The following is a 51356-nucleotide window of genomic DNA, read 5'->3' on the forward strand; positions in this document are numbered from 1 at the left end:
CACCCAAACGACTCGCTCAGACTGTTCTTGTTCTTGATAGTACCCTTCAAACAAAACGTAAGGTTTTTGCCAATTTGCTTTTTGAAACGCATCGACCAAAACGGGGATATCGCATAATTCTAGTGGCTTAATGGCAATTGACGATTGGTTTTCTGCTAAAGCTTCAAGCTGTTTCATCATGTACACCATATTCCACTCATATCCTGCTGGTTTTAAATCCAAAAGAGGGTTAAAACCAACGGACTGATAGAATCGGTAGGTTTTAAGGTAATTCTCTTCCAATTCAGAGGGGCTTAGGGTTTCAACGGTTATAGTTTTAGCACCTTGTGTTGCAGCAAAATGGCAAGCCGTTTTGATTAATTGCTTTCCTACACCTTGACGATGATAATCACGTTTTACAGCCATCCAGTAAATATTAGCATTATCAGGATAGGGAAAATCAATTGAAACAAGGCCAAACGTATTATCCCCATCTTTTGCCGCAAAATTAGTGCGTGTGGTCACACCTATTGCGTAGTGCTCGTTCGCTTCTGGCAAACCAAAGTATTCTGGCAAATCCTTTGTAATGGTTCGACATAAGGATTGAGCTAAATCTCCCGTTATTTTTTCGATTTGAATCATAGTATTTTCCCTACTGCAGTATCTCTCGCATCACCTTCATAGCCATCTGGATCATCAAATGGCATGTCGATGTAATCATTATTTCTATAAAATCTTAGCGCATCCGGTGAAGACTCCACGTGCAAGCTTTGATAGCCTTGTGTTTTTAGCCACTTTTCACATAACGCCAAGAATTGGCCACCATATTGGTGGTTTCTTTTTTCCTCATCAATCACAATGATGCGCAAAGCTGCTCTTTTGTGAGGCCATAATTGCAGATGGGCATAACCAATGATGTCGCTTCCTTGAGATAAAACAAAATGAACATGAGCTTCATGCTCAAAAGTCCAAGTATATGGATCAGAAAGCCCTGCCTTATCAAAAAAATAGAATTGTCTAAAATGGCGTACTTTATCCCATTCACGAGGTGTTAATGCCTTAACCACTCTTAATCCATTAAATCCTGCTTTTCTATCAATAGCTGCGATAAAATCCTCTTTACCCACGCAATAGGCAGTAATGTCATAGGGATGTTGATGTGCTAACTCTTGTTTTAAACGAGCATAGGCTACTCTATCTTCTGGATTTGCTCTCATCCAGTCCCTAAATTTTAAATGGCGCTCGATTTCTGGGTTTCCAAACTCAAAAATATGAGCATGATGAGTTCTTTGGTTATCTCCCTTTTGAAAATAGCGGCGAAATGGAATTCCGTATTCTCCTTTTGCTTCATAGCCCAGGGCTTTCATGGCAGCATTGGCACTATCTACTTTGCTTAGTTCCAAAACAACTGGAATCATATCGATGATTGGTTTTGCAGCCAAACCAGGTACTGAAGTGGAACCGATATGATGAATTTCAATGCAATTACTACCTAATGCTTTTTTAATTCGCTCTGCTTCCTGTTCAAATTGCATAGGCCAATTAGCATCATAAGAAACTACTTCGATAAGCCGTTGTTGTTGGTTGACTTCCATCATCTATTCTCTCTCTTGAATATGCTGAACCATTTCATCCACAAATGCGGTGACTTCTTGATAGGTTTCTTCGGTCAAGATATCGCTTGCATGATCTAGTTCCGCTTTAGTTAATGCTCGTTGAATTAAAGCTCGCCATTTTGGGAATTGATTTTTAGCCCACACTCCAGCTTTTAACTTAGAGCCTTGTTCCTGATGGTGGAGCACGTACAAAGCCCTGCACAGTGTTAATACAGCATAATATTGGTACCCTAAAGAATTTCTGGTATGAATAACCCAATCTTGCCATTCAATGCTCTGCTTTTTGACATGCTCTATAAACTCACTGCTTGATACAGGAGCAACAATCGACTTTGCTGATGGACCATATAGAATGAGGCTATTTGTTTGCAATAAATAATAATTAATAAGCCAGTCAGTTCCCGCCTGTTTGAGGTGAAACGGTTCTCCTGGGCTAATGACAGCAATTTGACCTTGCTCTGTCTTAAAATGTTGTAACATTCTATACGATGCATAAGCTACTTCAATTCGGTCATACCAATCTGGAAAATGCTGAACCAGATTGGTATGCAAATAATCTAAAGCCGCGAATTCTTCTGATGTCATTTCTTGGTTTAATGCCACAAGAACATCAATGTCGCTGGTTGTTTCATCAAAATCACCCCAGACGAATGAACCATACACGTAAACGCCCAGCAAATGTTCCTTTAAAATTGATTGCAAGCCGGACAGTAAGTCATTAAGCAAATGATTCACTTCCGAAAATTCTGTATGTAATTTACTCATCTAATACCCCGTTATTAACTGACTCTTCAGATTCTTCTTTTCGCTCATCAGGCAAGAATCCACCTACTTGCGCGTCCCACAGGGTTTTATACAAACCACCAAGATTCAACAGTTCAGTATGTGTGCCATCTTCAACAATATGGCCTTTATCAAATACTAAAATTCGGTCCATATGCAGCAGAGTCGATAAGCGATGCGCAACGACCAGGGTTGTTTTTCCCTGCATCAACTCCCAAAGACTGTCTTGAATGTTGGATTCTGTAATGGAGTCCAGCTGGGACGTGGCTTCGTCCAACATTAAAATGGGTGCATTTTTTAAAATCGCACGAGCAATGGCAATACGCTGGCGTTGCCCGCCTGAAAGCTTCACACCACGCTCACCGACCAATGTCTCATAGCCTTCTGGCAAAAGACTGATAAACTCATGCGCATGAGCCTTCTTGGAGGCTAAAATGACTTCCTCATCCGAGGCTTTTGTCCTACCATAACGAATATTATCCATTAAGCTTCGATGAAAAAGTGTAGGGTCTTGAGGAATCATAGCAATGGCTTGTCTTAAACTCTCTTGAGTCACTTCAGATAGGTTTTGATCATCGATTAGAATTTGTCCATCCACTACCTCATAAAGTCGCAAAATCAAATTAACAAAAGTGGACTTGCCGCTGCCTGAATAGCCCACTAACCCCACTTTTTGACCTGCTTCAATGGTTACCGACTTATTCTGGAACAAGGAGTAACCACCTTGGTAATGAAATTTTACCTTTGAAAATTCAATTTGCCCTTGCGTAACAATTAATTGGGATGCATTTTTTTTATCCTGTATCTCATGGGGGATGACCAATGCATTTAAACTTTGTCTTGCCTTGCCTAAGGCTTGGTTAAATTGGTCCACTTGGTACATGGTGTACCACATCATATGCCCCAATTCCATGGAAAGCCCAAGAATCAAAGCAAAATCACCAATGCTCACCAGTCCCTTGCCATACAAGTGAATTAAGGTAATCGATGCCAAACCCATCATTACCGCAATCATTCCACCTTGGGCGCAGCATAACAAAACAATAAACAGCTCTTTTCTTTGGAAAGCCCGTTGTACCGAGCGAAAAAAAGTATTCATACGCTCTACTTCAAAGCCTTTACGTGAAAAAATACGAATATTGGATTGATTCGCCAGGCTATCTACTAATTGCCCAGAAAGCTGCGATTCAGAATTTGCATGGTCATCCGATAACTGAACCAATCGCGCCGACATCCAAATACTAAATGAGGCAAAGGCAATGAACCATAAGAATAAAATATAAAAGAACAGGACATTAACAAAATAGGCTGTAATAAAGGAAACCAGCAACAATGAAGCACCACGTAGAAAATCGACAGATACGCGATGCAAAATAATCTCAAGATTATCAGCAAGAGTCGTAATTTGTGTGGCAATTCGCCCTGATAGGTTATCCTGAAAAAATTGCGTACTACTTCCCAACACATACTCAAACATTTGGCTAATAATTTGGTTTTTAATCACCGCTTCGTATTTATAGTTCAAGTACCCGATTGTTCGCCAGGTGATATTGTCAAAGATAATAAAGTTCAATACCAATAATCCAGCGATCCAATACAAAGCGGAGAGGTCTGTATTTGTCTTTGCCACTAAGGTATTAATGAAGGACTTAATCAATAAACTATTAAACGGTCCCCAAAATCCAGCCATTAAAGCAAGCAGGATAAATAAAAAAACCATGCGACGATACGGTTTTAAAAAATGCCACATAAAAGAGCTTATGTGGTTAGGCAAACGACTAGTCATGATGAACACCCTCTGCTTGTTCCCCATTGAAATGATGTATCTTCCCTTGATGAATGTGATACCTGGTTTCAATGTGAATGGATTCTAAAAAATCATGATCGTGAGAAATAACCAGTATCGCACCTGGAAATTCACGTAATACTCCGATGATATGATCGCGTGTTTCCAGATCTACATTGTTGGTTACCTCATCTAAAACAAGTAGTTTAGGCGGATTGGCAGCAATCAAGGCTAAAGAAAGCCTTGCCTTTTCACCACCAGAAAGATCTTTGACCTTTATTTCTACCTCTTCATTTTTGCGAAATAAAAAGTCATTTAAATGGGCACGAAGTTCAGCATGAGAAGCATGGGGCATCTGACTTTTCATCAAATCCAGAACTGTTTCGTCACAATCCAGATGTTGATAATGCTGATCGAGATACCCAACTGTATTGTACTGAGGAAGAGTCCACTCACCTGTTCTCTTAATGTGACTATCCTCCAAAATCGCTTTGGCAAAGGTGGACTTCCCTGATGCGTTGTCCCCATACAATGCCACTCGTTCGCAGCCATTTAAGTGAAAATGAATGTCTTCCAGAATCACAGCTCCTGATTCATAGGCAATAGAAGTGTCTTGAATCCTGATTAAGGGCTTATGGTGGTCAAGACCGTTTAATTTAAATTTGGGCTTAATCGTTTGCGGAAGGTTTAGAGAAGAAAGCTCTTCAAGCAAGTGTTCTTTTTTATGATTAATCTGACTTAATCGTTTATTTCCTGTTGTCATTGCATTGGCGAGCTTTGTATGAGACCGAATCGTTGGCCATTTGCGTTGGGCTATCTTTTTTTCACCTGAAACACGAGAACGTTTATTACGTTCTTGTTCTCTCATTAGAGCAAGATGTGATTCTTTCTTCTCACGTGCAATCCGTGATAATTCCTGTTCAATCGATGCTTTCTTGTTTTCAAGCATCTGCTGATACTCAAAATAAGCCCCTCTAAATAGAGTGAGCCTACCCAAATCAATATGCCATAGAGTATCTGCGACGGTATTGATGAGCTCCGTATCATGAGAAGCAATGACCAACGTCCCCGGATAATGCTCGAGCATCCGCATTAAAGAACGACGATTGCGTCTGTCCAGATGATTTGTGGGTTCATCTAACAACAAAACATTCGGATCTTCAGACAATATTTTGGTTAACGCCTGGTTTAATCGTTGACCACCACTTAAATCAGGACATTCTTCAATCAATTGGGGTAAGTAACCAAAACGAACATCCTGTGGCATTTGAATTTCGCCAGCAGAGGCTGAACAAAAACCAGCAAGCATTTTAAGTAAGGTAGATTTTCCCGAGCCATTTCTGCCAATCAGTGCAATACGCTCACCAAAATGGATTTCACCACTGAAGTTTTGAAAACAGATTTTATGCGAATAGATAAGACCTAGGTCTTTAAATTGAATCGGTTTATGGTGCATGATTTACTCTTAAGCATGTCTTTTAGGACAATAAAAAATAGAAAATCAACAATGATTTCCTCTATTCGCCCTATTAGATGGGCGTACTTAAGATGTAATTTTCATGGCGTTATAAACCTACGTTTTACGGTTTTTCATATTATTTCAAATTTTAATGCAAAATAGTTGCTGATGTCAATCTTTGTTTCGCTCTTTGGCCGCAAACCGAGTATTTAGAGTCTTTAAATCTTAAGCTAGAGAAAAAAGTTCATGAGCGAACACGAGCGCTTCATCGGGTTAATGAAACTTTTGAAGAAAGCGAAAAACGATTTCGTGCGGCTTTTGATTATGCAGACATCGGTATGGCTTTAGTTTCATTGGAAGGACGCTGGCTTAAGGTGAATAAATCGCTGTGCCAAATAACAGGTTACACAGAAGAAGAACTATTACAAATCGATTTTCAGCGGATAACCTATCCTGATGATTTGCAAACCGATTTAAATTATGTGCGCCAATTATTGAACGGCACAATAAGCTCCTACCAAATGGAAAAACGTTATATTTGTAAAAATGGCGCCATCGTTTGGATTTTATTGAGTGGTTCGTTAATTAGGGATGCACATAGTGCCCCGCTGTATTTTATTGCTCAAATTCAAAATATTGATGCTCAAAAAAAGGCTGAACATGAGTTGGTTAGGATGGCCTACCATGATGCATTGACAGGATTGGCAAACCGCAAGCAATTGGAGCAATCGTTTCTATTATTTATGGCGTATGCAAAGCGCCATCAATGCAGTATCGCCGTGCTGTTTATGGACTTGGATTACTTTAAGAAGATTAACGGTACGTTTGGCCATGATGCCGGTGATTTGTTATTAATAGAGGTTGCATCACGTCTAACAGCATCGGTGCGCTCTTCAGATATTGTGGGACGACAAGGTGGGGACGAATTCTTAATTATTCTTTCAGATATTGTTCATGAGGAAGAGGTACATACCGTGATTAATCATTTGTTTCATGCTATCCAACAGCCTATTCTTATAAAAGAACAGACCATTTCGATTTCGTTGAGTATCGGTGTGAGCCTTTATCCTCAAGATGGTTCTGATTTGGATACGTTGATTCAACATGCGGATGCCGCTTTATATCAAGTGAAATCCACAGGAAGAAATAATTTTAAGTTTTATACGCCTTTCCATTGAGTTGGGCTGTGATGGGTGAAATACTCTTATTTCACCTGAGTATTAGTGACAAGGAAACAAGGGATAGGTCATGGCAGCATTTACTAGTGTTACTCAAAACGAACTGCAGCAAATTATTTCACAACTAGAGCAAGCAATTTATAATCATCAACAATGGCACAATTCATTGATTAGAACCTTGATTTGCCGACTGCCTGGAGATAACAACGATTTGCAGCCTGACGCTCATACGCGTTGCCGATTTGGGCAATGGTATTACAGTGGCATCCCAAAAGAAATTCAAGAACATCCTGGAATCATTAATATAGGCGTGTCACACCAACGCATGCATCAATTAACCGCGCAGTTATTACAAAAGGCAAGTATGCCAGAAGGGATAGCCCCTATTGACTACAATCATTTTGCCAATGCCTTGGAGCAGATGCGACTTGAGCTCTCCGCTCTTAAAATGAGTTGGAATATCTGATTCACAGCCGAGATGCGTTGACTGGGGCACTGTCTCGCGTGACGATGCTGTCGACTTTGCGAGAGCAACAAGAAATTATTAAGCGCCAAGGGCAAAGTTGTTGCTTGGTTATGGTGGATTTAGATTACTTTAAAGAGATTAATGATCGGCACGGCCATCAGATGGGAGATCGTGTTTTGGCAACAGCTGTTCGTCTGTTTATTGAGAATCTAAGGGCCTATGATAAAGTTTTTCGTTATGGTGGTGAAGAATTTTTACTGTGTTTGCCATTTACCGATTTGGATATGGGGTTCGCAATGAGTGAACGTCTTCGGAAAGTGCTTGAGGCCATTACCATCGATGATGGCAAGGAGCACTTGATTCAAGTAACTGCCTCTTTTGGTCTGGCGCTGCTTGAGCCTAATAAACCGATAGAGGAGTCTATTGAACATGCAGACAAGGCATTGTATTTGGCTAAGTCCGAAGGACGAAACCGGGTGCGCGTTTGGAAATAGGTAATCCACTGGTTTTATTGAATTACTTAATGGAGAGCGTTAGGTTTAAAAGTTCCTTCCGGGTCACTTAAATCAACTCCATTTGGCATGGTTGCGCGTGGATTTTCAAGATGCAGGGCTTCTTTAATGACCATCGGATACCGTGGGGACATTAATGTATCAATTTATCTTTGGGGTTTTCAATTTAGCTTAATGTGCTTTCCAGATAATGGATAATTATTATCGCTTTTTCTTCACTGAATGGTTTTCTAAAACTACACAAGTGAGGGCTTCCCATTTCATTTTTTATCGGTGGATGTTCGCAGATTAGTGCAATCACTGGAGCTGTAGTAAATGGGTGGTGTTTTTTTATCAATGCAGTCCAATCATAGTCACCTTGTGAATAGTACAAGTAGCTATCAATTAAAAGCATATCATAGCTTTTAGATGTAATTTGCATCAGAGTGTCTTCAATTGAGGGAACGATATCCACGTGTTGTCCAAGCTGCATTAATTGATTTCGGATAATAATGCGAGCAGGAAAAGATGCTTCTGCAACAAGAAAACGAAAAGAATAATTCATTAGTCCTCTGTTCTTTGTTCAAATCCTATTAAAAAGTATAGTGTGTCCAAGGGGATGTTGCGATAATACAAGAAAAACAAGCCGCGTAGCGTCTTTACAAAGCGATTCAATACTTTTTTAGTGGGTCTTCACGCTCAATCTGCTGATTGGTCGATGCAAGACTTGCTAATAAACCTTCAATAAGAAAAGGGAGACATGCCGGCGGATAGTGCAATGAACCCGCCTTCTCCATAACCTGGTTTGCTCTCTTCTGCTGTTATGATGGTATCAATAGGAGCAAATAGTGTTTGATTAATTGCCTCTTCTGTAAAATGAATTTCATGAAGCAATTCAAGAATCTCGGATACTGAATAAAAGTGAGCATATTGAGAAAATGGGTTGTCTTGTTTTGTGGCTTCGTACTGCTGTCCAAGCATCGAATGTTTATCAATCATGCCTATGATAATCTTCCCATTAGGTTTTAAGACTCGTTTTGCTTCGAGAAGTGCTACTAACGGCAAGTCAACATAACATAACGCCGTATTGAATAAGACAAAATCAAATTGCTGTTCCTGGAAAGGCAATGATTCAGCAACCCCTTCGAATACATCAATACCTCTTAATTTAGCGAAATGACTTAATTGAACAGAAGGATCGATGCCTGTTTTTATACCCAATGCGGCAGCAAATCGTCCAGAACCAACGCCCACCTCAAGTCCTTCTCCTGATTGAGGGGTGACTTTCTTTAAGGCTTCAAGTTCCGATTGAAAAACACCTGGATGACTATCAAACCAACCATCATAATCTTCAGCCAATTGGTTAAACATTTTAACTGATTCAATTCCCATATTGACCCAATATTTTATGTTCACTCACGGTGTTGTTGCCCATCAAAAAACGTAAATCGTATGATTTACCTTATGAGCATAGCATTGACAAATAAATACGCAACACCAATATAAAATTTTTTTATTTGGACAGGAGGCAATCGATTGGTTGCTATGAAAAACACAGAACTCTATTTATAAAAAATCATGAAAATTCCGGAGGATATGAATGACCATGCATCACCAGAATCCTGATTAAAGAAAATGTTCTGCAGAATTGTATCGAACGACAACACCAAGTACACTTGGTTTTTAGTCACTTATACAATCAATTGATGAATAAATCGGATTCCTTTTATAACCTGGAAACTCTTGGTGGTATCCTATTATTTATTGCTGCAGTGCTTGCGATAATCGTTGCCAATTCCCCTTATCGTATTGGTTATGAGCATTTTTTGCATATTAATGGCAGTGTTTCTGTTGGGAATCTTTCCATAAAAAAACCGCTAATTCTATGGATCAATGATGGATTAATGGCTGTATATTTCTTATTGATTGGCCTTGAAATTAAACGGGAAATCAATCGGGGAATTTTGAGTAATAAAACCAATCTACTGGCTCCAGCCCTTACGGCATTAAGTGGCTTGCTCTTTCCCGCTTTAATCTTTGCTTTCTTTAATGCTCATAATCCAGTCTATCTAAAAGGATGGGCAATCCCTACCGCTACCGATATTGCATTTACTCTAGGAATCGTCTCTCTTTTAGGCTCACGTGTACCTTTTTCACTCAAAATTTTACTCACTGCCATCGCCATTTTTGATGATATGGCAGCCATTGTTATTATTGCGCTGTTTTATACTGCAAAGTTATCGCTTTTTTCTTTTTCACTGGCATTATTGTTTACCCTGATTTTGATTGGCTTAAATTATTTTAAATGTCGCCGCATTTCAGTATTCATGCTTTTTGGGGTAGCTCTGTGGATCGCCGTATTAAAATCTGGCGTTCATGCAACCCTTGCCGGGATTGTGATTGCCATGACCATCCCTGATGTAGGCAAGGAATCGATGCTGACGCGCCTAGAAGACGGTTTGCATCATTGGGTTGTCTTTTTCATTCTTCCCTTGTTTGCCTTTGCTAATGCAGGGATCACTTTTATAGGGCTTGATTTCTCAATATTTACCCACCCAGTGGTTTTAGGCGTTGGGCTAGGATTGTTTCTTGGAAAACAATTGGGTATTTTCTTATCTTTGGGCTATTTTGTTAAGTTCAAAAAACTTCTTAAGACAGATAAGGTGAATCTTGCTCAAGTTTATGGCATTGCACTTATTTGCGGCGTTGGCTTTACCATGAGTTTGTTTATTGGTTCTTTGGCTTACCAAAACAATGATTCAAGCTTAATGCCCATGGTTAAAATGGGCGTAGTGCTTGGTTCGTTTATATCAGGACTCACTGGATTTTTAATGTTAAAAATGGCCTCAATCAAACGATAACAAAGTATTTTTCTATAGGGACAAACCAATTTAATTAAGGAGAATAATCATGGAGAAAAAGATAGCAATTGTTACTGGTGGTACAGGAGGTATTGGTAGCGCTATTTGTCAACGATTAGCAACAGACTATTCTGTGATTGCCTGCTACTTCAAAAACGGCAATCATGAAGAAGCAATTCAATGGCAAAAAGAGCAACAACAAGCAGGATTTGAAATTGATATACTGTATGCGGATATTGCGCGGTTTAATGATTGTGAACAGCTGGTATCACTGGTTATGGAACGCTACGGTCGTATTGACGTATTGGTTAACAATGCAGGTGTGACTCAGGATTCCAGTTTAAAAAAGATGTCGCCAGAGCAATGGAAAAGTGTAGTGAATGCGAACCTCACCAGTGTATTTAACATGACGCGAAATACACTACCTGCCATGCTTGAGAAAGGGTATGGACGTATTATCTCTATTTCCTCAATTAATGGACGTAAGGGTCAGTTTGGGCAATGCAATTACGCAGCAACCAAGGCCGCATTGTTTGGCTTTACCAAAAGCCTGGCGCTTGAAGTAGCCAGCAAAGGCATTACGGTGAATACTATTTCGCCAGGCTATATTGAAACGCCCATGATTCGCAAAATGCGAGAAGACGTTTTAAATACTATAATTTCAGTCATACCGGTAGGGCGCTTGGGACTTCCGCAAGATGTTGCAGAGGCCGTTGCTTTTTTGGCATCCCCTGCATCGAGTTTTATCACTGGAGCTAATCTGGATGTCAATGGCGGCCAATACATGTAAAAAGCAAGGAGCAATTGCGGTTCAAATACGATTTTGAAACATTGCTCCAGCCCTTTCAAGGAGGAATAAGTAATGCACCGATTTCATAACATTTTATTCGTTAGCCATGGAATTAAGAACGAAACAGAAGCCTTACAGCTGGCGTTAAAATTAGCTTCTAAAAACGAGGCACAGCTTCATATTTTAATTACCTGCCCTCCTTTTCCTGATACGCTTAGTGAGTACAAAACTTCTTATGAAGCATCATTGATTGACAAAATGAACAAAGCCATTCAATTGGCCAAATCAGGGCTTGGGGTATCTAAAAAGAAAATTCCCATCGATATTGAAGTGGATTGTGGCACAACGGGTTTGGGGAGCAATGGAACAGCCAACCGACTTAAGGACTATATTGGTCTTTTAATATCTATAATTCGGTATGTTTCATTTTATAGGATTGTAAACTGTGAAGTTGTTCAAGTATTTTCATTGAATACAGATAGATAACCAATTTTTTTCATCATTAGTAATTAAGTTTTCAAATTACCTATAATAGAACAAATAGTTTTATTGTTTTATTCAATATCTATGATGAATTCTTTAAAAACCTTTATTTTTAGGTAACAATGACGCTTTAACATTACGGCTCTGAAGAAAACTATGAATAAGGGGTATAAATAAATGGGCTGCTCCACTTGTCCTTCTCACAAAGAACCAATGCCCAAACTGTGGCATAATCCTAAAGTCATTACGGCAGCAATAGCCGGTATATTATTAACTATTGGTTTTGTAGGCTCATATTTGACACTACCAAGGATAATTGCTAACGGGTTTTACATAGGCGCGGTGTTAATTGGTGGATATTATTTCGCACGGGAAGCTATAGAAGAATTTTTCAAAGAACATGAAATCGGTATTGAGTTTTTGATGTCTACCGCTGCTATTGTTGCTGGTGTGATGGGACAATGGGCAGAATCGGCAACACTGGTTTTTTTATATTCTATTTCTGAAGCAGCAGAGGGTTATGCTGGTGAAAGGGCGCGACATGCTATCAGAGTATTGATGGAACTTGCCCCAAAATCCGCATTAGTCCGACGTAATAATAGCGAGTTCCTAATACCTTTAGAAGACATTCAAATTGGAGATGAGTTTATTGTTCGTCCTGGTGAAAGCATCGCTACAGATGGAGAGGTCATATCTGGACATTCTAGTGTAAACCAAGCGCCTATCACGGGTGAATCAATTCCTGTTGAGAAATTTGTGGGAAATAAAGTATTTTCTGCAACTATTAACGGCGAGGGGACTCTTACTATTCGCGCTACCAAAAAATTTGCTGAGAACACGTTATCTCGTATTATTTTTCTTGTTGAAAAAGCACAGGATAAAAAAGGTCGCAGTCAACGATTTATAGAGCGTTTTGGCAATCTCTACAGTCCATTCGTTCTTTTAGCAGGGGTACTAATAGCTACCCTACCTCCTCTATTTGGGCTGCATTGGCAAGAATGGGTGCTACGTGCAACGGTGTTTATTGTTGCAGCTGCACCATGTGCTTTAGTAATTTCTATCCCAATTACCCTTGTAGCTGCTCTTGGTACAGCCAGTCGAAACGGAATATTACTTAAGGGTGGGATATATTTAGAAAAATTGGTTCAAATAAAGGTTATTGCGCTTGATAAAACAGGAACCTTAACACAAGGACAACCCAAGGTCACCGATATCATTTCGTTAAATAATTATACTCAGAACCAAATATTAAATGTAGCTGCCACCCTTGAATCGCGTTCCCAGCATCCACTGGCACATGCCATTTTACAACAAGCAAAGGCAGAAAGTGTTGCATATAAACCTGTTGAACATTTTAAGTCATTGACTGGTTCAGGGGTTCAGGGTTTTATAAATGGAGAACAATTTTATATTGGCAATCCAAAATTATTTATTGATATGGGTCTATTGGTAGAAACTGTAATTCAAGAAATAAATAAATTACAGACCGTTGGAAAGACTGTCGTATTAGTAGGAACAGATAAGGAAATTCTCGGTTTAATTGCAATTACTGATCCTCTAAGATCTACAGCAAGGCAGATGGTATCGTCCCTAAAATTGATGGGTATTGAGCGTGTTGTTATGCTCACTGGAGATAACTCGATAACTGCCGCGTCAATTGGAGTTCAAGCAGGTGTAGATGAAGTATTCTCTGATTTATCACCAGAAGATAAGACACGAAAAATTGAGGAACTGGAAAGACGTTACGGTAAGGTAATGATGGTTGGCGATGGAGTAAATGATGCTCCAGCACTTGCAGCAGCACATGTAGGAGTTGCAATGGGCGCCGCTGGAACCGATGTTGCATTAGAAACTGCGGATGTAGCATTAATGGGTGATAATTTATTAAAATTACCTTATCTCATCGAGTTTAGTCATCGAACCTGGAATATAATTTTACAAAATTTAGGACTATCTATAATTGTTATTAGCTCTCTTATTGTCGGGGCGGTAACTGGCTATTTTACGTTGCCAATAGCAGTTTTAGCCCATGAAATAAGTGAGCTTATTGTTATTGCAAGTGGTCTTCGCATGTTAAAATCTTAACTGTAGATGAGCGCATTACAATGCGCTTAATACTCTCTCCAGTTTTTGTCTTACTTCTCCAGCGACCAGATTGATCTCAGGATTGCCGACCAATTCTAATACTGATTTTGGATCCATAAATTCAATATGCACTTTGCCTATATCATCCTGGCGTACAACCACATTACATGGTAGAAGCAAACCTATAGATGGCTCCTTTTCTAAAGCATGATGGGCAAATTGCGGATTGCATGCACCAAGAATTTGATAGGGAGGCATATCTTTATTTAATTTTTTTTTCAAAGTTGCTGACACATCTATATTTGTAAGAACTCCAAATCCCTCTTTTTGCAGTTCTTCAGTAACTTTTTTAATTGCATCATCAAATGAATACAATACTTCTTTTCCAAATCCATATTTTATATTGATCATTCTTTATCCATAAAAATTAACTCAAACCATACCAGATGTTATCATTAATAAATAATTCTTAATATTAAGAATACCATAGGATTGGGGATCTGTAGTGAATTATTCTTGTTGTAAACGATAAATTGTTGCTTTATGGACATTAAACGTTTTTGCAATCTCACTTACCGATTTATCTTCTTGCAAAAGCCGCTTGGCCAATGACTTTTGTTCTTTATTCATTTTTTCAGGTCGTCCAAAACGAACTCCACGTTGCTTTGCAGCTGCGCGACCCGCACCAGTACGTTCACGAATTAAGTCACGCTCAAATTCTGCAATACCTGCGAATACGGTCATGATCATTTTACCGGCATGAGAAGTGGTATCTGCCCAAGGCTCGGAAAGCGAACAAAAGGAAGCCTCTGTTGTTCTTATGCAGTCTATTAATTCTAATAAATGCTGGGTTGAACGCGCCAATCTATCCAATTTCCAAACAACGACTACATCTTCAGGTCGAAGCTGATCAAGTAATCGTTGTAATTCTGGACGATCTCTTTTTGCACCAGAAATTTTTTCCTGATAGATACGTTTACAACCAGCTTCTTTTAGTGCAACTAATTGCAACTCTAAATTTTGATCCGTGGTTGAAACGCGAGCATACCCAATTTTCATAACTAATCCCTAATATTTTATTTGCAAATCATATCGCAAAACAATAGACTTTTGCATCTGATTTTTGCAACGAATTTAAACCTTTAAATAAAGGCATTCAAATTCCGTTGCAAAACTTCTAAGTTTAGCAACAACACCTATTGATTTTGGATAAACATGCCTGTTAGTTTTCTCTCCCCAGTACAATGTGACAATTACGCTAAATATCCTACTGACCTACCACCAGATATCGTAGATAGCCTTTTTTTCCTCGATGATCAGGATATGGAGTGGATTGCAAACAAGCGTGGTGACTTCAGCAGGTTAGGTTATGCATTACAGCTGACAACAGTTCGATTTATTGGAGCTTTTATTTCCGACTTGAATCAGATTCCTCGTGTGGTAATTGAGCGAGTTGCTATTCAAATCAAGGTTAATGATCCTGAAAGTTGCATATCAATGTACATGAAAAGTGAGCAGCGTTGGCGTCATGCTGTTGAAATTCGAGCGCGTTATGGCTATATAGAATTTGCTGAAAAAGGTAGTCGTTATCGTCTTGGTCGCATATTATGTGCACTATGCTGGACTGGTACTGACAGACCTGGAGTGCTTTTTGATCATGCAGTGGGTTGGCTATCGACCAACAAAATATTGTTACCAGGTATTACAGTTCTTGAGCGTTTTGTTGCAGAAATTCGCTCCAGGATGGAGTCTCGCTTATGGCGAATGTTGATTAAAAATTTAAGCGCATCACAACAGGAAAAACTGAATGACCTCTTGGTGGTAGAGGATGACGAACATCTGTCATTGCTTGATAAACTGCGTAAAGGTCCGGTTAGCATCAGTAGCACAGCTCTTGTGCAAGCATTAAAACGGGTTGAGTCTGCCCGCAACATTAGTGTTGAATTACCACTGTACCGCATCCCCGCCTGTAAAATAGCAACACTTGCACGCTTTGCTAATACGGCAAAAATTACAGCCATCAACCGCTTGCCGTTTGAGCGTAAAATGGCGACGCTCGTTGCTTTTGCGAATCATTTTGAGTCAGACTCCCAAGATGATTCTCTGGACGTGCTCAGTATGGTATTGCGTGATTTATTCTCAAAGGCCAAGCAAGAAAATAAAAATACACGACTGCGAACTCTTAAAGATCTCGATCAAGCTACAGCCACATTGGTCGATGCATGTAAATTACTACTGAATACAGAATTATGTGATCATGAAATTCGGGACACAATTTATACAACAGTAGGTCATGAAGCGCTTGTATCTGCAGTTGAAAATGCCACTGCCTTAATCAGGCCGCCAAGTAATGTGTTTTATCATGAGCTTGAACAAAAGGAAAAAACAGTTCAGAAATTTTTACCTTCGCTCCTTCGAGTAATAAATTTTGATAGTAATCAAGCGGGAAAACCTCTTCTTGCCAGTCTTGAATGGTTAAAGGGAAAACAAACGGATGAACCGCCAATGGAGATTATTGGAACATCATGGAAACGTAATATTGTTATTAAAAATGAATGTAGCGTTATCAATTGGCCACAAGACGAACCACGACCCACTTATCGCGTCATAAAGAAACTTGTAAAAACCCAAGATGGTATCATTTTGCATAACGATAAACTTTTATATGCTGACCTTATCAATAAAAAAATTAAGGAAATCGTTGTACCAGAGAAAAAACAATCTCAAGTTGAGAAATTGAAAAAATCCATTTTAAACATGAAGGAAGTTCAAAAAAACGCAAATAATAAAGAGCTTGCATTAATAACATCAATAACTGGCCGGGATAGCAATAGAACTACAATTGACCGAACAGCATATATATTTTGTGTTCTTGATAAATTGCAATCGGCACTGAAACATAGGGATGTGTTCATAAGTCCGAGTTGGCGGTATGCTGATCCAAGAGCCAATCTTTATTCTGGCTCAGAGTGGGAGGCAATACGTCCTATGATTTGCCGCTCATTAAATTTAACAATTGACCCAATGTTAGCCATAACAAGCCTTACAGATGAACTACATCAAGTGTATCGGTTAGTTGCTGCAAATATTGATAATAACCCTGCTGTTCGATTTGAAACAGTTAAGGGTAATGAGGAGCTGATTCTAACTCAGCTTGATGCACTTGATGAGCCTCCATCATTAAAAGCATTGAGAGCTGCTGTAAAAGCCAAATTACCACGTGTCGATTTACCCGAGATGGTACTTGAGATAGCCACACGTACTGGATTTGCGGATGGATTTACCCACATCAATGAAGGAAGTGCGCGTGCTGAGGATCTATTAATCAGTTTATGTGCTGAATTGCTAGCAGACGCTTGCAATACTGGACGAGAACCGTTTGTTCGTGAGGACATACCTGCTTTAAAAAGAGATAGATTGGTATGGGTTGATCAAAATTATATTCGAAATGAAACGATAATGGCGGTCAATGCCATTTTAGTTTCTGCTCAAAATCAAATTCCATTAGCTAAGAAATGGGGCGGAGGCGATATTGCATCGGCTGATGGCATGCGCTTCGTTGTACCGGTTAGAACAGTGCACGCTGCTCCAAATCCAAAATATTTTAAATCAGGTCGTGGTGTCACTTGGTACAATCTAATCTCTAATCAACGAACTGGCTTAAATGCTGTAACAGTACCTGGCACTTTACGTGATAGCCTAATATTGTTAGGCGTTGTTCTTGAGCAACAGACGGAATTACAGCCAACGCGGATCATGACAGATGCAGGCGCATACAGTGATATTGTATTTGGACTGTTTCGTTTGTTGGGACTTCGTTTCAGTCCGCGATTGGCTGATATGGGTGGTGCTAGATTCTGGCGGATTGATCCGTTGGCTGATTATGGAAAGCTCAATGTACTTGCAAAAAGTCGTATAAATATAAATCTTGTTCCTCCTGAGTGGGATGATATTTTACGTTTATTGGCTTCATTAAAACTCGGGAGAGTTCCCGCAGAAGGCATTATGCGCACTCTTCAAGTTGCTGATAAACCAACTCGTTTAGCCAAAGCAATTGCCGAAATTGGGCGAATTGACAAAACTATCCACATGCTCAATTATCTTCATGATGAGTCATTCCGTCGTCAGACTTTGGTACAACTAAATTTGGGCGAAGGCAGACACAGTTTAGGTCGTTCTGTTTTTCATGGTAAGCGAGGAGAACTTCATCAGCGGTATCGTGCAGGGCAAGAAGATCAGTTAGGTGCCCTTGGACTGGTTTTAAATATCATTACACTTTGGAACACTATTTACATGGATGCTGCCATTAATCAATTACGACAAGAAGGCTTCCCCGTATACGATGAAGATGTAGCCAGACTGTCCGCATATGGATATGGTCATATTAATATGCTCGGACGATATTCCTTTGCCATGCCAGATGAGGTAAAACGTGGTGAGTTAAGGCCATTAAGAACAACAGAAAAGCCTTAAGTCGGTTGGCTGTTCCATTGCTCCCCAAGCCCGCACAACACCTGACATCCGAATCATTCGCCATGTCCTTAAAAATTCACATGATCTTCTCATCAAAGAAGCGGAAACACGAGAAGGTATGAAAGGCTTTAAAGCACTGGACATGGAACTATTGCGCAAATGCCCCTGTGCCTTGTTTCTTTATCGTCCGCTTAAGCACACGCAACAGGATATTCGCATTGCAGTGGCTATTGATCCCAAAGATGAAGAAGCAGAAGCCCTGGACCTTTCGCTTCGCTTATTAGAAGTTGCTCATTCATTAAACGTCCGTTATCAGGGTAAATTAAGTATTATTTCCTGTTGGGAATTTGCGCTGGAAAGTTACTTACGGGATAGTGTGTGGTTAAAAATATCTAAAGAAGAATTAGATAGAATAGTCGCTGAAGAAAAACATGTTCATGGATTGCTCTTGCAAGAGCTCATTAAACGGTCTCAAATTTCTGGAGCATACCAAATTGACCATCTGAAAGGACAACCAGAAGAGGTTATCCCCGCCATCATAACCCATAAAAGAATCGATATTTTGGTGATGGGCACCGTCGCACGCACCGGGATATCTGGATTTATGATTGGCAATACTGCGGAAAACATCTTGCAAGACATTGATTGCTCGTTACTGGCATTAAAACCACAAGGTTTTGTATCCCCAGTAAAAGCCTATTAATCAGGGAAAAGAGGACCATGGTGGAATCAAAAAACAACATCCCAGAGCTCTGCTGGCATGAGCAGTCAGCAGAAGCAATTCTCGCGACATTAAATACTACATCAGAATTCGGTTTAAGCGAGGACGAATCGAAAAACAGATTAAAACGTTATGACCTCAATTGTTTACCGGAACCTCAAAGAAAAAATGTTTATTTTCGCTTCTTGCTCCAGTTTCATAACATCCTCATCTATGTGTTACTAGGGGCTGCTCTGGTGACTTTACTCTTGCAACATTGGATAGATACTGGCGTTATTTTAGCAGTCGTCATCATCAATGCCCTAATCGGTTTTATCCAGGAAGGAAAAGCAGAAAAAGCACTGGACGCGATTCGGAAAATGCTGTCCCCTACGGCTACCGTATTACGGGATGGCGAACGACGGCGTATTGCTGGTGAGGAGCTTGTGCCAGGCGATATTGTTTTGCTGGAAGCAGGAGATAAAGTTCCTGCCGATGTACGCTTAATAAAATCTCATGGACTCACCATCCAGGAGGCCATCTTAACTGGTGAATCCATTCCGGTTGAAAAACACATTCATTCAGTCCCAAGAAATGCCGTATTAGGTGACAGGACTTGTATGGCATTTAGTGGGACCCTGGTAACCAATGGTCAGGGCAAAGGCATTGTGGTGGCCACAGGCTCATCCACTCAAATTGGACATATTAGTGGGCTATTGTCAAAAGTAGAGTCTTTAACCACACCCTTAGTCCTACAAATGGGGCTGTTTGCAAAATGGCTGACTTTGTTCATTTTATTGATTGCGGCACTCCTTCTTGCGTATGGGTATTTTGTTCAACATCACCCGTTTGTTGAATTGTTTATGGTCGTGGTTGGTTTATCGGTTGCGGCTATCCCGGAAGGTCTTCCTGCCGTTCTTTCAATTACCTTAGCTATTGGTGTGCAGGCTATGGCGCGACGACATACCATTGTACGTCGACTACCTGCCATTGAAACCTTAGGCGCGGTATCGGTTATCTGTACGGATAAAACAGGTACCCTCACTCTAAATGAGATGACCGTGTCTTCGGTTATAACCAGCAGCCACCTATTTACTCTCGACAGCACCGGTTACGAGCCGGTCGGTGCCCTGATGTTGAATGAACAAATCATTGATCATAACGAGCACCCTGTACTGAAAAAACTGGCCCATGCAGCAATTCTTTGCAATGACGCCATGCTTCGTGAACATGAAGGATGTTGGTCTGTGGATGGGGACCCTATGGAGGGCGCTTTGTTAACCTTTGCAGGTAAGACGGGACTTGTCCTTAAAGAGGAAAACGAATCCTGGAGGCGTACCGATATCATTCCTTTTGATGCCAAGCATCGCTTCATGGCAACTCTTCACCACGACCATTTCAATCATGCGATGGTCATGGTGAAGGGAGCTCCTGAGCAGATTTTGGGTATGTGTCAAGTTCAACAAACAGACTGGGGTGGAACAGAGCCATTAAATGAGTCTTACTGGAAAGAGCAGATGGAAATGATTGCAGCAAGTGGACAGCGCATCCTCGCTTTTGCTGTCAGAAAAATAAAGCCAGAACATATCGTTTTGGAGTTCGCTGATGTTGAAGGGAATCTCACGTTACTTGGGATGGTTGGACTGATTGATCCGCCCAGACCTGAAGCCATTGCAGCAGTGGCAGAATGCCATACAGCGGGCATTCAAGTAAAAATGATCACAGGCGATCATGCCAGTACAGCGGTTGCTATTGGCCGGCAAATAGGACTTAAAAATTTGGATAAGGTATTAACAGACATTGATTTGGATAACATGGATGACGCCGTACTCAGAAATGCTGTATTGCTAACCGATATTTTTGCCCGAACAAGTCCTGAACATAAACTAAGGCTGGTGATGGCATTGCAATCACATGGAATGACTGTGGCCATGACCGGCGATGGGGTCAATGATGCGCCTGCGTTAAAACGAGCAGATGCAGGAATTGCTATGGGGAGAAAAGGCAGTGAAGTCGCCAAAGAGGCGGCTGAATTTGTACTGGTGGATGATAATTTTGCTTCCATTGTAGCCGCTGTACGTGAAGGCCGTACTGTTTATGATAATCTTAAAAAAGTGATTAGCTGGACTTTACCCACCAATGCGGGTGAGTCAATGACGATTATCCTGGCTCTGCTGTTAGGTCTAAGCTTGCCGGTAACGCCGATTCAAATTTTATGGATCAACCTGATTACCGCAGTGACTCTTGGCATTGCCCTGGCCTTTGAGCCGACCGAAGAAGGGACCATGCAAAGACCACCACGCCCTCGAAACGAGCCTTTACTGACCGGCAGCTTGGTATGGCATATGCTTCTGGTTTCTATTCTCTTTATTTGTGGCGTCTTTGGACTCTATTTTTATGCGCTCGATCGCGGTTACTCGCTTGAGTTGGCACGCACAATCGCATTAAACACACTGGTTGTTCTTGAGATTTTTCATTTGTTTTATATTCGCAATATTTATGGAACATCACTCACATGGAACGCAGTACAAGGGACCAAAGTGGTTTGGATGGCGGTCATTGTGATTACTGTGGCACAGTTTGCAATCACCTATTTCGCTCCTTTACAAACCATATTTGTTACTGAAAGTATCCCCTTTGGGGATGGCGTACTCGTCGTTCTAACCGGCGCACTGTTTTTTGCTGTGCTTGAAATTGAAAAGCAACTGCGGTTAAAGCTGATTGCTGTTCGCAAGAGTTAGACTTAAAGAAAATCCATATGACTCATTTGCTTTTCTACAATATTTAATACATTAATAGTTGCTTTGATGTATTGACCATCGAGAAATGTTTTGTGTGCTTTATTAAAATCTGCAACAAACTCTCTTCCAAGACTTTTACATTCATCAAAGTTTGTTCGATTCATTGTCGCAGTTATTGTGCTATTAAAATCTTCTACATTATGACTAATGTATTTTTTGGTTAATTCTGCACATGCCGTGGAAATGTGAATAAAAATGAGTAAAGAAATAGTTAATATTCTGTCCATAGTGATCGTTATATACCCGAGTCATAACAGGGCGTGAATTATATACGAAGATGAACTGAATTCAGAGTATATTAAAGATTAAATATCCTTTACAGCGCATTCAACGGACTTTAGTAAAGCATGTTTCAATTCATTGGCGCAGATTGGGTTAATTTGTAGATGGCGGTAATAAATCATAGGTGACGTGGTCAAATCTATGAAACTACGTCATTTTTTATACATAATTTGCTTTAAAAAAGAGGATATTGAATGTCTACGGTGCCTATTTCGTTAATTAAATTATAATAGTTTTCATTTGTAGAGTATGTTAGCGTCAAGAAAGATGTATCTTGTTTGTGGTCTAAGCTAATTGTGGTATGTTCAAATCCTCCTGGAAATACAATTGAAGGTGTGTCTTTTTTTGTAAGTTTAGTATCGATTTCAAATCCAAGAAAAAGATAATAATTTTCATTTCCTTTTATAAAGGCATTTTCTATCATGACTCCCTTCAAGTCGGTGTCATTGTTTCTTTTAAAAAACATAACTGGTTCGCCTTTGGAATTGTATTCTCTTAAGTGTTGTTTTAAATAAGTATCATTGTACCAATATGCCGTAAACTTTAAATTTAAAAATTCAGGTATTTGGATGTCATAGAAAGTTTTTTTATCATTTGCATTGTGTGTGTCGATTGGTTTTTCTTAACTACGTGGGTATCAAGTACAGACTTATTATTTTAATCTAACAGAAGAATTAATTTTGGGAAAAATAGATGGTTTGGATTACATCTTAAGCAAATCAGCAACCCGCAATTCCTGCAAGTGGGGTTCGCCTATTGCCTCATAAGTGAATGTTACCGAAGGGTCTTTCGAATATCTAATTTTGAATATCTCATTTTATTAATATATTTTAAAATGGGCTATAATTGATTATTCGAAAGTTAAATTGAAATGACATTAGTATAATGAAAATTCAATCTTTTCAATACATCCAAAATCTGGGATGGAGCATTCAGAAATTTCCTGAACTGGACTCCGAAAGTACATTCGTTTTAGTTTTTGCCAGTCCAAACTTTAGAAATAATGCAAAACCAATTGAACAATTAGCCCAAGCTTATAAAAAATCAAAAATCATAGGTTGTTCCACCGCAGGGGAAATTTTGGGGCCTAATATTTTTGATAACAGTATTTCCGTTGCTGTGGTTCAATTTGAATCCACAAAACTACAGCTCGCAAAGGCTGAAGTAAAAAGAACTGAAGATTCTTACGAGGCCGGTGCCCAATTGGCAAAATTATTGCATCAACATCAGAAACCCAAGGGTATTTTTATTTTGTCTGACGGCTTACATGTTAATGGTTCCGAATTAATCAAGGGCTTAAACAAACACTCAGCTAAAGAAGTCATTATTACTGGAGGACTTGCTGGTGACGGTGCTGATTTTAAAAATACCTGGCTTATCTATGAAGGACAAATCGTTGACCACTGCATTGCAGCCATAGGGTTTTATGGCGAGCAAATCCACATAGGATATGGGTCGCAAGGCGGTTGGGATATTTTTGGTCCAGAAAGATTCATTACCCACTCTAAAGGAAATATTCTTTATGAATTAGACCATCAACCGGCATTAAAACTCTATAAAGCTTATCTTGGTGAGAGGGCTTCTGAATTACCGGCTTCTGGTTTGCTTTACCCACTTGCTATCCGTAATTATTTTGATCCAGATTCTCAGTATATTGTACGCACTATTTTGGGTATTGATGAAAACAGCCAATCCTTAGTTTTTGCTGGAGACGTACCTCAAGGATACCATGCTCGATTAATGCGTGCCAATTTTGATAGACTCATTGAAAGTGCGAATGATGCAAGTGAAAGCGCTAATAATCTTCTTTTTGAAAATAGGGACTTAAAAGAAGAGCCCGTTTTGGCAATTGATATTAGTTGTGTTGGCAGAAGACTACTATTAGGTGAGCGCACTGAGGAAGAAACAGAAACTACATTGCAATCAATGCCCAAGGGATCAACTCAAATTGGCTTTTACTCTTATGGTGAATTGTCACCATTGACCGTTGGCAATTGTGAATTACATAACCAAACAATGACCATTACTCTTTTATTAGAGAACCATAGGTAATGGACTATAAAAATATGTATCCAATTCCGCTTTTCAAAGCCATTTTGTTTGCTCACAATCAACGAAAGAGAAATGAGCCGCCTCACTCGCTGACAATAGAGGTAGCTGGCGAATTATTTTGTTTCAACAATAATACAAAAGGTAACATAATCAGAAAACTCCACATGATAAACGCGAATGTATTGATATAAGAGAGCATTAGCGATTGTTTACCTAGCTCATTCAATAATAAGGCAGCGGCTTGTGGATCCGTGGCTTTAAGATGCCAGGGGCGTAGGTATTCCATTAATGCTGGATTGTAGGGTTGAATTGAGCCTGCGATTTGATTCCAGGCCATTTGAGTGTGGCGACTTAAGAAGGTGATAGTAATGGAAATCCCTACAGAAGAGCCTATGGTACGTAATAGGCTGTACAGTCCAGCCGCTTCGGCACGAGAAGAAACCGGTAAGGTTGAAAATGCTACAGAGGATAATGGAACGAAAATCAAGCCCAATCCAAATCCTTGGAGTATTAATGGCCAAATGAGCCAGGCTAGACTAACCTCTTGGGAGTAATGAGTCGTGATATAAATCCCGGAAGCACTGAGTAACACTCCTATCGAAATTAACCAGCGAGGTTGAACTTGATTAATTAATTTACCAACAATCATCATGCTGAACATACTGGCAATCCCGCGGGGCGCCATGATTAATCCTGCGATTAAAACGGGATAATTCAGTAAACCTTGTAGCATTTGGGGTTGGATAACCATTGTTCCATACATACCCAATCCCAAGATGGCCAGTAATAGACTGGAAAGAACAAAATTACGATCTTGAAAAATAGAAAGGTCAAAGAGGGCATTGGATTTGTTTTTGATGCTGTACGCTATGAATCCACATAAACTGATGAGACCTAAAAATGTGGCAGTGCGAATATCCAAGGCGGCAAACCAATCCATTTGATTGCCGCGATCAAGAACATATTGAATGGAGCCTACTGCCAACGCAATGAGTATCATGCCAATCCAATCCATCTTGCGTTCCTTTTTAAGAGTATCCGGAACAAAATGGAATACCATCAGTGTTGCCGCAATCCCAAATGGAATATTGACATAAAATGTCCATCGCCAACTGGCAATGTCAGTAAGATACCCACCCAGCGACGGACCTAAGATAGGGCCTACCATGACGCCCATACCCCAAATGGCCATGGCTTTACCGCGTTCATTATCTGGAAAAATGTCAGTCAAAATGGCTTGGGATAAAGGAACCAACCCAGCACCAAAAATGCCTTGAAGCAATCTAAATACCACCATTTGTACGATAGAGGTTGCTGCACCACACAAAGCGGAGGTAAGGGTAAACCCTATAATTGATAAAAGAAGGTAGGCTTTTCGGCCAAACCTATCTGTAAAATAACCGGTTAAAGGCATGAAAATGGCAGAAGCTACTAAATAACTGGTTAAGGTCCAGGTTATTTCATCGGGGCTTGCGCCTAATGAACCCTGCATATGAGGCAGTGCGACATTAACTATGGTCGTGTCCAATACTTGCATCAGGGTAGCTGCCATGATGGCTACGGTAATTATCCAGCGTTGTGAGGCGGATAAAGAGTCCGAAGGATTATTCATGAGGTTTTACTCACTTGCTTGGACTGTAAATCGATGGATACCTTGGCTGAAGTGCCCAGGCGCAAAGGATATTGGGAGTCCGGTTTGATGATTTGCACGCGGACAGGGACGCGTTGTGTTACTTTGACCCAGTTTCCAGTGGCATTTTGTGGTGGCATTAATGAAAACGCCGTGCCGCTTCCACCGCTAATGCTGTTGACCACCCCAATGAATTGTTTATGGGGATACATGTCGATTTTAATGGTTGCTCGTTGATTTGGTTGGATGTGTTCCAGTTCTGTTTCTTTAAAATTAGCATCCACCCAAAAGGTGGTGTCATCAATCATCGCAAACAGGGGCTGGTTTTCTGAAACGACATTGCCCACCCTGAGAGACAGGTTGCTCACCCAACCACTTGTTGGAGCGAGCACACGGGCATAGGATAGTCTCAATTTGGCTTCTTTGAGTTTGGCTTCTGAAAGTCTCAAAGCTGCTTTGGCGCTTTTAAGTTTTGCTTTAACATCATCTCCGGCTTGACGAGACATCACTTCGCTTTTGACTAACTCTCGGGTTCGAATGGAAGTGGCTTCGGCATGTTGCAGATTGGTCTTATCAATGAGATATTGGGCCTCAGCTTGTTCCACTGCGACTTCAAAAGGCGTGCGGTCTAACTCAAACAGCAGTTGCCCTTTTTCAACAAATTGATTGTTCTCCACATAGAGGTGTTTTACCGGGCCGGTTACTCGGGATGCAATTTGGACTACATTTCCATTAATATAGGCATCTTCTGTACTGACATACCGTTGAGCAAGAGTCCAGAAATAAATGCTGGCTAAGGTGATTAATGTGAGACTTAAGACGATTAGAAAACGTTTCCATGAATGCGTTTTATTGCGCCACTTGTGCAGGATTGATTTCTTCAGAAGGGTTGGGTTATTCATAAGATTCCTCGGCGGTTTTCTTAATTTTTTGTAGTGTGGCAATACATGCTTCTAATTCTGCTTCAGATAAAGGAGCAAGTAATTCCTTAGAAAGTTCCTCTGCGGTATTTTGTATCTGGTCAAGAGTCAATGTGGCTTTTTCAGTAAGGCAGATGACTTTGACGCGGCGATCGTAGTCTGCATCTTGTCGAATCACCCATCCTTCTTTAGTGAGGCGATCGATTAAACCGACAATAGTCGGCGCCTCAATGCCTAGCTTTTTAGCAAGTTGGATTTGTGTCAATGGGTATTTCGTCATGGAGAGAAGGAGCAATGCCCGCCATTTTGCCTGGCTAAGGCCTAATGGTTTTAAGCGTTTATCAAGTAAATTTCGCCAAGTGGCTGCGGTTTCATATAATACCATAGGGAACGCGTTCATATTGTATAGCCCGTTGTTAACTAATGATTTGTAACTCATTTCATTTAATTCTAAAATTTTCTCTGACTTAGTTAAAAAAGGAAAAAGTATTTCAATTCATTCACAGAGCGAATGACCCCCATTTTTTGCACATTCCTTATTTTTGCTAGTTCATTAATCCACCTCATTGATTCCTAATAAACAAGGTGCACGAGGTTTAAGGATAGAGCCCTCCACCTAAAGCAAGATACAGTTGAATGGTGTCTTGATACCTTTGTGCTTGAGCATTGACATAGCCCAAACGCGATTGAGCATACAATCGTTCCGCATCAAGCACTTCTAAAACGCCAACCACGCCTGCAGTAAAGCTCAATCTGGCCACACGTAGAGACTCTTTGGCGGTCAGCACCGCTTTTTTCTGTAATGCAAGTTCCTCTGCATCGTGTTTTAAGGCATACAACAGGTCGCTCACTTGATAAAATGCTTTAAGTACTATGTGTTGGTATTGAGCCAAAACCGATTGGTAGGCATGGATGGAGGCTCGGCGTTGTGCACGCAATGTCCCTCCAGAAAAAACAGGAGTTGTTAAATTACTCAAAAGACTCCATGCATTAGGAGAAATACTTGATAGAGCGCTGGGAATTACTCCCTCCTGTAAGAGTGTGGCAGAAAGGGTGATGTTGGGATAAAGACGTGCCGTAGCGATTCCAACATCCGCACTGGCTGCATGCAAACTCGCTTCCGCAGCGAGGATATCCGGCCTTTTATGAGCAAGCGTTGATGGCAGTTCTAATGGCAGTTTTTTAGGCAAAGTAAAGTCTTTTAACTGAAAAACTAAATCCTTCTGTGAACGCGGTGGCAGTGTACCTAAAAGAACATTGAGTGTGTTTTGTGCAACACGAAGTTGTTGATAGAGAGAGGGCAATAAAGTTTCATCATTGGTTAACTGGCTTTGCGCGCTTAAAACATCACTTCGAGAAGACGAACCCACACTAAAGGATTTTTGAATCAGCTGTAGATTTTTCTTGTCATCCTGGATAATGTCCTTAAGTACATCGATGCGTGCTTTTATTGTCGCAAGGGTTAAAGACGTTGTGGCGATGTTACCGGTTAATGTCAAAAATGCGGCATCCAGCTCATGTTGTTGATATAAAGCTAATGCCTTTTGCTTTTCAATGGTGCGACGTGTTCCACCAAAGACATCGAGCGTATAAGAAGCATTAGGACCTATTTGATAATAGGAAAAGGGTTCAATTCGGAGATTAACGGGTCCAAATGTGGCAGGACCATATTGTTGCCTTCCGACGGTCGCATTGAGCCCGGCTTGAGGCCATAACTGGCCTTGGGAGGCCGCAACCAACTCTTTGGCTTGTGCCAAGGATTCTCGCATGGCCGCCAGAGAATAATTATGCTGGATGCCTTGCTCCATCAGGTGATTGAGCGCTGGGGAATGAAATTCTTTCCACCAGGTTCGTGACGTTTTATTCTTCAGTGCTACGTGTTGATTGCCCAATTGATATGTTGATTTAGAGGTGTAGGCTTGGTTTCTTAATGGTGAGGGTCTTACAAAATCAGGCCCAACAGTGCATGAGCATAAAGCCATTGCCCCTGTTAACCCAATCAACTTGTGGTAAGCGGATTTCATATGCTTCTCCATTTCAATCTGGAGGACACAGGGTGGATAGGGATTCTCTTACAATCAAGGGATGTTGCCCCAGCAGGTTTTAAGTACGATTTATTCATGACCTGCCCTACTCTGAGTCGCTTAATTGACGTCTCAAAGAGGGTAGGATGCTGCGTAAGGAGCAATGGATTTTTTACCCTTAAGAAGGGGAATAGCCAGGCTCGATGGGCCTGACCAAAATTCAACTGTTTTGAGATTGTATCGAGCAAATAGAGCCAACCAAGGCTAATTTCATGCACTAACAGAGTGAAGCGCCTCATTTCCAAAAACCAATTAACAAACTAATAATTAGCATGCTAACATAAATTAAAATCAAGCGATAGAGGATAAGCGCTTAAAATATTATCTCAATTAGTGAATTAGAGCGGATGGCTTCTTCTTTCTCCGCAAAGCTTTATTTATTTGGATTAAGTAAGCTATGATGCAAGGTGGCTGCGATTAGAGAATTTATTCACAAGTTGCAGTGATAGAACAAGAATTAACTCTTTATTTTCTCGAAAAGGCAACACCTAATTCCATTGCTGGAGCAACAAATTGAATATTTTTCTGGCCATAGGGCTCTTTATCATAGGACTTCTATTGGTGATTTGTTTTGCTGAGAAACTGGTGAAAGGAGCCGTGGGAACTTCGGCCAGTTTTGGAGTTTCTACTTTTTTCATCAGCGTTGTTTTTATTGGTTTCGACCCAGAAAACTTAGCCATTGGAGCCGTCGGTGCGTTTAACGAAATGGCAGGCATTGCCTTAGGTTCAATCATCGGTGCCACCATGGTCGCGATTGCACTAGCCTTTGGCATCACCGCATTAATTGCACCGATGACATTTAAGCAAACACCAAAACGTATTCTTATTTTACCTAACCTAGCTATTCTTCTATGGGGGCTATTCGCATTAGATGGGGAACTTTCGAGAATCGATGGCTTGATTTTATTTGTAAGCTTTATCCTTTCAGTCTTTTACCTCTTATGGCTCCATAAAAAAGGGTATGACATCAAGCCATCTCATGAACTTTCTGAAACCATAGACTCGGTCAAAAAAGAAGAACGGTGGAAATCTTTAGGATTACTTCTCTTCTCTCTAGTAGCCATTCTTGTGGGGAGTGAGCTCATCGTTATGGCATCTAAAACCATGATTCGATATTTTGGACTTTCCGGCACCTTTTTCGGAATGATTATTCTTGCTTTTTTAGTCAGTATTGAGGAAATAGCCAGGGAATTGCCTGCAGCACTTAAAGGAAGAGCGGAAATTAGTTTTGGTAATGTGGTCGGTTCAATTTTTGCATTTTTTTTATTTAATGCAGGTATTATTGCCATGATAAAACCCGTGAAGGTCAATCAGCAAACATTAATTTTCTATCTGCCTTTTTGCTTGTTCACCATGGTCATAATCTCTCTTTTTATGTTAACACAGCGGATATCACGATGGATGGGCGGCGTCTTGGTTTTTTTATATCTCATCTTCGCTGTAGGAGGATATTTTCTTTTTTAAATTTCTACTTGATTATTAATCAATGTTATTTGTCATGGGTTATCAGTCAAGAAATGAAGAGGTCATGTTGTCATCGACCCAAATGGTATTGCCATGATTTTTTTTAGCCTTGTAGCAGGCGTCGTCCGCTTTTTTTAGCACGCTATTGATGGATAACGAGTTCTTGGTTAATTGGGTGATGCCCACAGAACAACCAAGTGATGAATGATTAGGGAGTTTTTCTTTGGTAATCCGAGAAGTCGTTTGAATGATTTTCTGTCCGATAGACTTGGCTTTAGTTAAGGGGATGTTTTCAACCAATACCACAAATTCATCGCCACCATAGCGGGCAATGATGTCTTCTTCTCGAAGTTGTTGTTTTAATAATTGACCAAAGCGCTGTAAGATTTGGTCCCCGAAATCATGGCCATATTCATCATTGATTTTCTTAAACCCATCTAAATCAACAAACATGACCGTTAACTGTCCAGTGTTTAATTTGATTTTTCTAAAGCGATTGTCCAAAATTTCCATTAAATAATGACGATTGAAGCATCCGGTGAGTTTATCGTGTTCTGCATTATAACGAATTTTTTCATATTCTAACTTCAAATTATCCATGGTTTTGATTTTTTCAATCGTTTTTGAACTCAAATAACTCATCCAAAACACATAAAAACCCCCTAATAAAAAAAGGGTGGCGTAAAAATAATTCGTAAAAAACTCATTAATCAAAAGGGTGTAGACAATGACAAAAAGAAAACTGCCTATAAAAAAACAAATAAGCACAAGATTGGCTATCCATTGGTAATGATAATACGATGCTTTTTTGATAAGCGGCCAAACCACGATGGCTCCTCCTAAAAGGAAAAAAATCCCTATAATAATCATAATGAGTGTAAAATACATTTGTCTTAAATCATTAAGTGAATTAATTTTAATATAGCAAAAATAACTTAAATCAGTTTTATGCCAAACAACGTGCGGACTTTGGAATGCACCTCATACCGGTACATTAAAAGAGATTATTGAAAATAAGGATGAACATGGCCGTCGGAAGGAAACAAAAATGGTTATGGGGAATTGTTATTGGCGGTTTATGCCTTATGCTAATACCCATTTTTTGGTATTATTATCACCCCAATCCAATGGGAGAAGGTTTTGCCAGTGGTAATGGGCGTATTGAAGCCGTAGAGATTGATATTGCAACCAAAATTCCTGGACGAATAGAAACCATCCTGGTGGATGAAGGTGACTTTGTAAAATCAGGTCAAGTTCTGGCTAAAATGGATACGGAAGTATTAGAAGCACAGCTTAGAGAAGCCAAAGCACAGAATAAAGAAGCCAAGAGCAAAGTCATTAGTGCCAAAAATCAGGTCATTCAACGAAAAAGTGAAAAAGAAGCCGCATTAGCTACCGTTGCTCAACGCGAAGCAGAGCTCGATTTGGCGCAAAAACGCCTTTCCCGTACTGAAAAATTGGTCACTAAAGGGGCTGCGTCACTGGATAGTCTTGATGAGGCCCGTGCTCATTTCTATAGCGCACAAGCCACTCTCCATGCTGCCAAAGCGCATGTTGCTTCCGCTGATGCATCGATTGCAACTGCTGAGGCAGAAGTTGTCGCCGTAGAGTCCTCTGTCGATGCGACCCAAGCGACCATCGAGCGTATATCAGCAGATATCAACGACAGCACTTTAATCGCTCCCTGTGATGGACGTATCCAGTTTCGGGTTGCGCAACCAGGAGAAGTGCTCAGCGCAGGAGGCAGAGTATTGAACATGGTTGACTTAAGTGATGTGTATATGGTTTTTTTTCTTCCAACAGAGCAAGCAGGTAAAGTACAAATCGGCGCACCAGTTCATTTAATTCTTGATGCGGCACCCAACTATGTGATACCGGCTAAGGTGACTTTTGTCGCCAGTGTGGCGCAATTCACACCTAAAGCCGTAGAAACGGCCAGTGAACGAGAAAAACTGATGTTCCGTGTTAAAGCCCGTATTGCACCTGAATTGCTGAAAAAATATATCGCCTTAGTCAAGACAGGGCTGCCAGGGATGGCTTATGTTCAATTAGATCCCAAAAGCAAATGGCCCGCGGCGTTGGAAGTTAAAATAAATGTCAAATAACAAGGCCTCCAATAATGGGGTTGAAAAACCGGTTTGTGAAATCAATAACCTGAGTTTGTGGTATGGTAAAACTTGTGCCCTGGATAACATTACTCTTAAACTGCCTTCTGGTTGTATTGTTGGCTTCATTGGGCCAGATGGTGTTGGAAAATCCAGTCTGTTTTCACTCATTGCTGGAGCCCGCGTCATTCAACGCGGACAAATTTTTGTTCTTGGTGGCAATATGGCGAGTAGCTCTCATCGTGAAGCCCTCTGCACGCGCATTGCTTATATGCCTCAAGGCTTGGGGAAAAATCTGTATCCTACCCTTTCAGTATTTGAAAACATCGATTTCTTTGGGAGTCTTTTTGGCCATAGCCGTGAAGTGCGACAATACTACATTACCCGTTTGTTGGATAGAACAGGGTTATTCCCTTTTCGAGACAGGCCAGCAGGTAAGCTGTCTGGAGGGATGAAGCAGAAACTTGGATTATGTTGTGCTCTGATTCACACTCCCGATCTGTTAATTCTGGATGAGCCTACGACAGGAGTGGATCCCCTTTCAAGGCGTCAATTCTGGGAGCTCATTGAGACGTTGCGTGCTGAAATGCCGAAAATGAGTGTTCTGGTGGCCACTGCATACATGGAGGAAGCGGCGTGTTTTGATTGGCTGGTTGCAATGAATGCTGGAAAAGTCTTGGCTTCAGGGACTATGAGTGACCTGTTGAGGCAAAGTCGTACTCATTCTCTGGAAGAAGCGTTTGTTGCCCTCTTACCCGAGCAGCAGCGACAAATGCACCCCATGGTAATAGAACCCCGCTCATCCACTCAAAAATCGGAAGTAGCTATTGAAGCAACCGGTTTGACCAAACGCTTTGGTGATTTTGTCGCAGTAGACCACGTCAATTTTTGTATAGAGCGTGGCGAAATTTTTGGGTTTCTTGGCTCGAATGGTTGTGGCAAAACAACGGTTATGAAAATATTAACCGGTCTGCTTCCTGCCAGCGAGGGTCAAGCTTCGCTATTTGGACAATCTGTTGATTCAAACGATCTGATGATACGTCAACGCATTGGCTATATGTCCCAATCTTTTTCGCTGTACACGGAATTAACGGTTCATCAAAATCTCATGTTGCATGCCAAATTGTTTCGTTTGCCCGCCCATAGCATTCCCAAACGCATCAAACAATTGCTCGAAAAATTCTCTTTGTCTGACTATGAAAATGAACGGCCTGACTCATTACCACTAGGTCTTCGTCAAAGGCTTTCTCTTGCTGTAGCCATTATCCATCAACCCGATATACTCATTCTTGATGAACCGACTTCTGGTGTTGATCCGGTTGCTCGCGATATATTTTGGCAATTAATGCTTGATTTATCCCGACAGGATAAAGTAACCATTTTTATTTCTACCCATTTCATGAATGAGGCAGAACGTTGCGATCGCATTTCGCTGATGCATGCCGGTAAAGTATTGGTTAGTGAAAATCCAGTCAAACTCATCCAACAAAGACAAGCCTCTTCGCTAGAAGAAGCCTTTATCAGCTATCTAGAAGAGGCCATGAAGAAGAAGGAGGTGAATCCTTCAGGGCAACATCCTGCAAAACCAATCATGAGCTCTTTATCTGAACACCCCAAAATCATTCCTGCAAAAAAATATTTCAACATCAGACGCATGTTCAGCTACAGCCGTCGTGAAGCGCTCGAACTGATACGCGATCCAATTCGTGCAACTCTTGCGCTTTTGGGAAGCATTCTACTGATGATCATTATGAGTTATGGAGTTACTCTGGATATCGAACAGTTAACCTTTGCAGTTCTTGATCGGGATCAAACGAATGCCAGCCACGCTTATGTTCTTAATATAGCCAGCTCGCACTATTTTAAAGAACTCCCTCCCATCTTGGATTATAAAGAAATGGATCAACGTATGCGAAGCGGAAAATTAAGCTTGGCATTGGAAATCCCAAGTGGGTTTGCCCGTGACATCAATAAAGAGACTCCCGTACAAGTTGGGGCATGGATTGATGGAGCAATGCCTACCCGTGCAGAAACCATTCAGAGTTATGTGTATGGAATGCATCAGCATTGGTTAGTGAATAGTTGGCCTTATTTGACTCATCAAAAATCGGAGGAGTTCTTCAATATTGAGCCTCGTTTTCGTTATAACCCGGATGTGAAAAGTTTACCTGCCATGGTTCCAGCCGTCATTCCTATCCTATTGATGTTAATCCCGGCGATGTTGATGGCACTTTCTGTGGTGCGAGAAAAAGAGCTGGGATCCATCGTTAATTTATACGTGACGCCCATTACTAAACTTGAGTTTCTTTTGGGAAAATTGATACCTTATGTGATTTTGGCCGTATTTAATTTTCTATTGCTAATCGCCTTGTCCATTTATTTATTTGATGTACCGATCAAAGGAAGTTTTTCCATCCTTTTCTTTAGTGCTTTAATCTACGTTACTCTTTCCACTTCGATGGGATTTCTAATCTCCACTTTTATGAAAAGCCAAGTGGCGGCATTGTTTGGAACTGCAATACTGACGCTTCTTCCAGCCACCCAGTTTTCTGGCATGATAGAGCCGGTATCCTCTTTGGAAGGATTGGGAGCAATGATAGGCCAAATCTATCCGGTAACGCATTTTCTTACGATTTCGCGAGGTACTTTTTCCAAGGCACTGAGTTTTCAAGATTTGCTCCATCCTTTTTTATATTTACTCATCACCTTGCCGGTATTGCTTGGGTGTTGTCTTTTATTTTTAAAAAAACAGGAGCGCTAAGTGACAATAAGTAATATTGTGCAACTTGGGTTTAAGGAATATCGAAGTTTGCTTCGTGACCCAATTATGATAGCACTGATCGTCTTTGCATTTACTGTACAAATCTATACAACAGCCACAGCCATGCCCGAAATGCTGCACAAAGCACCGATTGTCATTGTTGATCTCGATCAATCCGCTGTTTCACAACGTATCAGGGATGCTTTTTATCCCCCACAATTTATAAAATACGTGACCACCTCACAAGCAAAGATGGATTCGGGCATGGATGAAGGCTTATATACCTTTGGTTTAAATATCCCGCCTGATTTTCAACGGAATCTTTTGTCCGGGCGAAAGCCAACCCTTCAACTGAATATTGATGCTACACGCATGAGTCAGGCGTTCACAGGAACAGCCTACATTCAAACTATTATTGAGAGGGAGATCAATGAATTTGTCGAACATTATCGTTCTGTGGAAACTCCGCCTGTTGATCTTGCAGTCCGCGTTCGATTTAACCCGACATTAACTAAGATCTGGTTTGGTGCCTTAATGGAGTTGATTAATAATGTAACGATGTTATCCATTGTGCTAACGGGTGCCGCATTACTTCGGGAGCGCGAACATGGAACAATTGAACATTTATTAGTGATGCCAGTCACGCCATTTGAAATCATGGCCAGCAAAATTTGGGCAATGGCTTCCATTGTACTCATCGTTTGTGCTGTTTCGCTTATTACAGTGGTACAAGGGTTACTCTCTGCCCCCATTGAGGGTTCAATTCTTCTGTTTTTGCTTGGTGCGGCAATCAATTTGTTCGCTACAACGTCAATAGGTATTTTTATGGGAACCATCACCCGCTCCATGCCTCAATTTGGTATCTTATTGATTCTGGTACTTCTCCCGCTAGAAATGCTTTCAGGTGGATTGACCCCTCGTGAGAGCATGCCTGAATTTGTCCAGACCATGATGCTGGTTGCGCCTAACACTCACTTTGTGATGCTTGCTCAATCGATTTTATTTAGAGGGGCAGGGTTTGGTATCGTGTGGCCGCAATTTCTGACGCTTGCAATAATAGGCTCTATTTTTTTCATGACCACATTAATGTATTTTCGCAAAAGGATTGTCCTTCTTTCTACATGAAATAACATTGCATTTTTTCCAATAAAAATTTGGGTTAATGCCATGTCCTAAGGACAATCCGCGCTTGCGCGCCATGGTTATTGGTCCATGATTGCCTTCTTTGAAATAACAATCAATGAAATTTGATAATTCGATTTTTTACATCTCCTGACATACAGCTGTATCAATACTACCTGTTCCGATGGTAACTAAAGCAACTTACTCGTCCATTTCTTCCTACTTGATTATTTCAAATGATAAAAAATAGATTTATTCACCACAAGGCTTGAATATTTTCATGTCTATTGGCCAATTAGAAACCCTGAGACAAACACCTGCTAACCAAATCAAATATAATGTTACAGGCGAAACTCGACTTGAAGCTAACCAAAGATTCCCTCAAGAATTACAAAGAAACGGGTATAATGTTGAGTTAATATCACTACCAAGTGGGCATAATGAATTATCAACAATTCATGTTATAACTAACCAGGCACTTCCATTTGTTTGCGCTGATAAACCATACAATAAAGATGAGCAAAGTCAGTTGTCATCGGTTACACTGCAACCATCAGAGGAAGAATTATTAGCAGCACGTGAAAGAATGCAAAATTTTAAAACAACAATGCGACATAACGCTCTTGATCTTACTGCAAATCAGGAGGAAATGAAAAAAGATGATAGTTCTACCCCATTGACAATCACACCAAAGCCACCATGGGAGCAGTAATAGTTTACTCTAATTTTTATCTTAAAAACCATTTCTATGGCAAAAGGCTACAACCCATACACGGCAAGGGTTATGGGTCTCTATAAAAATGAAGTGACCCATTTTGCACACGTATCCTGACTTACCCCATACTGCATTCTCAATCAATCTGCGAGCTCTTGACTGGTTTGTTAAACCGCCGATTCCTTGACGAATATCTGATTAAACAAATAGGACAAGCAAAACGTATCAAAACATCTCAACGAGCACCCCAACTAGGCTATAATTTATAATAAGATTTTGCTTAAAAGAAGGTCTTTCAAGATGAAATTGTGAAATGGATTTATTGAGCAATATCTTGAATGGAGAATGAGATATGAATCAACAATATACCGCACGAATTTATTCCAATGAGAAAATAATACAATATAAGTCTGGCGATGATATTGAGAAATTATATATTTGGATGTTAGCCGAAGTTAGTGATACACCCGGCGACATTAGAGGCGAAATAATTGACAATGCGACGACAAAGGTAGTTCGACATTTTAAAAAAGCACCCGTAGAATAATGAACAAATGCCTATAGTCGCCTCAAAATACGCCACATTTGATCTTTCCTCGAAAAAACAGGACACCAACATTATGCAACCAACCCAAAGTCATTCGGGGTCTGAAACCCTAAAGTTGAATGGATGCGCTGACGATTGTAAAACACTTCAATGTAATCGAATAGAGCTAATCGAGCATCCTTTCTAGTTTTATATTGTTCCCCATAAATCATTTCGACTTTCAAAGTATGATAGAAACTTTCCATAACTGCATTGTCATAACAGTTACCCGAGCCACTCATGGAGCAAATAAAATCATGTTCTTTGAGAAGCGATTGATAAGCATTACTGCAATATTGAGATCCTATATCAGAATGATGAATAACGCCATTAGGTGGGTTATTGCGGTGAATCGCCATGATAAGAGCATCTTCAATAAGGCTTGTAACCAACCGAGTTCCCATGCTCCAACCGACAATCTGTCGATTGAATAAATCTATGCTAGATAAAGCCAGCCCTCATCAGTTTGAATGTAGGTTATATCAGACGCCCAAACGGTGTTAATAGCAACAGGATTAAATGGTCTTCCCAAGATATTTTCGGCCACATGCTTTGAGTGGCGACTATCTGTTGTCACTTTAAAACGCCTTGCCGCTTTAGGTTTGAGTTCTTCCTGCTGCATTAAGCGTTTGATCCTCGCTTTCCCATGATATTTACCCAACTTACGCAATGCCTGTTGTAATCGCTACTGGATACGCCTAATGCCTAACAAAGCTTTTGTACACGATGAAAAGCCGATTGTTCTTTTATTACCGCATGACGTGGTCAAGTAATTTAAGACACACCAGTTAAGCAACTTTCTTTAAACCCCGTCCTTCATACTCCATTTCAAATTGGTTGGGATTTTTGTAACCCAGGGTTGAATGAGATCGGTAGCTGTTATAAAGCATCGTAATCCAATTCAAGACATCCTGTTGTGCCTCAAAACGACTTTGATAATGGTTCCATTGCACGCGCTCCTGTTTCAAGCTGCCAAAAAAGCTCTCGGCGACAGCGTTATCCCAACAATTACCTTTTCTGCTCATGCTGCCGATGCAGTGCCAATCAGTTAACAGGTTGCAATACTCATGGCTGGCATACTGAGTACCCCGATCGGAGTGAACGATCAGGCCTGGCTTTGGTTTTCGTTGCCAAAGTGCCATTTTGAGCGCATCACATACTAATGATGCCTTCATTCTTGAACCCATACTCCAACCAACAACTTTCCGGGAAAATAAGTCAATCACAATAGCCAGATACAACCAGCCCTCCTGCGTCCATATGTAGGTTATATCAGAAACATAGGCACGATCAGGAGCTGAGGGCGAGAACTCGCGATTGAGGACATTCTCAAACACCGGTTTTTTGTGGTTACTGTTTGTCGTAACTTTGTATTTTTTTCTGTAACGCACTATCACATTGGCTTCTTGCATCAGACTTCGTGTTTTGCGCCTGCCCACTGGATAACCCAGCGCGTTTAACGCTCTCTGCATGCGCCTGCTGCCATAGGTATAGCAACTTTTCTCAGCAATTTGTTTCACAAAATCCAGCATATCCTGATGTTTAGGATTGACTGGGTTATTGGGATGATTTTTTCGGTAATGGTAATATCCGGAACGTAACACACCCATCAGTAAACACATCGCGTCTACCGGCCAGACCTTCTCGTGTTGGGCTATAAACGAATACTTCATTTCGTTTCTTGAGCAAAGAAGGCCGCCGCCTTTTTTAATATATCTTTCTCCATCTTGAGCCGTTTGTTTTCTTCGCGTAAACGGCGTATTTCAAGCTGTTCCGCTGTTAGTTTCCCATTGCCCCTGAAAGCCTGACCATCATCTGATTCATTTTCTTTTATCCAGCGATTAAGGATAGTCGGGTTAATGGATAAGCTGCGAGCTGCTTCTGCTCGGCTATAACCTTGGTCGGTAACCAAACTAATCGCATCTAGTTTGAACTCTTTTGAATATTTTTTTCTCGTAGCCATTTTTCTCTCCAGTTAAGTAATTATCTCTTAACTGGTGTGTCCAGATCCATTAGACCACGTCAATCCAATTGAACATACATGGGCGCAGGCTAAAGCGATCAGACGAAATAATAATTGCTCCATTAATGAGAGCTGCTCATGATCCTTTTATATGGGACTGGCTATAGTGAAAAGTTAGAACTCTGATTTGACTAATTCAAGCAGAGGATCAATAGTCCGCTACTTCTAATGTTAAATGTTATATAAAACAATATCTTATCTATTTGAAATTAACATTAATATGATTTTTTGTGGGGAATATTTCCCACAAACCTCAACGATAGATTTAAGAAAAACCGGAGCCCTAAGCTGCAACTTATTGATTTTTAACGATTTAGTTGGTGGGCCCCTAGGACTTGAACCTAGGACCAACGGATTATGAGCCCCATGATTCAAAAATAAATAATTGATTTTATTAGAATTTTTATCTTAGGAATCCACTGCAAATGTCGTACGGTGTATAACTGTGTCTTACTCAAAGACGCAAAATCCCCACAGCAATATTTACCGATTACCTGGACTAAATTTCTCAGTATAATTGTTTTCAAAAACATGTCTTAATTCCTCAGCTGTTTCTCTTATGTAATATAAAAGTTTATATTTTTCATTTTTGCGTTCCTCTGGGATATCTATATATAATTGCTCTGGTAAGTGGATAAGAATATCAAAAACTTCTTGTTGTGCGCTATCTAAAAAGTCCTCTCTACGAGGATCATCCTTTACTAATAAATCAATAAAATCCACGTAAAAGTCTCTAATTAACTGTTCTATTTCTTCTGCTTTCTTCTCAAGCAGCATTAAACTATTAAGCACGGCGCCTAAGATAGATAACTCTGTTCCTGTGTAAAGATATACATTGCCCCTATCATCCCTACTTACACGAAGGCTTCTAATATACTCCAATGAAATGGAACGGTTCATGTCTATATTTTTTAATATTTTTTTAGATAACGAAGAGTCAGACCAGCTATAACGAAATTCATGATTTTTATACATTGAGCGCAATGAAGCTAGAATTAGCTTCAATAAATGATCATCGATAGCATTATCAAAGTTATTTTTCATTAAAATTTTATAAGCTTTTTCTTGTAGATAATAATTTTCTTCTCCATAGGATGTATCTAATTTCATACACGAGATTAGAAAATTAAAAATTTGAGTTACATAGTCTTTAACAATAGAGTTGTATTTTACAGATATAAAATCAAGAGCCTTATGTTTATCATCTAAGTTATCAGATTGCATTAGTTGTAGAATGTTGTTAATAACAACCTCATTAACTTCAAAATATGAGCTATTTTTCCACAAAATACTTTGGCAGTTTCTCTTATAATATGAACTAGGATTTTCAGATAATTTTATGATTTTATTAACAGTAGATTCCGCTATGGGTTGATGTATAAGTATTTTGTTTAATAAAGAAAAGGCTAATGTCAAGTTATCTTCATCTGTAAAATATAGATTTTCAAAAAACTTATAAGAGTATTTGTTGTTATCCAGCCAGTTATTTATACCCTCAAATAACTTTTCAGGTAATGGTAACTCTAAATTACAGTTATTCAAAAAGAACTGAACAGAGTGAAAGCTAATATGAAAATTTTCACTTCCAAATAAACCTAACAGGCTTAATTCGAAATCATAGGAAAATGGCTGTTTTTTATCTTTCTTATGGTGGGCATAAGAGCAGAACATGTTCGTTATTGAGTGGAAAATCGAATCAAAAGAAAAGCAATTGTCATGGCTATTAATACCATGATCCTTAAAGTATGGTTCAACATCCTCTCTTTGAAGTAAATTTAAAACATGCAATATTAATGCATCAGATAAGCTCTGTTGGGATGATATACATGAAATACAATCAACAGCCATCATGAGTCTTAATTCATCGCCATTACCAATAATATCATGTTCAATAATTGGCAAAAATATTCTTTCTAGGGTTAGGTGAGAATATTTATTTTGTTTGCTCCGTTTTGAGAGAACTTTGAAAGCTGCTGCCATGTATTCATGGTTAGGGTGTTCGATAAATAGCACAATTTTTTCTATAAATGACTCTGAATTAACATCAGCTGTCAATAAAATTTCAATATCGGCAAAAATATTTTGTAACTCTTCTGAAACCATTAGGTGCTTTTTGGATATAGTTATTTGTATTTCATGAATTAAAGCATTAAATGTTTCTATATTTTCGTTGTCAATATTATCAAATTTTCTTACAAAATCTTTTATTCTATTAATCCACTCATCTGTGGGAGGTCCGTCATAGTCATTGACATTTGTATCAAAAATTTCTTTATAAGATAAAACACCTTCGCATTTATTATTATCACGATCGAGAAAGCAATAATTAATAAACTCGTTTTTATTTAGTACTTCAAATATTTCTACATCGTCTCTAGATGTCGTTTTAAGCCAATAAAGTTTTTCTTTTTCCACTATGTTTAAAGAGTGCAATATGCTGTCAGTAAATCTCGAGGTCCAATGACTTTTAGTTTTATATACATAAAGATGGTTAGGTCTTAGAATAATTTCTTCATCTAAAAAGTCGTCACTCAAAATTTCTAACTGATAGGGGTTATGAATATCTAATATTTTGTTAAAAAAATTTTTAACTACTTGTTTATTAAGGCCATGGCTATTGTAATCTTTAAGTAACGAAAGACTAATTTCTCCAGGGTAGATTGTAAAATACTTTGTAATCATCTCAAAGTACTTAGTATATCTGGTATCTAAATCTTCTAATAATTGTTCTTCGTGGTTTGCAATTAAAGCCGAAAGGTATTTTTCTGAATTTTTAAAGTTATTGGTATTTTTTAATCTATTGATGTGATCCAAGCTTTTATTTTGTACGTTATTTTTAACCTGCTCGTCATCAATAAGATGCTTCATTAAACTTAGGCAGTATATTTTATGCTCTGCATTGCCGGCAGGGTCTTTAAGTGCATTATCCAAAAGGTAAAATAAAGCCTTTTTTTCATAATGGTGAAAGCGGTTAAATAAATTATCCATTCTTCTGCTAAGAGGTGTGTCACCATAGCAGCCATCATAAAAAAATGCTGCCATTAGTTGTAGTTGCCATTTACATGCCTCTGGCCCTCGTCGCTTAAAAAGAGAAAATATTGCTAGTTCCCAGTGTAACTTATCTGTTTCCGATAGCGTCAATAGGTCACCGATGGACATTTTATTAATAGTGTATAGTTTTATATCTAATGGCGATTTACTGTGATCAAAAAAATTAAACATATTAAATTCCTTATAATCATGTACGAAAAATGATCCACACGCCAAATGATTCTAATAAGTCACGTTGCTTAAAAAAAGTATATTTGGCGACAAAAAGTAGCATTAAAATTAACGCAAGAAAACAAAACCTTATGATCTTATCGCGGATTTTTGGACACCTTCTCATCAACCTAAAAAAATCAGTTGCACAAATCCATCAGCTACAAAAATTGGCTGACGAATTATTTCTAAATTTCAAATTAGGAAATTTTTTGGCCAGGACTTGGCAATAAAAAGGGTGGTTGAAGAACCCTTCCGTTCAAATACTTTTCTAGTGCCTAGCTAACGTATAAGGAGCTATTTCTTCTCTGACGTTAACTGCTCCGCATGGTTTTTTAGGGTATTGAAAAGGATTTCCTAAATAATATAGAACCAACGGACCAATAGTCTGTAAAATAGGGGTTTTAGCACGTTTTATCAAATTTTAAATTCTTTCAAAATCCCCTTAAAATCAACGCTTATAAGCCATAATTTGCCATATTGAAATTTATTTAGTTTTAAATAAAGTGTCTACATGGCGTCTACATGGAATTTTAGGGGTAAATTATGGCAGAAGCTGAAAAGGGTATTAAATTAACCAAAACCATCGGTGATAAACTTGAACATATCGTTGGAAAAACCCAAACATTTTTTCGTGATAATGATTTGAAGGGCTTCGCTTTAAGAATCACCTCAGGTGGTGTTAAAAGTTTCATCGTTGAAACCAGAATCAACGGCAAGGTTAAAAGAGTGACGCTAGGCAAATATGGTAACCTGACGGTTGAAGAGGCCAGAAAGCAAGCCAAGAGTCTTTTGGGTAGTGTGGCCAGAGGTGATGATCCCATTGCAGAAAAGAAAACTAAGAAAGTTCATGCCATGACCTTACAGCAGGTATTGAATGATTACCTCAAAGCAAGAAAAGATTTAAAACCACGTACTTTAAACGATTATCAATGTGTACTGCATGAAGTAGTCCCTGACTGGCTAGATAAACCACTGGTAAATATTACCCGAGAGATGATTGCCAAACGGCATACCAAGCATGGTCAGGAAAATAGTAAGGCACGCGCCAACAATGCCATGAGGGTATTAAGAGCCATTTTTAATTATGCCATGTATGAATATCAAGATGGCAACGGCCATCCAATTATTACCATTAATCCAGTTAAATACCTCTCGCATACCCGGGCCTGGTATCGAGTGGATAGAAAACAAACGGTCATCAAACCACATCAATTAGCAGACTGGTATAAAGCGGTCATTGTATTGGTGGAGACTGATAATTACCGGAATGCCTTATTGTGGCATGATTATTTTTTGTTACTCTTATTCACCGGCATGCGAAAAATGGAAGCAGCCTCTTTGCGATGGGAGGATATTGATCTCAAATCTAAAACTATCACCTTACAAGATACCAAAAACCACGAAATCCATACTTTGCCCATGTCTGACTTTGTTTATGAGTTAATGGAGCGAAGAAGCCGGAATAAATCCAGTGAGTTTGTATTTCCAGCTGATAGTAAAACTGGTTATATCTGTGAACCTAAAAAGGCGGTGAATAGGGTAGTGGAATTATCTGGTGTTCCATTTACTTTACATGACTTGAGAAGAACTTTTGCGACCATAGCTGATAGCCTTGATTTGCCTGCTTATGCTTTGAAGCGTTTGCTTAATCATAAAATGAATAATGATGTTACAGCAGGATATATCATGAAGGATGTAGAACGATTGCGCAAACCGATGCAGCAGGTTGCCAATTTTATAAAAAAACACATGATGATATGCGAACAGGTATAATGGCTATTTTACACATATCTCAAAATGAGATATAATTTGATTTAACAAGGATATTTATTTGCTATGCATATTATAACTAGAAGAAGAATTACCGAAGCAAAAGCACTTTATCCACAATGCGCATCAGCTCTAGCTGGGTGGTTGAAAGTTGTGGAGGAGAATGAGTTTAAGAGTTTTGCTGAGTTGAAAGCAGTATTTAATAGTATTGATAAAGTGGGTGACTTATTTGTCTTTGATATTGGGGGTAATAAACTCCGTTTGATAGCAAGCATCCATTTTAACCGGAAAAAATTGTATATACGTCATATCTTGACCCATCAAGAATATGACAAAAATAAGTGGAAGGAGTGAGTATGACTGCTTTAGCACACAATAATTATTTAGAAGAGACAATCCAACATTGGAAACATATCTCTCCCATTATCCATGATCCTCAAAATGACGATGAGTATGAGAAACTTGCCAACATGCTTGATCAATTGTTGGATATTGTTGGTGACAATGAGTCGCATGAATTAATAGGGTTAGTTGATGTAATCAGCCATATGATAACTCAGTACGATGAAAACCATGCTGAGCAGCTTCAAAAAGGAAGCGGCATTGAAGCATTAAAATTTCTCATGGAACAGCATGGTTTGGATCAAAGCGATTTTAAAAATGAAATTGGAAGTCAGGGCGTCGTTTCTGAAATATTAAACGGAAAGCGACAACTGAATCTCTCTCATATTAAGAAATTAGCCGAGCGATTTCATGTTACGCCAGCTACTTTTATTGATTAGATTTAAGGTTATAAAGTTCCAGGCAAATGTTTCGTGTTAAGTAAACTCAAAATTCTTAACATGACTCACTTCCCATGTTAAAGAAATCGGATTCTCTTAACATGATCAAATTTAAATCTATAGGTCATAAAATGCGCAGAATTCTATTGATCACCAATACTCATGGAAATTTGGATGTTATCAATCAAAAGGTGATCAAAACCATGAAAGATGTTGAACGGTTGCGGAAAGCCATGCAACAAGTGGCTAATTTTATACTTAAGCATATGATGGAGACTGCGGATATTAGTTAATCAAAAAAATTGAATCGCTTGCACCGTTGCTCTAGCAATTCGAGATATTTTTCCTGCATCGGTTGAGATAAAAAACTGAAACCAATCAGCTCTTGCCATTTTGGTATTACCTGATGGAACTCTTGTACGATCCCATCGATGACGTTCTGATTTAATCCTAATTTTTCAATGGCAAAGTATTTAAGAAAATCACTCTTTGTTAAATTATTTTTTTTTCCTTTTAGAGGTAAAGCCAGTTCTTCTTTAGTATTTTTTTGAGCGATGGTTGAGTTAAGTAAATCGTAGGCTGGTGATATGGAAATTTTTCTATCCTTAGTAATCAGGGAAAAATTTTTTAGATGCATGTCTTCATTGCCGACCAGGAAGTTAAACAACGTCAGCTTAAATAATTTTACGAATTCAATTTTTGGGAATGTACAAAACTGCTGTATGACTGCAATTACTTTTTCCATAGAGCTTTTATATTTTGTATGTCGATCTTCACCTGATAGCTGTGCAAAATCTTCTAAAGCTAACTTTTTATTATGGCCTATTCTATCAAAGCGTTTAATGAAGTAGGTTAAACTGTTGTCTTTAGAATAAACTAAACCATGAACCGGAACATCGAGGCCTATAGTTTTTGCAAGGGTCATAGTAATGGCTTCATTTTCCGGCAATTCTGAGTAAATATCACTTTGTGGTTTTAAAATATACTGACCATATTGATCAACGATTTCAAAACATCCCTGTTTAATCTTTAGTTTGGCACTTAGTTTCTTTTGGACGCCCTGAACAGACATCTTTCCTACACGAGCAATTGCTTCCTGTCGCTGCTCATCAGCACTTAAATCTAATGGACTAAGGTTTTTTAATTGAGGAGAAAGCAAATGCAATCCACGTTGCGAATAGTTTTCCTGGTCACTAATCTTTTCGTAAGTAATAGGGCAGTGTTTCATCTTAGTTCCTCAATAGTCACTGCGCCTACGACATCTTGGCCAACTAGTATCAATTGACCAAAATAATCATTTTTATCAATTTTATATTTACGTAATAGTGCTTCAAGCATAATTCCTTCAGGAAGTAATCCTTCAAAAAAAGGGGGAAACACGTCAAAATCATAGACCTTATTGGTTAACGGCATGGTGAGAGAAACAGGTGCCCCCTGATAATCATTAAGGTAAGTAAATTGATATTTTTTACCTTCTAACTCCTCTAATATTCCAGCTCTAATGCCATTGACTGATACGTATGCTTTTCTCATGTATTATTATCCGTTGTTTGAGGAAAAGGCGTTTCAAATTTCATTTGGATATTCAAAACATCTAATACTTTTAGCAAGGTGCTCAACCGCACAGACTCTTTCCCTTTTTCAATATCATAGATAACTGTCTTGCCGACACCCGCTAAACGGGCTAATTCCTGTTGTGATAAGCCGCTTTGTTTACGGTAGTAATGAACTAAATTGGCAATTTCGTGTGTGGGCATGGAACACCAAAAATTAATTATATATTACTGTTATAGCAGTAAAAATCAAAATAATAAATTTATTGTTGCATTTCTTTGGATTATTTCACTATATATTACTGTTATGGCGGTAAATTTGATTGATTTCCTGATTTTTCCCTATTTATTCATTATAAATTCCTAAAAATTACTGTTATCGCGGTAAATTTAAAGATAGGCAAACGCTGGATAATTTATGCCGCAAGTCCATAAAACTGTTCGAAGAGGGACTGGTTTTCTGCCTTCAGATGCTGTCCATTTCGAAGCATATGATGGAGTTCAATGCCGGAAAGTTGGCTTTGGCTGAGTGAAAAGCCTTAAACCCCTCATGGGTTTTGTGAGTTTCTTGATGAACAGGTGATCCTGCTCCACGATGTTGTTGAGGGTCTTGACTAAGGAGGTAGAGGAATATTTGGCTAGTAAGTTTTATGGAATATGATTTAGGTTGTTTTGATGAGCTGACATGTAAATTGGAACCTTTACCCAATCCTTTTGGGCGTAAGGTGTTACATTTACGCCAATTTTGATAACCTGAGGCAGAAAAACAAATGATGTTTAGGAAAAGCAGCCCAAATAAGCCGCCATTACCGATTTGGCCATATTTTTTCCTGGTATCGTCTTTGTTGGTTAGCTCAAAGATCAACAAAGCCTCTCCATCTTATTCTTTAGAGAATATATTAGAAAATTCATAATTTGAGGAAATTATAGTATGCAGTATGCCTAAAAATTCTCAACACGCGGACAGAAAATAACTTTAAGGTTCACTTTCTTTGATTCTCTGTTTATCTTCATACATCCGTTTATCCGCAATTGTGATAAGTGATTCCGTATCGGTGGCATCTAACGGATATTGTGCAATGCCAATCGCTATGCTTAGATGGATGTCCATTTTAATACTTCGATAGGGGTGATTAAACGTGTCTCTTATCCGCTCTTCCACTTTCTTATAAATCCCTTTTTCTTTGGAATAAGCAATAACGCCGACAAATTCATCACCACCGACCCGAGCCACGAAATCTTCGTTCCGAAAGCAACTTCCTATGCGTTTGGCCGTTTCAACTAGCACTTGATCGCCAATATCATGACCATAGCGATCGTTAATGGACTTAAAGCCGTTTAAATCCATAAAAAAAATACTAACGCTCTGATTTTTTTTGATTTTACGTTTCAGTTCTGCATATAAATAATTTCGATTAGGCAACTTGGTTAGTATGTCATGGTGAGATAAATGCAGAAGTTTTTCTCTGTCTTTCTCTAAGGCCTCCTGTTGTGCGATAGTTTTTTTCTCAAAATAATAAATTTCAATCAAAAATGCCGTCAAAACGGACAAAACTAATATCAGCATAAAACTGAAATTCATTAGTTCAATAGACCACAGCTGCGAGGGTTGCGGTTTAAAAAAGGGTTCATGGGGCAATATTAAAAATGCCATAATCGTAACGACAGTCAAACCGCCAAAAAGCACGAGCCCTCTAAACCCGATCAACGTTGCGGCGATAAGCGGAACCATATAAAACCACACAAATAGCGAAGTGGTAATGCCGCCTGCGATAAAGTTTGCTCCTGTCGTTATCAGATAAAAAAGGCCAGTAAATAAATAACTTGAAAAACTGACGCATTTATATTTTTTTAAAGCCATTAAATTAAGAAAAGAGGCAAGGATCCCAGCTACTAACATCATAATAATCGACCAATGATGAATTTCCGGAATAATGATAATCAGTAGAAAAGCAAAAACTATAACCTCTATGCTAATAACAAATGTCATCCGATACCGACGGGCAAATAAATGGCCATTTATTTGCAAACTTAAATTATCAGACAATGATATTTTTGACATCCATCTAACTTACCAATGACTATTTTCAAAGTATAGCATAGTGGGAATCATTATTTTATCGGACCAATTTACAAGAAGCATTATGTAAAAACGGCTATTCAGCAAAATCTGTGGGTTGATGGAGGCTCTTCAAGATTTTCTCGATAAATTGCTGGATATTGTTGGGGAAGATGAATCTCATGAATTAATTGGCCTGATAGATGTTATAAGTTCAATGATCTCAAAGTATGATGATTCCCATTTCTAATCTAATTGATACAATATTCGTTACTTGAGAATAAATAACGAGTATTTGTATCACCATGCTGTTATAGATATTCTGATTTTGTAGTATTAGTGGATGCAGCTAGCAATAAATTTAGCAAAAGGAAGGATATTTTGATGCACACTTGCCTGTTCCAATGCCTCCATATATTCATTTCTTCTATCCACAGGAATAATAGTCCATGGATAATGACCACTCGCTAACATAACATTCATCAGGAAACGTCCAATTCTGCCATTACCATCTGAATATGGGTGGATATAAACAAAAAAGAAATGACCGAGAACCACTCTAACAGCAGGTTCCTTTTCCTGAATTATTAACTGAAAAAACTCTTCCATTAGTTCACTAACAATTTGCCAACGTGGAGGAATATGTTTTGATTGACGTATAAAAACAGGGCTTCGTCTATATCCTGCCAGATCAGTTGGTTTTAAAAGACCTACAGCAACGCTAGGTTGAAATAATTCTCTATACCAATCCCCATGTTCCTTTTGTATTATTTTTCCGGGGTTGTCTCCATTCAATATTTCCATAAGGCTCTTTTTTACTGATTGGAATGCTTGCCAGTATCCACGGGCGGCTAATGCACTATGGTGATTTCGATCTTGTCCTGTAGCATCGGGATTCCATTGTCCAGAACGAACCTTTTCAATTAAGACAGGGTTTACTTGATAACCTTCAATAGATAGAGAATGATAAGCGTCAGAGACGTAATTTTCGTCAACTTGTTCTAGATATCCTTTAATATCAATTGTCGTAGGATGGGGCTTAGGGAAGTTTTCTCTAACTGTATTGCGCATATCATGCCACATAACTTCCAAACGACTTCGATACGCTGGCTTATAAGTTGCGGAAAAATCTATCGGTGTATTTGTTAAAAACGGATCTTCTTCCCGTATTTGATAACCGGCACTCTCCATGGTTTTTTTGATCTCATCTGCCACGTGAGATTTGCCGATATTTTGGAGTGCGCCACAAATCCTTCCTGCTATCCAAGAATGTCCTTCTTCTAATAGATAATGCAGAAGATCAGATGCACTATTAAACATTGATAGAACGGAACGTGCCTCAGTAGGATATTGAGAAAAAAATTTAGGTGAACAATAGATCAATGCTGGCACTATTGCATAAACTCGCATGTCCTGCTTAATCTCTATATCCTGAGTCGAAGGCATTTTGTATTGTACTGAAAATAAAGAAGTATTATGAGGCAGATCCATATTACGGTTTGTTCCGTTGGGGCTGCGTATCATTAGTTGTTTAGGCACAGTCCAATTTTCCGAATGAAGAAGTAAAGATTGTTCTGGGGAAAGGCACCATTCGTCACCAAATCGTTCATTTAAATATGAAGCACAAAAACTCCAGAAAGAAGCATACCAAGCCGTACTTTCGCCTTTTTGTTCATCAGGTTTTATCGGTACATACCAACCTTTTACAACCTCTTCCAAAAATGCATTTTCTACAAGTCGTTCTCTATGAGTACGGCTAATATCTTTTGATTGGATAGCGTACTTACCTTGTTTTTGTAGATTGTGTAAAACTTCTAGTGACTGCGCTAGTTTTTCTGAAGGTTTCATAATATTTCAATTTATAGGTGTATGTAGAAATTATAGTATATTATGTTGCGGAAATCATAGTATATTATGTTGTTTAAATTATAGTTTATTCGGTTGTGGAAATTATAGTATATTGCGTTATTAAATATCTAAAAATCCTTAAAAAAATTATTAAACATATAGTTAAGTTCGTCTAATATGGATTGTAAGTCCGTCTAATAGGGATATAAATGAATTTTTCTCCTTGAAGACCTTGTAAAAATGCCAGGGACTTCTGGGACAGGTGGGGCATAAGTATGAAAGCGGAAGGCAAGAGTTTTGGCTCTACACCAATTAAGGGGGCACTTTAATCAACTTAGTCTAAACTAAGTCCTTGATTTAGCGATCAAAAGGAGATTAAAGTGCC

The 51356-nt window shown here is 39.3% G+C and carries 46 protein-coding genes and 2 pseudogenes (1 of these 48 cut by a window edge); 21 read left to right on the top strand and 27 right to left on the bottom strand.

Annotation, left to right across the window (positions count from 1 at the left end; genetic code table 11):
• The 5 genes in view from Lpar_RS00680 to Lpar_RS00700 are tightly spaced (at most 3 nt apart) and all read right to left on the bottom strand, a layout consistent with a single transcriptional unit that may run on beyond the window.
• Nucleotides 1-621 carry the start of a GNAT family N-acetyltransferase gene (locus tag Lpar_RS00680; RefSeq protein ID WP_014845083.1) on the bottom strand. 864 nt of this gene lie to the left of the window's left edge, so the window shows 621 of its 1485 coding nt (coding positions 1-621); the start codon lies at nt 619-621; its stop codon lies off the left edge, out of view.
• Complete coding sequence (locus Lpar_RS00685) at nt 618-1574, bottom strand: bifunctional GrpB family protein/GNAT family N-acetyltransferase (protein ID WP_029489092.1); 957 nt, start codon at nt 1572-1574, stop codon at nt 618-620. The genes Lpar_RS00680 and Lpar_RS00685 overlap by 4 nt, the downstream gene beginning before the upstream one ends.
• Nucleotides 1575-1577: 3 nt before the next feature.
• Nucleotides 1578-2360, bottom strand: a complete 783-nt coding sequence (locus Lpar_RS00690) for a nucleotidyltransferase domain-containing protein (protein ID WP_014845085.1) — start codon at nt 2358-2360, stop codon at nt 1578-1580.
• Nucleotides 2353-4164, bottom strand: coding sequence for an ABC transporter ATP-binding protein (locus Lpar_RS00695; RefSeq protein ID WP_014845086.1), 1812 nt, complete (start codon nt 4162-4164; stop codon nt 2353-2355). Before Lpar_RS00695 ends, Lpar_RS00690 begins: the two co-directional genes overlap by 8 nt.
• Complete coding sequence (locus Lpar_RS00700; RefSeq protein WP_014845087.1) at nt 4157-5620, bottom strand: ABC-F family ATP-binding cassette domain-containing protein; 1464 nt, start codon at nt 5618-5620, stop codon at nt 4157-4159. Before Lpar_RS00700 ends, Lpar_RS00695 begins: the two co-directional genes overlap by 8 nt.
• A gap of 341 nt (nt 5621-5961) precedes the next feature.
• On the opposite strand from Lpar_RS00700, the gene Lpar_RS00705 reads away from it, so the two are divergent.
• The 3 genes from Lpar_RS00705 (at nt 5962) to Lpar_RS00715 (ending at nt 7761) form a co-directional block, all read left to right on the top strand.
• Nucleotides 5962-6801, top strand: a complete 840-nt coding sequence (locus Lpar_RS00705) for a GGDEF domain-containing protein (protein WP_014845088.1) — start codon at nt 5962-5964, stop codon at nt 6799-6801.
• Nucleotides 6802-6871: 70 nt separating this feature from the next.
• Nucleotides 6872-7267 carry a CZB domain-containing protein gene (locus Lpar_RS00710; RefSeq protein ID WP_014845089.1) on the top strand — a complete coding sequence of 132 codons (396 nt, stop codon included), beginning with the start codon at nt 6872-6874 and terminating at the stop codon, nt 7265-7267.
• A 17-nt stretch (nt 7268-7284) separates the two neighbouring features.
• On the top strand, nt 7285-7761 hold the full coding sequence (locus tag Lpar_RS00715) for a GGDEF domain-containing protein (protein WP_129556956.1): 477 nt from the start codon (nt 7285-7287) through the stop codon (nt 7759-7761).
• A gap of 26 nt (nt 7762-7787) precedes the next feature.
• Here Lpar_RS00715 and Lpar_RS19515 read toward each other — a convergent pair whose 3' ends face one another.
• The 3 genes from Lpar_RS19515 to Lpar_RS00725 all read right to left on the bottom strand — a co-directional run bounded on the left by Lpar_RS19515 (nt 7788) and on the right by Lpar_RS00725 (nt 9150).
• Entirely contained in the window at nt 7788-7913 is a 126-nt protein-coding gene (locus tag Lpar_RS19515) for a hypothetical protein (RefSeq protein WP_019350452.1), read from the bottom strand.
• A gap of 32 nt (nt 7914-7945) precedes the next feature.
• Nucleotides 7946-8323: a response regulator gene (locus tag Lpar_RS00720; RefSeq protein WP_014845091.1), complete on the bottom strand. Its 378-nt coding sequence runs from the start codon at nt 8321-8323 to the stop codon at nt 7946-7948.
• Between the two features lie 176 nt (nt 8324-8499).
• Nucleotides 8500-9150 carry a class I SAM-dependent methyltransferase gene (locus Lpar_RS00725; RefSeq protein ID WP_014845092.1) on the bottom strand — a complete coding sequence of 217 codons (651 nt, stop codon included), beginning with the start codon at nt 9148-9150 and terminating at the stop codon, nt 8500-8502.
• Between the two features lie 314 nt (nt 9151-9464).
• On the opposite strand from Lpar_RS00725, the gene nhaA reads away from it, so the two are divergent.
• From nhaA to Lpar_RS00745, 4 genes are all read left to right on the top strand, one after another.
• The gene (gene nhaA / locus Lpar_RS00730; RefSeq protein WP_014845093.1) at nt 9465-10619 is read left to right on the top strand and encodes a Na+/H+ antiporter NhaA; all 1155 of its coding nucleotides are present in this window, start codon (nt 9465-9467) and stop codon (nt 10617-10619) included.
• Between the two features lie 49 nt (nt 10620-10668).
• Nucleotides 10669-11409: an acetoacetyl-CoA reductase gene (gene phbB, locus Lpar_RS00735; protein WP_014845094.1), complete on the top strand. Its 741-nt coding sequence runs from the start codon at nt 10669-10671 to the stop codon at nt 11407-11409.
• Between the two features lie 72 nt (nt 11410-11481).
• A complete protein-coding gene (locus Lpar_RS00740; RefSeq protein WP_014845095.1) occupies nt 11482-11895 on the top strand; it encodes a hypothetical protein in 414 nt (137 codons plus the stop codon).
• 174 nt (nt 11896-12069) lie between these two features.
• The gene (locus tag Lpar_RS00745) at nt 12070-13977 is read left to right on the top strand and encodes a heavy metal translocating P-type ATPase (RefSeq protein ID WP_012187540.1); all 1908 of its coding nucleotides are present in this window, start codon (nt 12070-12072) and stop codon (nt 13975-13977) included.
• A gap of 15 nt (nt 13978-13992) precedes the next feature.
• On the opposite strand, the gene Lpar_RS00750 is transcribed toward Lpar_RS00745, so the two are convergent.
• Together Lpar_RS00750 and Lpar_RS00755 are read right to left on the bottom strand one after the other, a co-directional pair.
• Complete coding sequence (locus tag Lpar_RS00750) at nt 13993-14388, bottom strand: DUF302 domain-containing protein (protein ID WP_012187539.1); 396 nt, start codon at nt 14386-14388, stop codon at nt 13993-13995.
• A 99-nt stretch (nt 14389-14487) separates the two neighbouring features.
• Entirely contained in the window at nt 14488-15036 is a 549-nt protein-coding gene (locus tag Lpar_RS00755) for a recombinase family protein (protein WP_012187538.1), read from the bottom strand.
• A gap of 156 nt (nt 15037-15192) precedes the next feature.
• Between Lpar_RS00755 and Lpar_RS00760 the strand changes: the two genes are divergently transcribed.
• The 3 genes and pseudogenes from Lpar_RS00760 (at nt 15193) to Lpar_RS00770 (ending at nt 21891) form a co-directional block, all read left to right on the top strand.
• The gene (locus tag Lpar_RS00760; protein ID WP_012187537.1) at nt 15193-18450 is read left to right on the top strand and encodes a Tn3 family transposase; all 3258 of its coding nucleotides are present in this window, start codon (nt 15193-15195) and stop codon (nt 18448-18450) included.
• Nucleotides 18451-18490: 40 nt separating this feature from the next.
• Nucleotides 18491-19153, top strand: a pseudogene (locus Lpar_RS00765) (universal stress protein); the annotation flags it as partial.
• A 17-nt stretch (nt 19154-19170) separates the two neighbouring features.
• Nucleotides 19171-21891: a cation-transporting P-type ATPase gene (locus Lpar_RS00770; RefSeq protein ID WP_014845097.1), complete on the top strand. Its 2721-nt coding sequence runs from the start codon at nt 19171-19173 to the stop codon at nt 21889-21891.
• Between the two features lie 2 nt (nt 21892-21893).
• Here Lpar_RS00770 and Lpar_RS00775 read toward each other — a convergent pair whose 3' ends face one another.
• Nucleotides 21894-22178, bottom strand: a complete 285-nt coding sequence (locus tag Lpar_RS00775) for a hypothetical protein (protein ID WP_014845098.1) — start codon at nt 22176-22178, stop codon at nt 21894-21896.
• 230 nt (nt 22179-22408) lie between these two features.
• On the bottom strand, nt 22409-22699 hold the full coding sequence (locus Lpar_RS00780; RefSeq protein ID WP_014845099.1) for a hypothetical protein: 291 nt from the start codon (nt 22697-22699) through the stop codon (nt 22409-22411).
• A 419-nt stretch (nt 22700-23118) separates the two neighbouring features.
• Between Lpar_RS00780 and Lpar_RS00785 the strand changes: the two genes are divergently transcribed.
• The gene (locus Lpar_RS00785) at nt 23119-24285 is read left to right on the top strand and encodes an FIST signal transduction protein (protein WP_014845100.1); all 1167 of its coding nucleotides are present in this window, start codon (nt 23119-23121) and stop codon (nt 24283-24285) included.
• 82 nt (nt 24286-24367) lie between these two features.
• Here the strand turns inward: Lpar_RS00785 and Lpar_RS00790 are convergent, their stop codons facing one another.
• The 4 genes from Lpar_RS00790 to Lpar_RS00805 all read right to left on the bottom strand — a co-directional run bounded on the left by Lpar_RS00790 (nt 24368) and on the right by Lpar_RS00805 (nt 28859).
• Complete coding sequence (locus tag Lpar_RS00790) at nt 24368-25897, bottom strand: DHA2 family efflux MFS transporter permease subunit (protein WP_014845101.1); 1530 nt, start codon at nt 25895-25897, stop codon at nt 24368-24370.
• A complete protein-coding gene (locus Lpar_RS00795; RefSeq protein ID WP_014845102.1) occupies nt 25894-26817 on the bottom strand; it encodes an HlyD family secretion protein in 924 nt (307 codons plus the stop codon). Before Lpar_RS00795 ends, Lpar_RS00790 begins: the two co-directional genes overlap by 4 nt.
• Nucleotides 26810-27274: a MarR family winged helix-turn-helix transcriptional regulator gene (locus tag Lpar_RS00800; protein WP_223499727.1), complete on the bottom strand. Its 465-nt coding sequence runs from the start codon at nt 27272-27274 to the stop codon at nt 26810-26812. Before Lpar_RS00800 ends, Lpar_RS00795 begins: the two co-directional genes overlap by 8 nt.
• 157 nt (nt 27275-27431) lie before the next feature.
• Nucleotides 27432-28859: an efflux transporter outer membrane subunit gene (locus Lpar_RS00805; protein WP_014845104.1), complete on the bottom strand. Its 1428-nt coding sequence runs from the start codon at nt 28857-28859 to the stop codon at nt 27432-27434.
• Nucleotides 28860-29432: 573 nt separating this feature from the next.
• Here Lpar_RS00805 and Lpar_RS00815 point away from each other — a divergent pair.
• Complete coding sequence (locus tag Lpar_RS00815; RefSeq protein ID WP_014845105.1) at nt 29433-30383, top strand: sodium:calcium antiporter; 951 nt, start codon at nt 29433-29435, stop codon at nt 30381-30383.
• A 42-nt stretch (nt 30384-30425) separates the two neighbouring features.
• Here Lpar_RS00815 and Lpar_RS00820 read toward each other — a convergent pair whose 3' ends face one another.
• Nucleotides 30426-31271 (bottom strand): GGDEF domain-containing protein, encoded by an 846-nt coding sequence (locus Lpar_RS00820; RefSeq protein WP_014845106.1) that lies wholly within the window; start codon nt 31269-31271, stop codon nt 30426-30428.
• Between the two features lie 137 nt (nt 31272-31408).
• Here Lpar_RS00820 and Lpar_RS00825 point away from each other — a divergent pair, with 137 nt between their 5' ends.
• The 5 genes from Lpar_RS00825 to Lpar_RS00845 all read left to right on the top strand — a co-directional run bounded on the left by Lpar_RS00825 (nt 31409) and on the right by Lpar_RS00845 (nt 37633).
• Nucleotides 31409-32488, top strand: a complete 1080-nt coding sequence (locus tag Lpar_RS00825; protein ID WP_019350448.1) for an HlyD family secretion protein — start codon at nt 31409-31411, stop codon at nt 32486-32488.
• On the top strand, nt 32478-35249 hold the full coding sequence (gene rbbA, locus Lpar_RS00830) for a ribosome-associated ATPase/putative transporter RbbA (RefSeq protein ID WP_014845108.1): 2772 nt from the start codon (nt 32478-32480) through the stop codon (nt 35247-35249). Before Lpar_RS00825 ends, rbbA begins: the two co-directional genes overlap by 11 nt.
• Nucleotides 35250-36374, top strand: a complete 1125-nt coding sequence (locus Lpar_RS00835) for an ABC transporter permease (protein WP_019350447.1) — start codon at nt 35250-35252, stop codon at nt 36372-36374.
• A gap of 277 nt (nt 36375-36651) precedes the next feature.
• Nucleotides 36652-37083: a hypothetical protein gene (locus tag Lpar_RS00840; protein WP_014845110.1), complete on the top strand. Its 432-nt coding sequence runs from the start codon at nt 36652-36654 to the stop codon at nt 37081-37083.
• Between the two features lie 355 nt (nt 37084-37438).
• Complete coding sequence (locus Lpar_RS00845) at nt 37439-37633, top strand: hypothetical protein (RefSeq protein WP_014845111.1); 195 nt, start codon at nt 37439-37441, stop codon at nt 37631-37633.
• 71 nt (nt 37634-37704) lie between these two features.
• Here the strand turns inward: Lpar_RS00845 and Lpar_RS18365 are convergent, their stop codons facing one another.
• From Lpar_RS18365 to Lpar_RS00865, 4 genes are all read right to left on the bottom strand, one after another.
• Entirely contained in the window at nt 37705-38076 is a 372-nt protein-coding gene (locus Lpar_RS18365; protein ID WP_019350446.1) for an IS3 family transposase, read from the bottom strand.
• A 32-nt stretch (nt 38077-38108) separates the two neighbouring features.
• Nucleotides 38109-38294 carry an IS3 family transposase gene (locus Lpar_RS18370; protein WP_019350445.1) on the bottom strand — a complete coding sequence of 62 codons (186 nt, stop codon included), beginning with the start codon at nt 38292-38294 and terminating at the stop codon, nt 38109-38111.
• A 166-nt stretch (nt 38295-38460) separates the two neighbouring features.
• Nucleotides 38461-39635, bottom strand: a protein-coding gene (locus Lpar_RS00855; RefSeq protein WP_237759320.1) for an IS3 family transposase whose coding sequence is annotated in 2 segments (ribosomal slippage) — nt 38461-39371 and nt 39371-39635 — 1176 coding nt in all. Because the reading frame shifts where the segments join, the coding sequence is not laid out codon by codon here.
• A 543-nt stretch (nt 39636-40178) separates the two neighbouring features.
• Nucleotides 40179-42917, bottom strand: a complete 2739-nt coding sequence (locus Lpar_RS00865; RefSeq protein WP_058516121.1) for a hypothetical protein — start codon at nt 42915-42917, stop codon at nt 40179-40181.
• 585 nt (nt 42918-43502) lie between these two features.
• Here Lpar_RS00865 and Lpar_RS00875 point away from each other — a divergent pair.
• The 4 genes from Lpar_RS00875 (at nt 43503) to Lpar_RS00890 (ending at nt 45804) form a co-directional block, all read left to right on the top strand.
• Nucleotides 43503-44732, top strand: a complete 1230-nt coding sequence (locus Lpar_RS00875) for a tyrosine-type recombinase/integrase (RefSeq protein ID WP_058516123.1) — start codon at nt 43503-43505, stop codon at nt 44730-44732.
• Nucleotides 44733-44795: 63 nt separating this feature from the next.
• Nucleotides 44796-45083, top strand: coding sequence for a type II toxin-antitoxin system HigB family toxin (locus Lpar_RS00880; protein ID WP_058516124.1), 288 nt, complete (start codon nt 44796-44798; stop codon nt 45081-45083).
• Between the two features lie 2 nt (nt 45084-45085).
• Nucleotides 45086-45511 carry a helix-turn-helix domain-containing protein gene (locus Lpar_RS00885; protein ID WP_027224014.1) on the top strand — a complete coding sequence of 142 codons (426 nt, stop codon included), beginning with the start codon at nt 45086-45088 and terminating at the stop codon, nt 45509-45511.
• Nucleotides 45512-45612: 101 nt separating this feature from the next.
• Nucleotides 45613-45804: a hypothetical protein gene (locus Lpar_RS00890; RefSeq protein WP_058516125.1), complete on the top strand. Its 192-nt coding sequence runs from the start codon at nt 45613-45615 to the stop codon at nt 45802-45804.
• Here the strand turns inward: Lpar_RS00890 and Lpar_RS00895 are convergent.
• The 6 genes and pseudogenes from Lpar_RS00895 to Lpar_RS00920 all read right to left on the bottom strand — a co-directional run bounded on the left by Lpar_RS00895 (nt 45801) and on the right by Lpar_RS00920 (nt 50971).
• Nucleotides 45801-46739: a lpg2370 family Dot/Icm T4SS effector gene (locus Lpar_RS00895; protein WP_058516126.1), complete on the bottom strand. Its 939-nt coding sequence runs from the start codon at nt 46737-46739 to the stop codon at nt 45801-45803. The two genes, Lpar_RS00890 and Lpar_RS00895, sit on opposite strands and share 4 nt — an antisense overlap.
• On the bottom strand, nt 46736-47044 hold the full coding sequence (locus Lpar_RS00900; protein ID WP_027224016.1) for a HipA N-terminal domain-containing protein: 309 nt from the start codon (nt 47042-47044) through the stop codon (nt 46736-46738). Before Lpar_RS00900 ends, Lpar_RS00895 begins: the two co-directional genes overlap by 4 nt.
• The gene (locus tag Lpar_RS00905; protein WP_058516127.1) at nt 47041-47268 is read right to left on the bottom strand and encodes a helix-turn-helix transcriptional regulator; all 228 of its coding nucleotides are present in this window, start codon (nt 47266-47268) and stop codon (nt 47041-47043) included. The genes Lpar_RS00900 and Lpar_RS00905 overlap by 4 nt, the downstream gene beginning before the upstream one ends.
• Before the next feature lie 212 nt (nt 47269-47480).
• Nucleotides 47481-47679 (bottom strand): annotated as a pseudogene (locus Lpar_RS19290) (DDE-type integrase/transposase/recombinase); the annotation flags it as partial.
• Between the two features lie 361 nt (nt 47680-48040).
• Nucleotides 48041-49126, bottom strand: coding sequence for a GGDEF domain-containing protein (locus tag Lpar_RS18380; RefSeq protein ID WP_058516129.1), 1086 nt, complete (start codon nt 49124-49126; stop codon nt 48041-48043).
• Nucleotides 49127-49459: 333 nt separating this feature from the next.
• On the bottom strand, nt 49460-50971 hold the full coding sequence (locus Lpar_RS00920; protein ID WP_058516130.1) for a Fic family protein: 1512 nt from the start codon (nt 50969-50971) through the stop codon (nt 49460-49462).
• Nucleotides 50972-51356 lie beyond the last annotated feature (385 nt).

It is taken from the genome of Legionella parisiensis, from assembly GCF_001467945.1.
GTDB lineage: Bacteria > Pseudomonadota > Gammaproteobacteria > Legionellales > Legionellaceae > Legionella > Legionella parisiensis.

What these genes read in the sequence shown, in the direction of transcription:
- Lpar_RS18380 (WP_058516129.1), bottom strand. Translation starts at nt 49,126, where the DNA reads ATGTCAAAAATATCATTGTCTGATAATTTAAGTTTGCAAATAAATGGC.
- Lpar_RS00700 (WP_014845087.1), bottom strand. Translation starts at nt 5,620, where the DNA reads ATGCACCATAAACCGATTCAATTTAAAGACCTAGGTCTTATCTATTCG.
- Lpar_RS00780 (WP_014845099.1), bottom strand. Translation starts at nt 22,699, where the DNA reads ATGTTTTTTAAAAGAAACAATGACACCGACTTGAAGGGAGTCATGATA.
- Lpar_RS00920 (WP_058516130.1), bottom strand. Translation starts at nt 50,971, where the DNA reads ATGAAACCTTCAGAAAAACTAGCGCAGTCACTAGAAGTTTTACACAAT.
- Lpar_RS00885 (WP_027224014.1), top strand. Translation starts at nt 45,086, where the DNA reads ATGACTGCTTTAGCACACAATAATTATTTAGAAGAGACAATCCAACAT.
- Lpar_RS00840 (WP_014845110.1), top strand. Translation starts at nt 36,652, where the DNA reads ATGTCTATTGGCCAATTAGAAACCCTGAGACAAACACCTGCTAACCAA.
- Lpar_RS19515 (WP_019350452.1), bottom strand. Translation starts at nt 7,913, where the DNA reads ATGTCCCCACGGTATCCGATGGTCATTAAAGAAGCCCTGCATCTTGAA.
- Lpar_RS00705 (WP_014845088.1), top strand. Translation starts at nt 5,962, where the DNA reads ATGGCTTTAGTTTCATTGGAAGGACGCTGGCTTAAGGTGAATAAATCG.
- Lpar_RS00710 (WP_014845089.1), top strand. Translation starts at nt 6,872, where the DNA reads ATGGCAGCATTTACTAGTGTTACTCAAAACGAACTGCAGCAAATTATT.
- Lpar_RS00820 (WP_014845106.1), bottom strand. Translation starts at nt 31,271, where the DNA reads ATGTATTTTACACTCATTATGATTATTATAGGGATTTTTTTCCTTTTA.
- Lpar_RS00685 (WP_029489092.1), bottom strand. Translation starts at nt 1,574, where the DNA reads ATGGAAGTCAACCAACAACAACGGCTTATCGAAGTAGTTTCTTATGAT.
- Lpar_RS00725 (WP_014845092.1), bottom strand. Translation starts at nt 9,150, where the DNA reads ATGGGAATTGAATCAGTTAAAATGTTTAACCAATTGGCTGAAGATTAT.
- Lpar_RS00880 (WP_058516124.1), top strand. Translation starts at nt 44,796, where the DNA reads ATGCATATTATAACTAGAAGAAGAATTACCGAAGCAAAAGCACTTTAT.
- Lpar_RS00800 (WP_223499727.1), bottom strand. Translation starts at nt 27,274, where the DNA reads ATGAGTTACAAATCATTAGTTAACAACGGGCTATACAATATGAACGCG.
- rbbA (WP_014845108.1), top strand. Translation starts at nt 32,478, where the DNA reads ATGTCAAATAACAAGGCCTCCAATAATGGGGTTGAAAAACCGGTTTGT.
- Lpar_RS00825 (WP_019350448.1), top strand. Translation starts at nt 31,409, where the DNA reads ATGGCCGTCGGAAGGAAACAAAAATGGTTATGGGGAATTGTTATTGGC.
- Lpar_RS00795 (WP_014845102.1), bottom strand. Translation starts at nt 26,817, where the DNA reads ATGAATAACCCAACCCTTCTGAAGAAATCAATCCTGCACAAGTGGCGC.
- Lpar_RS00775 (WP_014845098.1), bottom strand. Translation starts at nt 22,178, where the DNA reads ATGGACAGAATATTAACTATTTCTTTACTCATTTTTATTCACATTTCC.
- Lpar_RS00900 (WP_027224016.1), bottom strand. Translation starts at nt 47,044, where the DNA reads ATGAGAAAAGCATACGTATCAGTCAATGGCATTAGAGCTGGAATATTA.
- Lpar_RS00740 (WP_014845095.1), top strand. Translation starts at nt 11,482, where the DNA reads ATGCACCGATTTCATAACATTTTATTCGTTAGCCATGGAATTAAGAAC.
- Lpar_RS00720 (WP_014845091.1), bottom strand. Translation starts at nt 8,323, where the DNA reads ATGAATTATTCTTTTCGTTTTCTTGTTGCAGAAGCATCTTTTCCTGCT.
- Lpar_RS18370 (WP_019350445.1), bottom strand. Translation starts at nt 38,294, where the DNA reads ATGCAGCAGGAAGAACTCAAACCTAAAGCGGCAAGGCGTTTTAAAGTG.
- Lpar_RS00895 (WP_058516126.1), bottom strand. Translation starts at nt 46,739, where the DNA reads ATGAAACACTGCCCTATTACTTACGAAAAGATTAGTGACCAGGAAAAC.
- Lpar_RS00805 (WP_014845104.1), bottom strand. Translation starts at nt 28,859, where the DNA reads ATGAAATCCGCTTACCACAAGTTGATTGGGTTAACAGGGGCAATGGCT.
- Lpar_RS00760 (WP_012187537.1), top strand. Translation starts at nt 15,193, where the DNA reads ATGCCTGTTAGTTTTCTCTCCCCAGTACAATGTGACAATTACGCTAAA.
- Lpar_RS00845 (WP_014845111.1), top strand. Translation starts at nt 37,439, where the DNA reads ATGAATCAACAATATACCGCACGAATTTATTCCAATGAGAAAATAATA.
- Lpar_RS00690 (WP_014845085.1), bottom strand. Translation starts at nt 2,360, where the DNA reads ATGAGTAAATTACATACAGAATTTTCGGAAGTGAATCATTTGCTTAAT.
- Lpar_RS00750 (WP_012187539.1), bottom strand. Translation starts at nt 14,388, where the DNA reads ATGATCAATATAAAATATGGATTTGGAAAAGAAGTATTGTATTCATTT.
- phbB (WP_014845094.1), top strand. Translation starts at nt 10,669, where the DNA reads ATGGAGAAAAAGATAGCAATTGTTACTGGTGGTACAGGAGGTATTGGT.
- Lpar_RS00785 (WP_014845100.1), top strand. Translation starts at nt 23,119, where the DNA reads ATGAAAATTCAATCTTTTCAATACATCCAAAATCTGGGATGGAGCATT.
- Lpar_RS00865 (WP_058516121.1), bottom strand. Translation starts at nt 42,917, where the DNA reads ATGTTTAATTTTTTTGATCACAGTAAATCGCCATTAGATATAAAACTA.
- Lpar_RS00745 (WP_012187540.1), top strand. Translation starts at nt 12,070, where the DNA reads ATGGGCTGCTCCACTTGTCCTTCTCACAAAGAACCAATGCCCAAACTG.
- Lpar_RS00875 (WP_058516123.1), top strand. Translation starts at nt 43,503, where the DNA reads ATGGCAGAAGCTGAAAAGGGTATTAAATTAACCAAAACCATCGGTGAT.
- Lpar_RS18365 (WP_019350446.1), bottom strand. Translation starts at nt 38,076, where the DNA reads ATGGGAACTCGGTTGGTTACAAGCCTTATTGAAGATGCTCTTATCATG.
- Lpar_RS00755 (WP_012187538.1), bottom strand. Translation starts at nt 15,036, where the DNA reads ATGAAAATTGGGTATGCTCGCGTTTCAACCACGGATCAAAATTTAGAG.
- nhaA (WP_014845093.1), top strand. Translation starts at nt 9,465, where the DNA reads ATGAATAAATCGGATTCCTTTTATAACCTGGAAACTCTTGGTGGTATC.
- Lpar_RS00890 (WP_058516125.1), top strand. Translation starts at nt 45,613, where the DNA reads ATGATCAAATTTAAATCTATAGGTCATAAAATGCGCAGAATTCTATTG.
- Lpar_RS00905 (WP_058516127.1), bottom strand. Translation starts at nt 47,268, where the DNA reads ATGCCCACACACGAAATTGCCAATTTAGTTCATTACTACCGTAAACAA.
- Lpar_RS00695 (WP_014845086.1), bottom strand. Translation starts at nt 4,164, where the DNA reads ATGACTAGTCGTTTGCCTAACCACATAAGCTCTTTTATGTGGCATTTT.
- Lpar_RS00790 (WP_014845101.1), bottom strand. Translation starts at nt 25,897, where the DNA reads ATGAATAATCCTTCGGACTCTTTATCCGCCTCACAACGCTGGATAATT.
- Lpar_RS00770 (WP_014845097.1), top strand. Translation starts at nt 19,171, where the DNA reads ATGGTGGAATCAAAAAACAACATCCCAGAGCTCTGCTGGCATGAGCAG.